The sequence below is a fragment of the Clostridium sp. DL-VIII genome, assembly GCF_000230835.1.
In the GTDB taxonomy this organism is placed as follows: Bacteria; Bacillota; Clostridia; order Clostridiales; family Clostridiaceae; genus Clostridium.
In genome coordinates this window covers 3,230,148-3,287,697 of record NZ_CM001240.1, presented here as the reverse complement: position 1 = coordinate 3,287,697, position 57,550 = coordinate 3,230,148, and the positions used below count along the sequence as shown (strand labels likewise).

Annotated in this window: 68 protein-coding genes and 3 pseudogenes (2 of these 71 only partly in view); 4 read left to right on the top strand and 67 right to left on the bottom strand. The window is 29.2% G+C overall.

Features of this window, described 5'->3' with window-relative positions:
* From CDLVIII_RS15145 to CDLVIII_RS15130, 4 genes are all read right to left on the bottom strand, one after another.
* On the bottom strand, window positions 1-1,705 hold the 5' portion of the coding sequence (locus CDLVIII_RS15145) for an alpha-galactosidase (RefSeq protein WP_009170328.1). 509 nt of this gene lie to the left of the window's left edge; only the first 1,705 of its 2,214 coding nucleotides appear in the window; it begins with the start codon at window positions 1,703-1,705; the stop codon falls past the left edge of the window.
* A 44-nt stretch (window positions 1,706-1,749) separates the two neighbouring features.
* A complete protein-coding gene (locus tag CDLVIII_RS15140) occupies window positions 1,750-2,589 on the bottom strand; it encodes a carbohydrate ABC transporter permease (protein WP_009170327.1) in 840 nt (279 codons plus the stop codon).
* Between the two features lie 16 nt (window positions 2,590-2,605).
* Complete coding sequence (locus tag CDLVIII_RS15135) at window positions 2,606-3,526, bottom strand: sugar ABC transporter permease (protein ID WP_009170326.1); 921 nt, start codon at window positions 3,524-3,526, stop codon at window positions 2,606-2,608.
* Window positions 3,527-3,603: 77 nt separating this feature from the next.
* Window positions 3,604-4,893 (bottom strand): sugar ABC transporter substrate-binding protein, encoded by a 1,290-nt coding sequence (locus CDLVIII_RS15130; RefSeq protein WP_009170325.1) that lies wholly within the window; start codon window positions 4,891-4,893, stop codon window positions 3,604-3,606.
* 470 nt (window positions 4,894-5,363) lie between these two features.
* Between CDLVIII_RS15130 and CDLVIII_RS15125 the strand changes: the two genes are divergently transcribed.
* Window positions 5,364-6,212: an AraC family transcriptional regulator gene (locus tag CDLVIII_RS15125; protein ID WP_009170324.1), complete on the top strand. Its 849-nt coding sequence runs from the start codon at window positions 5,364-5,366 to the stop codon at window positions 6,210-6,212.
* Window positions 6,213-6,286: 74 nt separating this feature from the next.
* Here CDLVIII_RS15125 and CDLVIII_RS15120 read toward each other — a convergent pair whose 3' ends face one another.
* From CDLVIII_RS15120 to CDLVIII_RS15110, 4 genes are all read right to left on the bottom strand, one after another.
* Entirely contained in the window at window positions 6,287-8,026 is a 1,740-nt protein-coding gene (locus CDLVIII_RS15120) for a PEP-utilizing enzyme (RefSeq protein WP_242835742.1), read from the bottom strand.
* Window positions 8,027-8,057: 31 nt separating this feature from the next.
* Window positions 8,058-8,687 carry a PEP/pyruvate-binding domain-containing protein gene (locus tag CDLVIII_RS32055; protein ID WP_242835741.1) on the bottom strand — a complete coding sequence of 210 codons (630 nt, stop codon included), beginning with the start codon at window positions 8,685-8,687 and terminating at the stop codon, window positions 8,058-8,060.
* 404 nt (window positions 8,688-9,091) lie between these two features.
* The gene (locus CDLVIII_RS15115; protein ID WP_009170321.1) at window positions 9,092-10,297 is read right to left on the bottom strand and encodes an aldo/keto reductase; all 1,206 of its coding nucleotides are present in this window, start codon (window positions 10,295-10,297) and stop codon (window positions 9,092-9,094) included.
* Window positions 10,298-10,487: 190 nt separating this feature from the next.
* Window positions 10,488-11,123 (bottom strand): tRNA-uridine aminocarboxypropyltransferase, encoded by a 636-nt coding sequence (locus CDLVIII_RS15110; protein WP_009170320.1) that lies wholly within the window; start codon window positions 11,121-11,123, stop codon window positions 10,488-10,490.
* Window positions 11,124-11,352: 229 nt separating this feature from the next.
* Here CDLVIII_RS15110 and CDLVIII_RS15105 point away from each other — a divergent pair, with 229 nt between their 5' ends.
* Window positions 11,353-11,796: a hypothetical protein gene (locus CDLVIII_RS15105; protein WP_009170319.1), complete on the top strand. Its 444-nt coding sequence runs from the start codon at window positions 11,353-11,355 to the stop codon at window positions 11,794-11,796.
* Window positions 11,797-11,973: 177 nt separating this feature from the next.
* On the opposite strand, the gene CDLVIII_RS29970 is transcribed toward CDLVIII_RS15105, so the two are convergent.
* The 8 genes from CDLVIII_RS29970 to CDLVIII_RS15070 all read right to left on the bottom strand — a co-directional run bounded on the left by CDLVIII_RS29970 (window position 11,974) and on the right by CDLVIII_RS15070 (window position 19,487).
* On the bottom strand, window positions 11,974-12,093 hold the full coding sequence (locus CDLVIII_RS29970) for an AsnC family transcriptional regulator (protein WP_009170318.1): 120 nt from the start codon (window positions 12,091-12,093) through the stop codon (window positions 11,974-11,976).
* Window positions 12,094-12,128: 35 nt separating this feature from the next.
* Complete coding sequence (locus CDLVIII_RS15100) at window positions 12,129-12,782, bottom strand: DNA-3-methyladenine glycosylase (protein WP_009170317.1); 654 nt, start codon at window positions 12,780-12,782, stop codon at window positions 12,129-12,131.
* A gap of 27 nt (window positions 12,783-12,809) precedes the next feature.
* Window positions 12,810-13,859, bottom strand: coding sequence for a galactose ABC transporter substrate-binding protein (locus CDLVIII_RS15095; RefSeq protein ID WP_009170316.1), 1,050 nt, complete (start codon window positions 13,857-13,859; stop codon window positions 12,810-12,812).
* Between the two features lie 130 nt (window positions 13,860-13,989).
* Complete coding sequence (locus CDLVIII_RS15090; RefSeq protein WP_242835740.1) at window positions 13,990-14,553, bottom strand: AAA family ATPase; 564 nt, start codon at window positions 14,551-14,553, stop codon at window positions 13,990-13,992.
* Window positions 14,554-14,881: 328 nt separating this feature from the next.
* Window positions 14,882-15,430 (bottom strand): GNAT family N-acetyltransferase, encoded by a 549-nt coding sequence (locus CDLVIII_RS15085; protein WP_009170314.1) that lies wholly within the window; start codon window positions 15,428-15,430, stop codon window positions 14,882-14,884.
* A 191-nt stretch (window positions 15,431-15,621) separates the two neighbouring features.
* The gene (locus tag CDLVIII_RS29335; protein WP_009170313.1) at window positions 15,622-16,611 is read right to left on the bottom strand and encodes a Collagen triple helix repeat-containing protein; all 990 of its coding nucleotides are present in this window, start codon (window positions 16,609-16,611) and stop codon (window positions 15,622-15,624) included.
* Window positions 16,612-16,957: 346 nt separating this feature from the next.
* Window positions 16,958-17,554, bottom strand: coding sequence for a DUF1919 domain-containing protein (locus tag CDLVIII_RS15075; RefSeq protein ID WP_009170312.1), 597 nt, complete (start codon window positions 17,552-17,554; stop codon window positions 16,958-16,960).
* Between the two features lie 649 nt (window positions 17,555-18,203).
* Window positions 18,204-19,487 carry a beta-xylosidase gene (locus tag CDLVIII_RS15070; RefSeq protein WP_009170311.1) on the bottom strand — a complete coding sequence of 428 codons (1,284 nt, stop codon included), beginning with the start codon at window positions 19,485-19,487 and terminating at the stop codon, window positions 18,204-18,206.
* 403 nt (window positions 19,488-19,890) lie between these two features.
* On the opposite strand from CDLVIII_RS15070, the gene CDLVIII_RS15065 reads away from it, so the two are divergent.
* Window positions 19,891-20,931, top strand: a complete 1,041-nt coding sequence (locus tag CDLVIII_RS15065; protein ID WP_009170310.1) for a galactose ABC transporter substrate-binding protein — start codon at window positions 19,891-19,893, stop codon at window positions 20,929-20,931.
* Window positions 20,932-20,970: 39 nt separating this feature from the next.
* Here CDLVIII_RS15065 and CDLVIII_RS15060 read toward each other — a convergent pair whose 3' ends face one another.
* The 11 genes and pseudogenes from CDLVIII_RS15060 to dapF all read right to left on the bottom strand — a co-directional run bounded on the left by CDLVIII_RS15060 (window position 20,971) and on the right by dapF (window position 30,966).
* The gene (locus tag CDLVIII_RS15060) at window positions 20,971-24,108 is read right to left on the bottom strand and encodes an efflux RND transporter permease subunit (RefSeq protein ID WP_009170309.1); all 3,138 of its coding nucleotides are present in this window, start codon (window positions 24,106-24,108) and stop codon (window positions 20,971-20,973) included.
* Window positions 24,108-25,205 (bottom strand): efflux RND transporter periplasmic adaptor subunit, encoded by a 1,098-nt coding sequence (locus tag CDLVIII_RS15055; RefSeq protein ID WP_009170308.1) that lies wholly within the window; start codon window positions 25,203-25,205, stop codon window positions 24,108-24,110. The genes CDLVIII_RS15060 and CDLVIII_RS15055 overlap by 1 nt, the downstream gene beginning before the upstream one ends.
* Before the next feature lie 41 nt (window positions 25,206-25,246).
* Window positions 25,247-25,855 carry a TetR family transcriptional regulator gene (locus CDLVIII_RS15050; protein ID WP_009170307.1) on the bottom strand — a complete coding sequence of 203 codons (609 nt, stop codon included), beginning with the start codon at window positions 25,853-25,855 and terminating at the stop codon, window positions 25,247-25,249.
* 462 nt (window positions 25,856-26,317) lie between these two features.
* The gene (locus CDLVIII_RS15045) at window positions 26,318-26,671 is read right to left on the bottom strand and encodes a hypothetical protein (protein WP_009170306.1); all 354 of its coding nucleotides are present in this window, start codon (window positions 26,669-26,671) and stop codon (window positions 26,318-26,320) included.
* A gap of 262 nt (window positions 26,672-26,933) precedes the next feature.
* On the bottom strand, window positions 26,934-27,104 hold the full coding sequence (locus CDLVIII_RS15040) for an aspartyl-phosphate phosphatase Spo0E family protein (protein ID WP_009170305.1): 171 nt from the start codon (window positions 27,102-27,104) through the stop codon (window positions 26,934-26,936).
* A 253-nt stretch (window positions 27,105-27,357) separates the two neighbouring features.
* The gene (locus tag CDLVIII_RS15035; RefSeq protein WP_009170304.1) at window positions 27,358-27,600 is read right to left on the bottom strand and encodes a hypothetical protein; all 243 of its coding nucleotides are present in this window, start codon (window positions 27,598-27,600) and stop codon (window positions 27,358-27,360) included.
* Window positions 27,601-27,695: 95 nt separating this feature from the next.
* Entirely contained in the window at window positions 27,696-27,929 is a 234-nt protein-coding gene (locus tag CDLVIII_RS15030; protein WP_009170303.1) for a hypothetical protein, read from the bottom strand.
* Window positions 27,930-28,031: 102 nt separating this feature from the next.
* Window positions 28,032-28,556 (bottom strand): annotated as a pseudogene (locus CDLVIII_RS15025) (helix-turn-helix domain-containing protein); the annotation flags it as partial.
* Window positions 28,557-28,793: 237 nt separating this feature from the next.
* Window positions 28,794-28,943 (bottom strand): hypothetical protein, encoded by a 150-nt coding sequence (locus CDLVIII_RS31365; protein ID WP_009170302.1) that lies wholly within the window; start codon window positions 28,941-28,943, stop codon window positions 28,794-28,796.
* A gap of 160 nt (window positions 28,944-29,103) precedes the next feature.
* The gene (locus tag CDLVIII_RS15020; RefSeq protein ID WP_009170301.1) at window positions 29,104-30,111 is read right to left on the bottom strand and encodes a hypothetical protein; all 1,008 of its coding nucleotides are present in this window, start codon (window positions 30,109-30,111) and stop codon (window positions 29,104-29,106) included.
* 27 nt (window positions 30,112-30,138) lie between these two features.
* Window positions 30,139-30,966 carry a diaminopimelate epimerase gene (dapF, locus tag CDLVIII_RS15015; protein WP_009170300.1) on the bottom strand — a complete coding sequence of 276 codons (828 nt, stop codon included), beginning with the start codon at window positions 30,964-30,966 and terminating at the stop codon, window positions 30,139-30,141.
* A 452-nt stretch (window positions 30,967-31,418) separates the two neighbouring features.
* Here dapF and CDLVIII_RS15010 point away from each other — a divergent pair, with 452 nt between their 5' ends.
* Window positions 31,419-33,152 (top strand): NFACT RNA binding domain-containing protein, encoded by a 1,734-nt coding sequence (locus tag CDLVIII_RS15010; protein WP_009170299.1) that lies wholly within the window; start codon window positions 31,419-31,421, stop codon window positions 33,150-33,152.
* 291 nt (window positions 33,153-33,443) lie between these two features.
* On the opposite strand, the gene CDLVIII_RS15005 is transcribed toward CDLVIII_RS15010, so the two are convergent.
* From CDLVIII_RS15005 to CDLVIII_RS14830, 40 genes and pseudogenes are all read right to left on the bottom strand, one after another.
* Window positions 33,444-34,229, bottom strand: coding sequence for a methyltransferase domain-containing protein (locus tag CDLVIII_RS15005; RefSeq protein WP_009170298.1), 786 nt, complete (start codon window positions 34,227-34,229; stop codon window positions 33,444-33,446).
* An 87-nt stretch (window positions 34,230-34,316) separates the two neighbouring features.
* Window positions 34,317-34,817 (bottom strand): hypothetical protein, encoded by a 501-nt coding sequence (locus tag CDLVIII_RS15000; protein WP_009170297.1) that lies wholly within the window; start codon window positions 34,815-34,817, stop codon window positions 34,317-34,319.
* A gap of 22 nt (window positions 34,818-34,839) precedes the next feature.
* Window positions 34,840-35,469, bottom strand: a complete 630-nt coding sequence (locus CDLVIII_RS14995) for an HD domain-containing protein (RefSeq protein WP_009170296.1) — start codon at window positions 35,467-35,469, stop codon at window positions 34,840-34,842.
* A gap of 31 nt (window positions 35,470-35,500) precedes the next feature.
* The gene (locus CDLVIII_RS14990; protein WP_009170295.1) at window positions 35,501-35,821 is read right to left on the bottom strand and encodes a DUF3784 domain-containing protein; all 321 of its coding nucleotides are present in this window, start codon (window positions 35,819-35,821) and stop codon (window positions 35,501-35,503) included.
* A gap of 29 nt (window positions 35,822-35,850) precedes the next feature.
* The gene (locus CDLVIII_RS31360; protein WP_009170294.1) at window positions 35,851-36,021 is read right to left on the bottom strand and encodes a hypothetical protein; all 171 of its coding nucleotides are present in this window, start codon (window positions 36,019-36,021) and stop codon (window positions 35,851-35,853) included.
* Between the two features lie 106 nt (window positions 36,022-36,127).
* Window positions 36,128-36,943 carry a sugar nucleotide-binding protein gene (locus CDLVIII_RS14985; RefSeq protein WP_009170293.1) on the bottom strand — a complete coding sequence of 272 codons (816 nt, stop codon included), beginning with the start codon at window positions 36,941-36,943 and terminating at the stop codon, window positions 36,128-36,130.
* Window positions 36,944-37,082: 139 nt separating this feature from the next.
* Window positions 37,083-37,253 carry a hypothetical protein gene (locus CDLVIII_RS31355; protein WP_009170292.1) on the bottom strand — a complete coding sequence of 57 codons (171 nt, stop codon included), beginning with the start codon at window positions 37,251-37,253 and terminating at the stop codon, window positions 37,083-37,085.
* Between the two features lie 213 nt (window positions 37,254-37,466).
* A complete protein-coding gene (locus CDLVIII_RS31775; RefSeq protein ID WP_207636823.1) occupies window positions 37,467-37,619 on the bottom strand; it encodes a hypothetical protein in 153 nt (50 codons plus the stop codon).
* A gap of 375 nt (window positions 37,620-37,994) precedes the next feature.
* Window positions 37,995-38,672 carry an MgtC/SapB family protein gene (locus CDLVIII_RS14980; protein ID WP_009170291.1) on the bottom strand — a complete coding sequence of 226 codons (678 nt, stop codon included), beginning with the start codon at window positions 38,670-38,672 and terminating at the stop codon, window positions 37,995-37,997.
* A 312-nt stretch (window positions 38,673-38,984) separates the two neighbouring features.
* A complete protein-coding gene (locus CDLVIII_RS14975; RefSeq protein WP_009168857.1) occupies window positions 38,985-39,179 on the bottom strand; it encodes a hypothetical protein in 195 nt (64 codons plus the stop codon).
* Window positions 39,180-39,194: 15 nt separating this feature from the next.
* Window positions 39,195-40,424, bottom strand: coding sequence for an IS91 family transposase (locus tag CDLVIII_RS14970; protein ID WP_009168856.1), 1,230 nt, complete (start codon window positions 40,422-40,424; stop codon window positions 39,195-39,197).
* 121 nt (window positions 40,425-40,545) lie between these two features.
* Window positions 40,546-41,376, bottom strand: a complete 831-nt coding sequence (locus CDLVIII_RS14965) for a 4Fe-4S binding protein (protein ID WP_009170290.1) — start codon at window positions 41,374-41,376, stop codon at window positions 40,546-40,548.
* Between the two features lie 248 nt (window positions 41,377-41,624).
* On the bottom strand, window positions 41,625-42,194 hold the full coding sequence (locus CDLVIII_RS14960) for a DJ-1/PfpI family protein (protein WP_009170289.1): 570 nt from the start codon (window positions 42,192-42,194) through the stop codon (window positions 41,625-41,627).
* Between the two features lie 117 nt (window positions 42,195-42,311).
* Window positions 42,312-42,758, bottom strand: a complete 447-nt coding sequence (locus CDLVIII_RS14955) for a GNAT family N-acetyltransferase (RefSeq protein WP_009170288.1) — start codon at window positions 42,756-42,758, stop codon at window positions 42,312-42,314.
* Window positions 42,759-42,953: 195 nt separating this feature from the next.
* On the bottom strand, window positions 42,954-43,094 hold the full coding sequence (locus CDLVIII_RS32050) for a dihydrofolate reductase (protein ID WP_242835997.1): 141 nt from the start codon (window positions 43,092-43,094) through the stop codon (window positions 42,954-42,956).
* A gap of 129 nt (window positions 43,095-43,223) precedes the next feature.
* On the bottom strand, window positions 43,224-43,655 hold the full coding sequence (locus tag CDLVIII_RS14950) for a hypothetical protein (protein ID WP_009170287.1): 432 nt from the start codon (window positions 43,653-43,655) through the stop codon (window positions 43,224-43,226).
* Window positions 43,656-43,709: 54 nt separating this feature from the next.
* Window positions 43,710-44,363 carry a zinc dependent phospholipase C family protein gene (locus tag CDLVIII_RS14945; RefSeq protein WP_009170286.1) on the bottom strand — a complete coding sequence of 218 codons (654 nt, stop codon included), beginning with the start codon at window positions 44,361-44,363 and terminating at the stop codon, window positions 43,710-43,712.
* A gap of 5 nt (window positions 44,364-44,368) precedes the next feature.
* Window positions 44,369-44,764 carry a hypothetical protein gene (locus CDLVIII_RS14940; RefSeq protein ID WP_009170285.1) on the bottom strand — a complete coding sequence of 132 codons (396 nt, stop codon included), beginning with the start codon at window positions 44,762-44,764 and terminating at the stop codon, window positions 44,369-44,371.
* Between the two features lie 70 nt (window positions 44,765-44,834).
* A complete protein-coding gene (locus CDLVIII_RS14935) occupies window positions 44,835-45,356 on the bottom strand; it encodes a hypothetical protein (protein WP_009170284.1) in 522 nt (173 codons plus the stop codon).
* A gap of 185 nt (window positions 45,357-45,541) precedes the next feature.
* Window positions 45,542-46,177, bottom strand: a complete 636-nt coding sequence (locus CDLVIII_RS14930; RefSeq protein WP_009170283.1) for a hypothetical protein — start codon at window positions 46,175-46,177, stop codon at window positions 45,542-45,544.
* 183 nt (window positions 46,178-46,360) lie between these two features.
* Window positions 46,361-46,732: pseudogene (locus CDLVIII_RS32045) on the bottom strand (class I SAM-dependent methyltransferase); the annotation flags it as partial.
* 130 nt (window positions 46,733-46,862) lie between these two features.
* Complete coding sequence (locus CDLVIII_RS14920; RefSeq protein WP_009170282.1) at window positions 46,863-47,069, bottom strand: hypothetical protein; 207 nt, start codon at window positions 47,067-47,069, stop codon at window positions 46,863-46,865.
* 118 nt (window positions 47,070-47,187) lie between these two features.
* Complete coding sequence (locus CDLVIII_RS14915; protein ID WP_009170281.1) at window positions 47,188-47,577, bottom strand: VOC family protein; 390 nt, start codon at window positions 47,575-47,577, stop codon at window positions 47,188-47,190.
* Between the two features lie 80 nt (window positions 47,578-47,657).
* A complete protein-coding gene (gene cobC, locus CDLVIII_RS14910) occupies window positions 47,658-48,227 on the bottom strand; it encodes an alpha-ribazole phosphatase (protein WP_009170280.1) in 570 nt (189 codons plus the stop codon).
* Between the two features lie 131 nt (window positions 48,228-48,358).
* Window positions 48,359-48,841 carry a GNAT family N-acetyltransferase gene (locus CDLVIII_RS14905; protein ID WP_009170279.1) on the bottom strand — a complete coding sequence of 161 codons (483 nt, stop codon included), beginning with the start codon at window positions 48,839-48,841 and terminating at the stop codon, window positions 48,359-48,361.
* A 102-nt stretch (window positions 48,842-48,943) separates the two neighbouring features.
* The gene (locus CDLVIII_RS14900) at window positions 48,944-49,465 is read right to left on the bottom strand and encodes a GNAT family protein (protein WP_009170278.1); all 522 of its coding nucleotides are present in this window, start codon (window positions 49,463-49,465) and stop codon (window positions 48,944-48,946) included.
* An 84-nt stretch (window positions 49,466-49,549) separates the two neighbouring features.
* The gene (locus tag CDLVIII_RS14895; RefSeq protein ID WP_009170277.1) at window positions 49,550-49,987 is read right to left on the bottom strand and encodes a GNAT family N-acetyltransferase; all 438 of its coding nucleotides are present in this window, start codon (window positions 49,985-49,987) and stop codon (window positions 49,550-49,552) included.
* A gap of 128 nt (window positions 49,988-50,115) precedes the next feature.
* Complete coding sequence (locus tag CDLVIII_RS14890; protein ID WP_035302323.1) at window positions 50,116-50,634, bottom strand: 2'-5' RNA ligase family protein; 519 nt, start codon at window positions 50,632-50,634, stop codon at window positions 50,116-50,118.
* 74 nt (window positions 50,635-50,708) lie between these two features.
* Window positions 50,709-51,218: a GNAT family N-acetyltransferase gene (locus CDLVIII_RS14885; RefSeq protein ID WP_009170275.1), complete on the bottom strand. Its 510-nt coding sequence runs from the start codon at window positions 51,216-51,218 to the stop codon at window positions 50,709-50,711.
* 84 nt (window positions 51,219-51,302) lie between these two features.
* Window positions 51,303-51,695: a hypothetical protein gene (locus CDLVIII_RS14880; protein ID WP_009170274.1), complete on the bottom strand. Its 393-nt coding sequence runs from the start codon at window positions 51,693-51,695 to the stop codon at window positions 51,303-51,305.
* Between the two features lie 22 nt (window positions 51,696-51,717).
* The gene (locus tag CDLVIII_RS14875) at window positions 51,718-52,119 is read right to left on the bottom strand and encodes a GNAT family N-acetyltransferase (RefSeq protein WP_242835995.1); all 402 of its coding nucleotides are present in this window, start codon (window positions 52,117-52,119) and stop codon (window positions 51,718-51,720) included.
* Between the two features lie 259 nt (window positions 52,120-52,378).
* Window positions 52,379-52,717, bottom strand: a pseudogene (locus CDLVIII_RS14870) (VOC family protein).
* Window positions 52,718-52,794: 77 nt separating this feature from the next.
* Window positions 52,795-53,262, bottom strand: a complete 468-nt coding sequence (locus CDLVIII_RS14865) for a hypothetical protein (RefSeq protein WP_035301808.1) — start codon at window positions 53,260-53,262, stop codon at window positions 52,795-52,797.
* A 338-nt stretch (window positions 53,263-53,600) separates the two neighbouring features.
* Entirely contained in the window at window positions 53,601-54,119 is a 519-nt protein-coding gene (locus CDLVIII_RS32040; RefSeq protein WP_009170273.1) for a hypothetical protein, read from the bottom strand.
* A 131-nt stretch (window positions 54,120-54,250) separates the two neighbouring features.
* Window positions 54,251-54,724, bottom strand: a complete 474-nt coding sequence (locus CDLVIII_RS14855) for an isochorismatase family protein (RefSeq protein WP_009170272.1) — start codon at window positions 54,722-54,724, stop codon at window positions 54,251-54,253.
* A gap of 77 nt (window positions 54,725-54,801) precedes the next feature.
* A complete protein-coding gene (locus CDLVIII_RS14850) occupies window positions 54,802-55,503 on the bottom strand; it encodes an alpha/beta hydrolase (protein WP_009170271.1) in 702 nt (233 codons plus the stop codon).
* 99 nt (window positions 55,504-55,602) lie between these two features.
* Window positions 55,603-55,821 carry a hypothetical protein gene (locus tag CDLVIII_RS14845; RefSeq protein WP_009170270.1) on the bottom strand — a complete coding sequence of 73 codons (219 nt, stop codon included), beginning with the start codon at window positions 55,819-55,821 and terminating at the stop codon, window positions 55,603-55,605.
* A gap of 206 nt (window positions 55,822-56,027) precedes the next feature.
* Window positions 56,028-56,483, bottom strand: coding sequence for a helix-turn-helix transcriptional regulator (locus CDLVIII_RS14840; RefSeq protein WP_009170269.1), 456 nt, complete (start codon window positions 56,481-56,483; stop codon window positions 56,028-56,030).
* A gap of 183 nt (window positions 56,484-56,666) precedes the next feature.
* Complete coding sequence (locus CDLVIII_RS14835) at window positions 56,667-57,302, bottom strand: HAD family hydrolase (protein WP_009170268.1); 636 nt, start codon at window positions 57,300-57,302, stop codon at window positions 56,667-56,669.
* Between the two features lie 131 nt (window positions 57,303-57,433).
* Window positions 57,434-57,550, bottom strand: the 3' end of a protein-coding gene (locus CDLVIII_RS14830; protein WP_009170267.1) for a class I SAM-dependent methyltransferase. Its footprint extends 636 nt past the window's final position; 117 of the gene's 753 nt are visible here — the last part of the coding sequence; the start codon falls outside the window, past its right edge; its stop codon occupies window positions 57,434-57,436.

Sequence of the window (57,550 nt, the reverse complement as noted above, 5' to 3'; positions counted from 1 at the left end):
TTGGGTAAACATATGAGGTTCCATACTGTATTTTCATTCTTTCTACTGCATCTGTATTATCACTTGTCCAGCATTGAGGTGCATAGTACAACATTCCTGGATCAAATCTTGCACCACCGCTTGAGCAGGATTCAAATAGAATATGCGGAAATTCAGAGGTTAATCTTTCATATAAGGAATACACTCCCAAAATATACTCATGCATAACTTTTCCTTGGTTTTCTGCACTTTTTGCTATACTATAACATTCTGTAATATACCTATTCATATCCCATTTTACATATGATATAGAAGCTTCGCGAAATACTTTTGACATGGCTTCATATATATAGTCAATTACTTCTTCCCTTGAAAAATCCAAAGTATATTGATTTCTACAATGGGATGTACTTCTATTTGGAGTATGAATAATCCAATCTGAATGAGCCCTGTATAAGTCACTATCTTTATTAACCATTTCAGGTTCAAACCAAAGCCCAAATTTCATTTCCATTTCTTCTATTTTTTTAGAAAGTCCAACAATCCCACTTGGGAGTTTATTAGTATTTACATACCAATCTCCAAGACCTGCTTTATCATTATTTCTATTTCCAAACCAGCCATCATCTAATACAAATAATTCTATTCCAAGCTCCTTTGCAGTCTTTGCAAGCTTAAGTATTACCTCTTCATTAAAGTCAAACATTGTGGCTTCCCAATTGTTTATTAATATTGGACGCACTCTGTCTCTCCAATATCCTCTAGCAAGTCTGGTCCTATATAATTTATGATAAGCCTGACTTATTCCATTCATTCCGTTATGTGAATAAGCCATAACTACTTCAGGAGTTTGAAAGCTTTCATTTTTCTGTAGTACCCATTCGAACATGTTTGGATGTATTCCCAACATTATTCTGGAGGTATTATGAGTGTCAACAAGAACTTCACCTAAGAAATTCCCACTATAAACTAAACTAAAACCATAAACCTCACCCTCAAATTCAGTCGCACTAGATCTCTTCAATGCTATAAAAGGATTATGCTCTGCACTGCTTGCCCCCCTTAAGCTGTAAATTGATTGAATTCCCTGCTCTAGTCTTTTGCTTTTCACATGCCTTTCTCTACTCCAGGCTCCGCATAAATGCACCATTTCATAATCATAATCAGGTAAATCCAAACTACAGCTCATTGCTTTTGTTAAAGTAATTCCTTCTTCCCCTTCATTAATAAACTTTGTATTTCTGGTTATTATGGGAAAGTCTTCATAAATGGTGTAACTAAGCATTAATCTTGTTTTAATTAATTTATCATAAAGTATTATTTCTAAAGTCTGAGCTTCTTTTTCGTTTTCTACATACGTTGCTGGAAGTTTTTCTAACTTCTTTTTACCTTTAAAAATGTTATAAGTTTCAAATTCAAAATTAGTTATTCTACTTCCATTTTTTTGTTTTATTTCAAAGGCTGGATATCTAAAATCCGTTGTACCATAGGAAGGATACTCCTGCTTAGTATGCTGCAAGGAAAAACTTGTATCACCTTCGAATACATACGCGGCTAAAGGACGAGCCCCACCTTCTAAAAGATAAGAAAATGATTCCTTATGATGTATCCTTTGTCCATAGTATAAATTGCCTAGTTGATTATTTTGAAGTATTTTTATTATATAGCTTATTTCTTTATTATATAGATGAAATTCTTTAGACTTTTCATTAAATTTTATTGCCATAATGTCCCCTCCCCGTGTTTTTTCGTTCTTAGGCTCCTTAGTTATTAAAGCTTGCCACCTGAAGTTGCAATACCTTCAATAAATTGCTTTTGGAATATAATATATATGGCAAGCATAGGCCAAATAGCAAGTACAGAAGCTGCCATTAATTGTGGATAGTTAACTGAATATGCACTTTGAATTTTAGCAAGAGCTGAAGATAAAGTTGCTGAATCTGCGTTTGAATTTACAATTAAAGGCCACATTAAATCTTTAAAAGCAAATAATGCTGTAAATATTCCAAGTGCAACTAATCCTGACTTTGTAAGAGGCAGCATTACTTTTAAGAAAGTTTGTCCTATATTGCATCCATCAAGCCTGGCTGATTCTTCTAATTCTTTGGGAAGGCCCATAAAGAACTGTCTTAACAAAAATGTACCAAATGCACTAACAAGTCCTGGAAAAAGCAAAGCAAATACTGTATTTCTCATGCCTAATTTATCTACCATTAAATATTGTGGAATTATAAAAAGTTGAACCGGTACCATCATTTGAAATAGGACTATTCCAAACAAAAAATTTCTTCCTGGAAACTTTAATCTTGCAAAGGCATAGGCTGCCATAGCACTGAAGGCTACAGAACAAATTACCCTTAAGATTATCATTGCAAAAGTATTGAAATATAGCATAATAAAATCATTTTGCCTTATTACCTCAAGATAATTTTCAATTTTCCATTCTGCTGGGAACATTATAAAAGGATTCATGGAAGTAGATTCTGATACACTTTTAAATGATGTAAGTATCATCCATGCAAAGGGCATTATCATAATAACTACTCCTAGAATTAAAACTAAATGTACACATATTTTTGTGCTTTTTTTATTCTTATTTATACTAGACATGATGCTTGTCTCCTTTCTACATATAATTTACCCATTTCTTTTGAGCTTTCATTTGAAATACTGTAATAATCATTATTATGACTAAAAGCAGCATTACAATTGCTGAACCATAACCCTTATCTGCATATTTAAAGGAACTGTTATAAAACAGATATACTAAAGATACCGTACTATCATATGCTGGACTAGTTACATCAATCATCATATAAATTACATCAAAGACCTGCATTCCCTGAATTATACTTGTTACTACAACAAAAAATAGCGTTGGTGATACTAATGGCAATGTAATATTAAAAAATTGTCTAACTGGCTTAGCACCATCTATACTAGATGCTTCATAATAATCTCTTGGTATTTCTTGAAGCCCTGCGATTAAAAGTACCATACTGTATCCAATTGTGCTCCATATGCCTATAATTATTATTGAATATAGAGCTATATTAGGGTCATCAATCCAATTTACAGGATTTATTAAAGCTTTCGATAACACATAATTAATAAGTCCATATTGATTGTTATATAACCATTTCCATATCATTGTTATTGCAGCTGGAGCCGCAACCATTGGAATAAAATAGATGGTCCTATAAGTACCTTTTCCCTTTATTTTAGAATTTAACAATACTGCTAAAATCATTGCTATTATCACTGTTACAGGAACAACTATTACTGTGTATTTTAATGTATTAATTACCGCATGCCATACTTGTGCATCTCCTAGCATCTTTTTGTAATTGTTTAAACCTACAAATATATTTCCTTTTCCAAAATCACCGCTTTTAAAGAAACTTAAATACAACGTTTGAAATATTGGTATAATGTTTAATATCATAAGTCCAATAATAGTTGGGGCAACTAAAAAGTAGGCCCATTTCCATTCATTAATTGTCTGCTTGGATGGCTTTTTTTTAATTATTATTGTATCCTTTGCCATAAATTCATCTCCTCTACAGCTATTTTAAAAATTACGGCAACAAAATGCATATGTTGCCGTAAATAATTCTATATCGTTTACTTTTCTTCCTTTAGTGCATCATTCATCATTTGTGCTGTATCTTTGCAGGCATCCTCAACTGTTTTTTCACCTGTAAAGGAACCTTTTAGTAATTCATAAGCCTTATCTTCCCATTTTGCAGTATTGTTAGAATATGGTCTTATTTGGGCATACTTAACCATATCAATAAAGCATTTTATGTTAAATGTCTTATTAGAATTTACCCAAGCATCAGCTGTTCCATTATATGCAGAAATCGCTATTCCAAGTTCTGCCTGTCTTGTTTGTCCTTCTTTTGAGCTTAAATATTCAACCCATTTCCAAGCTTCTTCTGGATGTTTTGTAGTTGCTGAAATTGCATTTCCAAGCCCATTAAAAATGCTGGCTCTCTTTCCATCATTTGCTGAAGGTAATACTGCAACATTAAAATTTTTAGACATGTAATCATTTGAAGTAAAGCCGCTTAAATTCCAAGAACCGAAGAGTCCCATTGCACATAGTCCATTTTGCATTGCTTCTGCACGTTCAGCATCACCAAATATCTTTGGTGATAATCCATCTTGAACAAATTTCACATAAAACTTCATTGCTTCTATTGTCTTAGGATTATCATAACCTGATACCTTATCATCAGTTATAATAGTTCCTCCATTTTGATAAACAAAATTATAGTATCCTTCTTGATTGTGTAATGGAGCCAAGAAACCATATTGTTTACCATCACCAGTTGTTAACTTTTTAGCTGCTTCATATAATTTGTCCCAGTTCCATGTTTCATCTGGATATGATATTCCAGCTTTATCAAACATGGTTTTGTTATACCAAAGGCCTATTGTATCGTAATCTTTTGGAATTGCATATTGCTTATTATTTAGATTGTATATTTTATCTAATCCCTCTGGATAATTTGACAATTTAACTTCGCTACTCTTATTAATTCTATCTGTCAAATCCATAAGCATACCATTTGATTCATACCTATAAATTTCATTTGAATGCATCCAGAAAGTATCTGGAAGTGAACCTCCTGTTGCAGCTGCTTCTAGCATTGTCCAATAATTATCCCAGCCTACAACTTGTAAATCTATTTTTATTCCAGGATTTTTTGCTTCAAACTCATCAGCCATTGTTCTGATACCTTTTGCTTGATTTGAGTCCCAAAGCGCATAAGTAATATGCACATCTTTGCCACTGCTACTAGTTGTATCTTGTCCACTTGTCGAAGCAGTCTTTGTGCTGCCACATCCAATTAATCCGGTAACAGCCATTACGCTAGCTAATATTAAAGAAACAATTTTCTTTTTCATTATAATACCTCCCGCTTTTATAAAAATTAATTTTCCTATTAATATTTATCCTCAACATTAGTCTGTTGAACTAATATTAAAAATCCAAATTTATAGTTTAAATTTCTTGAAACCTATAAATAAAAATATATATTTTCGTTTATGTATTACTATAGTAAAGCTTTACAGAAGTGAGTAAAAAATAATTGATATAGAATTTTTATATTATTTCTAGAACTAAATATTTAGTTTTTACAACCTACTTATTAGCATAGCTATTTCTACTATATATTTACTTATATGGATTCACTTGGTTTTCATGATTAAATTTTATCACTTAAAAAAAATAAAATACATGGAATAACAAAGCTAAAAATATATCCATTTGCTATATTGTTTTATTATTGATTAATAATAGACGCAAAAGCACATATTTTATGATATACTAATTTCATACAGTATTGTAAACAATATCAATGGTGGTGAAAATTATGGCGGACTTTAAAAGTTTTATTTTTAATAATGTTAATTATGTTGATATTATCCTCTATCAATTTGGTTCAGAACGCTGTGATCCTTTGCATTCATTTGGACCAACTGTTAAAAATCACTATCTTTTTCACTATATATTATCTGGAAAAGGTAAACTTTATTCAATTAATGATAGAACAAATAAAACTTCTATATATAATATAAAGGCTGGAGAAGGTTTTTTACTAACTCCAAACATAATAAACACTTATGAAGCAGATAAAGATGATCCATGGAATTATATATGGATAGAATTTGAAGGTTTGAAAGCTGAACGGTACTTGGATGAAATAGGAATATCAGCAAAAAATCCAATATATATACCAAAGGAATACAATTTTGAGAACTCTATTATAGATAATTTTAGATTTTTACTAAATAATCCAAGTTCACCGGATTCAGCTATACTTGGGCATACTTATCTTATTTTTTATGCCCTCTTAGAAAATTCTGCTTCTAACAATACGAATAAAGCTACCAACCTTCAGGAATTCTATGTTAGAGAGGCTATAAATTATATTGAAAAGAACTATAACAATAACATTTCTGTTGAAGATATTGCAAAGTGGTGCAATCTTGATAGAAGTTATTTTGGAAAGATATTCAAAAGTTCTATGAAAACCACACCTCAGGAATTTTTAATAAAATATAGGCTGTCTAAAGCCTGTGAAATGCTTAAAGACAAGAATATATCAATTAAAGATATTGCTGAACTCACAGGATATCCAAATCAATTTTATTTTTCCAAAGCTTTTAAAAATGTTTATAATATAACTCCTAGTAAATGGCGGAATAAAAATAAATCATAATAAATGACTGAATTAAATAATATCATTAATTAATTCAGTCAAACAAAGTGCACCTAAAACCCCAAAAGCATCACCTATGCTTCTATTACCATCACATACCCGTTATTTCCGTCTACTCTAATTTTTTGACCTGTTTTAATCTTTTGGGTAGCTTCTGAGATTCCTACAACTGCAGGTATTCCATACTCTCTGGCTACTACAGTTCCGTGAGTTAATAAACCTCCAACTTCCATTACCAATCCAGCTGCATTTATAAAAAGTGGCGTCCATCCTGGATCAGTGAATGGTGCTATAAGAATCTCACCTTTATTTAAAGCAGCTTTGGAAGGATCAGTTATTACCTTTGCAATTCCTTCTATGACTCCTGATGAAACAGGAATACCCACAAGCGCTCCTTCAGGCATATTCTCTCTCTTGTATCCAGCTTTTACTTCTTCTCCTTCACTTGTAATAACACGAGGAGCATTAAGTTTTTGGTAATGATCATATTCTTCTTTTCTTTGTTCTACTAGTGTCTTGAGACTTTCATTATTTTCAATTGCTTTATATAATTCCTTAAAACTTATATAGAAAATATCCTTTTCTTCATCTAAATTACCTTTTTCAACCAGTGATTTTGCTTCTTCAAGGAGTACATTCTTAAAAATCATACAAAGCCTCATCATCATAAACTTATGATGTTCTCTTATCGGAAAAGAACTTCTTAAAACTGATATGAGTCTTCTTGCAATTTTAGCTTTAATTTTTCCATGTTTAGTTTGTATTTCTTTTACCATATTTTCTGCTGCAGCTTTTGCTTTTTCTATAGTATTTTTGTATTCTTCCCTATGAGCTCCTTCCTTAGAAGTTCTAATAGTCGCAAGTATAGATTTTACAAGTGGCTCAGGATTTTCTATCCAACGCTCCCTGGCTATATCTATTTCTCCTGATGCACGTACTCCATATTGATTGATAAAATCATTAAAGAATCTCTTGAACTCATCATCTCCTTTAACTTTATTTATTCTTACAGTCAATGTCTTATAATTTTCATCTTCAAATTCATTAATTAAATTTTGAGATTTTCTCACCATATCTGCCAAATCTCCAGTAAGTAGTCCCATTTCCGTAGTAATGTTGCCCTCTAACCCTTTTGCAATTATATTAGTATAATTACTTGTTCCTAAGAGCTTAATCTCTATCTTTTCAAGTACCCCAAAGGCAATAATTCCCGGAGCCAAATATGGAATTACTTTCTTAGCATCTTCATAAAGGCTAGCTTTTTCACAGATTACATTTAATCTTTCAACACCTTGATTTGCATTTAAAATAGCTTTCAAGGTATCATCTTCACGCTTCTTAATATAGTTATTCATAAACTCTATTGTTCCATCAGGATTAGTGAAAATAAGATTTTTTGTAACTTTAACTGCAACAGGGGCTATATATATCAAAAAGGGTTTAAGATTGACTCTCTTTTCTTTAAACGTTTTCTCGAAATCTTTCCTTTTTAGAAGTTCCCTTAAAGCTTCTGCCATCAAGACATCTGCATTTGTTAATAATGCTAATAGCTTCTCCTTTACTTTCTTAGAATGCATAAGCCCACTTACATCTGCATAAATTCTGCCACCTGCTGAAGCCAAAATCTTATATTTTTCTTCTCTTCTAATATTTTTACCGAAAGGCAGCATGTCTCTAAATAAATCTATCCCTAAAGGAGAAATTGGATCTGTCATAACTTGAAGGTGATTTATAGAGATATAGGTATGCATATCACCATCTTTAGGCATAGGAATTGGAATTGGAAACAATGATGTAATAGCACGACTTTGCACTATATACAAATTATTATTTTCTAAGCACCACTCAATATCTTGAGGGCAGCCATAATACTTTTCTATGACCTGATACAGGATCTGCTGTAAACATTATACCAGCTATATCTGGAAGCACCATTTTTTGAACTACAACGGACATATGAACCTTTTCATGCTCAATTTTATTTTGTAATCTGTAAAGTATAGCTCTATCAGTAAATAATGACGCCCAACAATTTCTTACAAAATTAATTAGTGAAGCTTTTCCTTTAATGTTAAGGTAAGTATCTTGTTGACCTGCGAAAGATGCAAAAGCTAAATCTTCTGCAGTAGCGCTCGATCTAACAGCATAATAGTTATCGATTCCAATCTGGTTAGCTGCTTTTATAATTTCTTCTTCTACTTTTCTCGGCATTTCTGATTGTTCTATCTTCTCTCTTATTTTAATTCCTATGGTACTAATATTTTCAAGGTTTGCATCTTTAATTTCATCTACAATAAAATCATAAAGTTTATTGTAATTTATAAATTCCTTATAACTTTCTGTAGTTACACAAAATCCAAAAGGAACTGGAAAACCAGCCTTAGTCATCTCTCCTAGATTTGCACCTTTACCACCCACAAGCGGTAAATCCTTCTTATCTATTTCATCAAAATATAATGTGTACTTATTTCCCATAGTAATCATCTCCCTCTAATTCTTTTGTGCCTCTGCTCCATTTATAAACAATTCTATAATCTGATCTTTTGATGCCTCTAAATTTATATCTTCATTTCCATAAACACTTGAAATGAAATAATTCATATGTAAAAATTGAAAATTTCTTGCCAAAATAGTTGAAGAAATATCTTTTCTAATTTAACGTTTCTTCTATATTTCCCTTTTTCTTAAATTCTTCACTAACCTCATTAAAATTATTACTATAATTATTTATAAGAGTTGGTAGTATTTTATAATTTAAATAAATAGAAAAAGGTGCATAGATAACTATACACCAATTATTAATATTAAGTTGTTGCATTAACCGATTATATATCTTCATTAGATCCTAATATATAGTAATCTAATCAAATTCTCAAAAACTAATATACCTTAAATAATTTCACCGCAGTTTTTGCAATTTTATATATAGGTGTTTCAAGCTCTCTTCGAGCGTTTTTTAGTTCTTTTCGAATTTCTATATGCTGTGGACAATGCTGCTCACATTTACCACATTCAATACACTGTGAAGCACTACTTGGATTTTTTCTTATGGCAGTACACATTAGATAATCAAGTCTTCCAGACTTTTTATTTTCAGAATACATTATATTGTATGCATGAAAAGTTTCAGGGATGTCTACTCCCTTAGGGCATGGCATACAATAAGCACAACCTGTGCATCCTACCTTAATGTTTCTCTTTATTTCACTCTTAACATGTTCTATAAGATCAAAATCCTCTTCTGTAAATTCAGCCGAATTTACATCCTTTGCTATCTTTATATTCTCTTGAACCATTTCAAGGGAGTTCATTCCAGAGAGCACGCAAGTAACCTCAGGCTGATTCCAAAGCCATCGAAAAGCCCATTCTGCCGGGGTACGCTTCCTTGGATTTTCTTTTATTATTTTCTTAGCTTTTTCTGGCAATAAATTGACTAGTTTTCCACCTCTTAAAGGCTCCATTATGATTACAGGAAGTCCTTTTTTATTAGCTGCTTCAAGACCTCTTCTTCCCGCTTGACTATGTTCATCTAAATAATTGTATTGAATCTGACAGAAGTCCCAATCATAAGCATCTAGAAGCTGAATAAACATATCTGTGTTTCCATGATAAGAGAAACCAACGTTACGAATTTGCCCACTGTCAACCTTTTCCTTTAACCATTCTATAACGCCTAATGATTTTAACCTTTCCCACGTCTTCACGTCAGTAAGCATATGCATAAGATAATAATCAATATGATCGGTTTGAAGCCTTCTTAATTGTTCATTAAAATATTTTTCTAAACTCTTTTGTGATTTAATCAAGTAATGAGGAAGCTTTGTTGCAATATATATTTTATCCCTGCAATTATTTCTTTTTAAAATTTCGCCTAAAGTGGCCTCACTCCCTGAATAAACATAAGCAGTATCAAAATAATTAACCCCATTATTTATTGCTTCCATAACTTCTTTTTCTGCCTTATCTATGTCAGTATTCCCGTTTTTTTTAGTAAACCTCATACAGCCATAACCTAGTATGGATAACTTGTTTCCTTTTTTGTCTTTTCTATACTTCATTTCTGAAGCTTTTTTTATTGACTCCATTATTATAATCACCTCACTAAATATCTATATTATAACAAATATAATTTTTTAAAGCTTTAAGTATTATATGTACGTACACAGAAAAAATACTTATCATTCCTACGCTATATTTATAGTATAAGTCATTATAAACATAAATTAAACTATTCTCCAATAAATGTAATATATTTTATAATGCTAGAATCCCTGTCTAATATTCTAACTTCACTCCATTAACTCCTGCTTTAAAACTTTTTAAAAATAAATTGAAAGCATCTTTAATTAATTGTGCATTCTCAAATTCCTGATTTAACTTAAGTACTTCGATTGCCGCTTCTATAGTACATAGTTCTCCTTCTGACGCACCTTTTCTTAACGTATATTCTGACTTATAAATTGGTTTCAATGAGATTTGTGGTAAATTTTTCAAGTAATAACTCTTTCTAAATATCTTTTCAGCTTCTTTCCATGTACCATCCAATATAATAAATGCTGGAGTTTTCTCTGAACTTCTATATTCAAATTTTTTTTCTGATAAATTATCATTCTCTACAGGAAATAGTATATATGTTTCATACTCTTCACTATTGATGTATTCAATTAATTTTTTAGGAGTACTTGTTCTCTCCCAAAGAATTAATTCAGTTGAGTTTGTATTCATCAGCTTCAATAATCTAGCTGTATTGGAAGGTCTATTGAATTCTCTTTCCGTTGATAATATTAATATCTTTGCTTTAGTCCTTATTTTAGGTGCAATATTACAGATACAATTTACTATTGGTAATCCGCATTTGTTGCAACTCTCATACAATTTCGTGATTTGTTTAACTTTAAATTTAGAATCCATCTTACCTCCTTGTTCATTTTTTATTCTTATTTCTTCTCTTTAAATATTTTATTCTACTATCACAAGTTTGTCTAAGTCTTTGATACCCTTAATTATATTAAATACTAGATATTTCACATAAATTTCACATTGAGGCCTTATACTGCATTTGTAAACAGTTATTAGCTTGTTACATAAAACCATTTTTAATAATTTAAATCAAAAAAATATTACACAAGGAGATATGATTATGAAAAAGAAAAAATTATTAGTAATTGTTATTGCAGCTATGGTTTCAATATCAAGTATTGTTCCAGCTTTCGCTGATGACACTACTACATCAAGTACAACAACTACTATAGCAGCAGATCAACAACAAACTAGTACAGCTGCTACACTTTCTAAGCTTGTTCAAAGAGCAGCTAAACTCGGCATAAACATTACAGATTTAACTAATGATCAAGCAAGAGCTAAAATAAGGGCAGCAGTTGCAGCAAAACTTGGAATAGACATAACAGGTCTTACTCCAGATGAAGCAAGATCAAAAATTCAAAGCGCAAGGGCTGCAAAACTTGGAATCGATATAACAGGATTATCTATTCAAGATGCAAGTGCCAAAATTCAAGCAGCATATCAAGCTAGAAAAGAGGCTAGACAAGGGAAAACTATAGCAACTTCTACTACAACAGCATAGTAAATTAATCGAAGAGAAGAGGCGCTTTCAAGTAAAAGTACCTCTCTTTTTTAATGCACCTGATATAAGTTTGCCATTGTGACCTTATAATTTTAGATTATGGTTAAAATGTGTATTCCTCACCATCATCTGGTATTAATACACTAGAAGATATTCCTTTTTCATTAATAAAGTCTTTTAATTCACTTCTTGATAATGTCCAATGAGAAAATGCACTCTTTCTCCAAGCTCTTTCATCGTTATACGACTATTCTTAGACAATTCTGTTAAAATAAGTTTATCTGTATTATCTAACATTTTTTCAATCCTTTCAGTATACTTAGATAAAGCAGTTATCTTACTGATACATATTTATTGCCTTCTATATAAAATCTCCAAAGATAATCCTTTGCCTCTCCAGCATAATCGATTCCCACACGCTTGGAATGTATTATATTAAATTTTTCATTTTCCCCTTCTTCTATATATAGATTGTCTCCACATAAATCTTCTCCGTTTAAGCCTTTATCAATTAATAAAGCTTTGCATAACTTACCTGGTCCATTAGTTAATCCCTTTATTTGACTTTTAGTTAAAGTATTATATTCCTTTCCAAATCTACTTTTAGCCATAAAATCTAACCCTTCTGATGGTTCAAGAGCTCTTATTAAAACAGCCTGAGGATTCCCTTCTTCTCTAGTAACTACATTAAAGCAATAGTGCATACCATAAATTATAAATACGTAGGAAAATCCGGGTCCTCCATACATAACCTCAACTCTTTGAGTCCTCTTTCCGCCATAGGAATGTGCAGCTCTATCTGTTATTCCCATATATGCCTCAGCTTCAACAATCCTTGCGGAAATTCTTTGACCATTAACTTCATGCACAAGTACCTTCCCTAAGAGTTCCTTTGCGACTATTAATGAGTCTCTATTAAAAAAGTCTCTATGTAATTTTTTAATATTTACTGGATTTTCTTTTGCTCTATTAATTTTAATTGGCATATAATCATTCCTCCTAAAACTTTATACTTAAGCAACATATTCTCTATATGGTAATCTAACTGCAACTCCTGTTTCATCTGCTTTGTATTCTGTATTATAAAGAGGTGCGTTACCTTGAAATATATTTAATCCTATTGCATAGATAGCCTTTGCCATATCAGATGGATTTTGAATAACTGAGCCTGCCATATACCCCTTCTTTATTAATTCTTGAGCTTCTGCTGTTGCATCTACACCAACAACAGGAATTGTTTTCGTTTTATCACCTTGGTTATAACCATGACTTTGCAATGCTTCAATGGCACCTATCGCCATTTCATCATTGTTAGCAATTATCGCCTCTATTCTTCCATCATACTGTAAGAACAATGAATTTACAGCATTTTGAGCTAAATCCCTTCTCCAATTGCTAACATTTAATGCTAACTGTTGAGTTTTTATTCCTGCATTATTAATTGTTGACACGGAATATTGTGTTCTCTCCTGGGCTTCTATGCTGCTGCGCTCCCCTTGCAGCATAATATATTCTAAGATTCCATCATTGTTTTTATCGATAAAATTTCTATCATTATTCCATAAATTCACTAAAATTTGCCCTTGCAATGAACCTGCCTCTTTTGCATTTGTTCCTACATAAAAAGATTTAGGATAGGCTTTAATTGGATCTAACGCTACTGGTTCTCTATTGAAAAAAACTACAGGAATATCTCTGCTTTTAGCCATATCAATAACTTCTTGGGTAGCCTGTGTATTAGCTAGATTTACTAATAGAATATCAACATTCTCATTCTTAATTATGTTGTCAATTACCTCATTTTCAATTGATTGATTTCCTTTTCCATCATAAAATTTAAATTCAACTTTTCCTGGATTTTGTTTTTGAATTTCCTCTAAACCTTGTCTTACTAAAGAAATAAATACATCTTCAAAATTATATAGTACTACACTTACCGCTATAGGTCTTTGCCTAAATAAATTTATTCGAGCATTAACTATTCTACTTTCATCTATCGGAATTATTGATAATGCTATAATCATAGCTTCTAAAATAACTAAAGTTCTCCTAAATATACGCATCAAAAATCCTCTCTTTCTCTTCTTATAGGATAACATTAGTATTATCAATATCAGATTATATTATCTATTTTTCGATAAATTTATTTATTATAGATCTCAAAATTATTAGATAATAGGGTATTTTCGCTAATCAATCGACAATCTGTTTTATTAGTTTAACTGTATCATCAATATTTTCATTATTATTTATCACATATTCGCATTGAACTATTTTAAAAATCTCCCTATCATACTCAATTCTATCTTTAACACTTTGAGGATCTCTTTTTTTCAGCATCCTACGCCGTCTCTCTTCTTCATCTACTTTAATATAAATGGCCACTATTTCTGAATCTTTAATATCATTTTTAATCTCTTTAACACCATCTGGGTCAACTATATATAAACTAATACCTTTATTTTGATATTGCTCTTTTGTTGCCCAATAATGATTGTTATCAAAATATGTGTGAGCTATAATTCCATTCTTTAAAATTTCTTCTTTAGAAAAATCATTAGTATCAAAAACTTCTGGTGCATGCTCAACAAATATATGACCTTTTTCATTTTTAAATCTTGGTTTTCTCGTTGTATAACTTTGTATATAGTTATATCCTTCTTTTTCTAAAAGTTCTGCTATAGTGCTTTTCCCACTTCCTGATTCCCCTACTAAGCATATTATCTTATCTCTCATAGTTTCAATCCTTACTTTCATTCAATTTAAATAAAATTTTTTATCTATAGGTATTACCTAATAAAAAAATCGCAAATTCAACCTTTATTATGAATAGTGCGATCATACACTTTATGAGTTTATATTTTTATTATCTCACTATAGTTAATTTATCACAAATAGAAAACTTCTACTACAATCATTGCAATAGAAGTCAATTCAAAAATGTTAAATTTTTAGTATTTTTTCTTTTTATTATAATGTAATACCTACTTTCATTAAAATATAATAATTTTAGTATTCCTCGTAATAAAAATAATATTTCATATATACATTAATACTGTTATTGTATATCAATCTAAGTGTATTATTATAACTTTCTTCCCATAATAATTTCATCACGATATGTTCCATCTTTAAGTTTATATGCATTTTTTATATTTCCCCAAACCTCAAAACCATACTTTTTATATAAATTTTTTGCTTTCTCATTATCAGAAAACACACCAAGTTCAATTTGTTCATAACCCATTTGTCTTGCTTGTTCGATTACTTCTTTGATAAGCGCATTTCCAATACCATTATTCCAGTACTCTTCTTTTATAGAAATTCCAAATACTGCTCGATGTTTAAGCTTAATATGATTTCTTACAATATTAATACCTACATTGCCTGCAAGGTTATTGTTAATAAATGCTGCAATCATCATATCTGTACTACTATTTAGGCTTTCCTTGAGAAGTTCTATTTCTTTATCAATTGTTATATTGATTTCTTCAGGATATCTAACCATAAAGTGTGTCTCCTCTGATGTCATTTTTAAATATTTAATCATTTCTTCTGCATCATCTTCATTTGGACTTCTTAAAATGCATGTTGCTCCGTCTTTTAATTCTATTTCTTTTTCTCCAAACTTCATTATGATTTCCCCCTCAATATATAGTTCATCTTTGGTTAATTATATCATTTTTTCAAATGCACAACTATTTTTTTGGAAACATTGTTCATTTTTTTGTTTTTCTTTTAATTTAATATGTATAGCTTAATTTTTACTGTTAAATATAGTAAGGGATGAACTTATTGTTTTATCCCTTACTAAACTTTCAAATATTAGCACGGTACATTTGTTCCTTGTGATACACTAAAAATTGAACATAGCGGTATGGCACCATATCTGTTTCCTTCAACTGTATCATTAAATTTTACCCAAAGTATACCATTGCATAAACCATATACCGTTTCAATTTGATATGAATCACTTGAATTATTTATAATATCAATAATTAATTCAATATTTATTGGAAATTCATAACTATTTAAAATAGTTTTTATTGCAGATTCAATATCTTCATTACAACTGCCTTGTAGAGCAGCATCATAATTGTTCGGTAATAATTCTGCTACATTAGGCTCATCTGGAAACGTAATAAAAATAACATTACACAATGACACATATATAGTATTCTGTGTGTTTGTATCTATTATATTTACCACATCTCTATTTGGTTGAAATCCACTTATTATGCCTGTTTTTGTAGTACTAAATGAAATTAAAGACACATTTTGATTAGGATTTGCTTCTCGAATTATATCTAAGGCATATTTGATTGAATTTTTACATAGAGATCCACCAGATGGTCCTGGAGGTCCCGGCGGCCCTGGTATTCCAGGTATTCCTGGTGGCCCCGGTATTCCAGGTATCCCTGGTATTCCTGGCACTCCCGGTGGTCCTGGTGTTCCTGGTATTCCTGGTATTCCCTGTGGTCCTGCAATTACTTGAGGTGTTGAAACTATTGGAATTGCTGGAAATCCAGATGTCCCTGATCTGCCCGGTGGTCCTGGAGGTCCCGGTGGTCCTGGAGGTCCTGGTATCCCTTGAGGTCCTAATGGTCCTTGAGGCCCAGGTGGTCCCGGTGGCCCTGGTATTCTTGCCACAGATGCATTACCAAATACTGAACTTGGTTTTGGTTTATGAACAGCTTTAAGCGGATGTTTTTCGTCTTTGTGATACTTTTTCTCTTTCTCTTTATCTCCTGAATTCTTACTACCTGTATTGATAGAACCTTTTGGTTCACAATTATAGTCTTTTTTCCGCCTCATATTAACTCCTTTCTTATTTTTTTGTCTATAATAAATTTACTATATTATCTTATAATATGATTATCATTTATTCATTGTTAACTATTCTGACAAAATTTAAAGAGTTCTTTATCCATGCCCTCAGTCTATACTAAATATAACAAGTATGCCACAAATTTAAACTAATATAGCTTTCTTAAAATCATGCAACAAAAAATCGCATTATCATCGTGTATGATGCTAATGCGATTTTTTTCTTAATATTTTACATAGTTTATTATAATATATCTAATTATTTAATTTTCTACGAAAATATAACTATTTTCATTATAATTTGTGAAGGCTTTGCCTTAATGAGCGGTTCCTGTTAATTGGATCTGTTATTTATAAACTCTGTTATGTTAAAATGCTTCATTATTGTTTCTACGTCCCATGATTTTGAAGGATCTTTCATTTCCTCTATACAACAGGATGATTTTATCTCTGGGTAATCCTCTTTTGTAAAACATATTTTATTATTAAATGGAAGAGCATCAAATTGTTTTATCATTTCATAATTGCAAGTTTCATTTTCTGCAAAAATAATTATTAAATCATTCCAGTTAATCTTATTTATCCGCCTATTCCATTTTTCTGTTGCTTCTTCTTCATTTTTATAGTGCATAAAGAATACCTCAATATCATGCAACTTGGCAATTGGAAATTTCATATGCTCTTCAAATTGCTTAAAATTCTCATAATATATTGATTCTCTTGGTTTAATAAATTCTAATTGCTTTGAAAGATAAAATTTAATATCCAACAAAAATTTAATATAATCTTGTGCGAGAATAAATAAACCTAATGTAGGAGTTTTGTATTCAATATTGTAATATTGATATATAAATCCCCCTACGCAATTATTACATATTATACTAAAATCTTTATCCCTCAAGTTTAATGCTGATTCTATATTTGATGACATATAAACACCATCCCAATGTATTTTATTTCAACCTTTTCACCAATCAATTAATTTTCAAAATACAATCATTAATAATGCAACTCTACAATTTGTAATTTATTTTCACTATCTGGATTATAATCCCTTACTAACCATATAATATTAATTATAATATATTTTGTGAATATTTTATTGCTAAATTTTCATGAAATTCTTTTTCTGCTCCTTAGAAAATTTGGATGCTAATCCGTAAAATCATCTAACTTTTTATGGATAAAAATCCCCAGCTTTATGTAATATTCAAATTCATCTTCCATGGTGTAATTATTGCATCAAGTCCTTTAACTTATCTTTATTACCTTCCTGAAATAGAAAAAGGAATACTTGAAGCTTTTATTTCTCTAAATATTCCTTTTTTATTTAATATTATGCTCTATACTTCATTTTATGTTTAAATATATAATACAACAACTGCTACTACTACAGCATAATAAATTAATTCCAGAAAAGAAACGTTTTCAAATAATAAAGTACCTCTTTTTTATAAGGCTATTTATCAAATTCTTCTATAAGCTCACCCCTTAAGATTCTCTCAGCTATTTGTCTAACCTATCCAGTCATTTTTACATAAAAGCTTTTATCTATTTCTTCTAATACTCCTTAATCAAATTCACTGAGTTATATAAATGCGATAACCACTAGTATTATTTGTATTTGGTATTGATACATTAATCGCTCCATTAGATACAGCGTAACTATTTGAAGAAACTAAAGATGTGCCGCTTACAGGCGTGTCTTTACTTGTCCAATCTACTTTTTCTACTTTAACATTAGCCGTTGAACCAATAAAAGATGGGATATTTTTTATATTTACATTAATGCTTCCATCATTTACACCACCTATAAGTATACTTACATACTTAGTACTTGAATCAACACAAGCGAAACCATCCACTCCATTGCTATTATCATTTGGAGGTGTTACATTAACCATATTGCCAGTCATATCACCATACCATTTATAAAACCACCATCCAGCACCTTTTTGTGTATCAGATGCCATAAGACTTCCTAATCTCCCAGGTGCACCTGTCCACCACCACGAAATACAAGCTGAATCTACTTTATTTCGTTCGAATTTAGCAATAAAAGGTGCTGATGCTCCTGGTTGTCCCTCCGCATAATGACTACTATCACAATATTCATTTATTGAAATTTTCTTTTCTGATATTCCAAGTGCACTTTCTATTGCTTTCAGATCTTTAATGTTTACAGCGATACTGCCGCTTCCTCCAAGTTCATGCCAGCAGATTACATCTGGAAGACAATTATTAGTCTTACAAAAACTAAGGAAATCATTCATTCTGCTATGATTGTAGTAAGAATAAGAAGGTCCTACAATCTGGGCGTTTGAATCCAAAGAACGTATCAATTTATATGTTTGAAGCCACATATCATTAAAGCTTACTGTAGTACTTTTCCAGGTACCATCTGGCTCATTCCATATCTCATAGCCATAAAAATTTGAATATCCTGATGCCTTTTTTGTGTTTATTACATTAGTAACCTTACTAAGCCAATCATTCATATTTGTAAAAGCATAAGGCCACTTTGGATATATATCTGCTAATCTAATCATAACTTTTCCAGTTGTATTAGTAAGTCTTCCGGCCACTGGTATAGACGCTCCTATAGGTTGCTGATTTTGCGATCCAGCTAAGGCTGGATTTGTGAAAACATTTGGCTTAAGAGGTGCTACAAACTGTGCAATATCACCTGGTTTGCTTTCAGTAACTCCATAGAGAGAGCCACTTGCACAATGAGTTACTCCTCTAATCGTATTTCCACAATCTACAGTTAAATTGCTAGCTGCAAAAGCTGGCTTTCCAGGGACTGCTCCTAGTGCTAACATAATCGCCAAACCAAATGTCATACCAATAAATTTCTTTTTCATTACCAGTCGTCTAGAACATTATGGATTTATTGGACAAATAATTTTACCGCACTCCATTCTTCTAATTAATACATATATTATATTCCATTTTTTTACTATTATTCAATAAGGATTCTTAAAATCACTAGTTTTATAAAACAAAAATAGTGTTAGCCTATAAATTTGCTTTTATATTTTTTATTTAATAATCAGAATATCTACTATATAAAATTATTGTTGGGCAAGTGCAGTAATGACATTTCTAGATGGTTTTATTTCTGAAGATTTACTAATATTAACTAATGCAATTTCCATTTCACTTTTTAGAGCTGCCAATTTATTTTTATAAAGAATATTTTTCAAGTCAAAAGATAAACATAATACTAAACATTTATTATTCGTAAAATATATCTGGAGGATTGCAATGAAAATATTAAAAAGAATGTTAATTATAATTATACTAATTGTAGTATCAATGAATAATATTCATAATTATATACCTGTAAACGCGCAAGTCTCGTCTGAAAAACCTGTTAAAACTGCTGTAGTATTATTTAGTTTCGATGATCCCTATATTTCTCTAGTTCGAAAGGGCTTAGAAGAAATTCAAAATAAAAATAAAAGTAACGTTGATTTTGCCTTTTTTGATGGTGCAAGAAACCAAAATATACAAAATACACTTATAGATTCGATTCTACAAAGTGACTATGAACTTCTATTAGTAAATTTAGTTGATCTGAATCAAGAGACAGTAGAATCGGTTGTAGATAAAGCAAAACAAAAAAATATACCATTAATTTTATTTAATACAGTTCCATTCGATACAAAACCCATTCAATCCTATAGCAGATCTTTGGTTATATCAACAGATGCTAAACAATCTGGTATTTTACAAGGAAATCTCGTTGTTTCCGAATGGAATTCTAACAAAAAAGCTATAGATATAAATGATGATAATATCTTACAATACATAATGTTTCAAGGTCCCGAAAATATCACCGTAACATTTGAAAGAAGCTCTTATTCAATTTCAACAATTAAAGATTCTGGAATAAAAACACAAGAAATCCTGGTAAAATCTTGTTCTTGGGATGAAACATGTGCAAAAGAATCTATGGACTTATTATTTTTAAGATATAATGGTAAGTTTGATGCAATAATTTCAAATAATGATGCCATGGCTCTAGGTAGCATAAAAGCATTACAAAGATATGGATATAACACTGGTAATAAATCAAAATATATTCCTGTTTTCGGAATTGATGGAATACCTGAAGCTATAGATTTGATTGATAAAGGTTTAATGGCCGGTACAGTTATTCAAAATCCCAATGAAACCGCTGAAGCACTTTACACTGTTGGAATTAATTTAGTTAATAACATGCCACCTCTTGAAAATACAAATTATAAATTTGATGAAACAGGTGTTACGATTCAAATGCCCTATTATGAATATAAAAAGTAAAAAAAGTGTAGCCATGATATTATGACTACACTTAAAATATTAATTAGGTTTATTATCTAACTCACTAATACTATTATCAATTTCTTTTTCATTAATACTTTCTTCTGCCTGACTATCTAAAGGCATTTTAGTTCTTTTGTCCACTCTATACCATGAGGCATAAATAACAGGTAGTACAAGTAAAGTTAATATTGTTGCAACAAATAAACCACCGCTCATTGCTACTGCCATTGGTCCCCAAAAGGAATTTCGGATTAATGGTATCATTCCCATAATTGCAGCTATAGCCGTTAACATGATAGGCCTAAACCTTAAAATAGTCGAATCTATAATAGCGTCCCTTATAGTTTCTCCTTCTTTAACGTGTTTTGTAATTTGATCCACCAAAATAACAGAATTTCTTATTATGATTCCCATTAACGCTAAAATACCAAGTACTACAACAAATCCCATTGGACTCTTAAATGCAAGTAAAGCTATTGCAACTCCAATTAATCCCAAAGGTGCTGTAAGCAAGGTCATTACCATCTTAGGTACATTTTGAAGTTGGAACATTAACAGTATGATCATTAAAATTATCATGAAAGGAACTACATTTTGAACTTGAGCTAATCCCTTTTCACTTCTTTCTAAAGCCCCGCCAATGTCTATGCTATATCCTGCTGGAAGAGATTTTCTTAAGCTTTCAAGCTGATTATATATATTTGTAGAAGCATCATTTCCGGTTGTACCTTGCAATACTTCAGCTTGAACCGTAATAGTAGGTTTTAAATCCCTTCTTGTTATTAAACCATCTTCAGCATTATAATTAATTTTAGCTATTTGATCTAACGGAATAGAGCTACCGCTTGGAAGTGTGATATTTAAATTCTTAATATAACCTAAATCATGACTGTTTGCTGAATCCATTTTTAATATAATATCTACTGTTTTGTCTTCCTGTCTAAATTGAGATACTGTAGTACCAGACAATTGTCCCTGCAAAGCTGCAGAAATCTGAGCACTATCTATGCCAAGCATTCTTGCTTTATCCTGATCTACTTCAACAGAAATACCTTTTATTTTTTCAAACCAGTCAAAATTAATATTATATAAATTAGGGTCAGCAGCCATAGTATCACGTACTTCTCCTGCAATCTCACGAACCTTATCATTATCGCTTCCTGTAACTCGAAGCATAACCGGATAATTACTAGGTGGTCCATTTTGAATAACCTTTATATGACTTTGAACATTTTCAAATCCTTCATCAAATAATTTTTGAACATCCTTACTCACTCTATCCCTTGCTGCAATGTCTTTAGTCAATATGACAAACTGTGCAACATTACTGCTTTGCGCGATAGGTTCTAGAGATAATACAAAACGTGGAGCCCCCATGCCTACATAATAAGAGTAATTAATGATATCTTTATCATCTTTTAAATCCTCTGCCAAATTATTAGCTGCTTCTTGAGTTGCTGCAATAGAAGAGCCTTGTGGCAGAGTCATATCTATCAAAAGTTCAGGCCTTGTTGCAGCTGGGAAAAATTCTTTCTGAACATAATGGGAAATTGAAAAGCCAGATAAACAAAACAATATTATTGTTGCCGTTAATATGAGTTTGCGGTGATTTAAACACCAGTTTAAAATGCCCCGAAATCCACGATAAAATTTTGTATCATATACATCATTCTTTTTATTTTCCTTATGCTTAATCTTAATCAAATCAAATCCTAATACTGGAACAAAGCATACTGAAATAATCCAAGAGAAAAGTAGTGCAATTGTAACAACAGCGAATACACTTCCTGTATATTCAGATGCAGTTCCCTTTGAAAAACCTACTGGAGTAAAAGCAGAGCAGGTAATAAGTGTACCAGTAAGCATTGGAAAGGCTGTTGAAGTAAAGGCAAAGCAGCCAGCCTTAAACCTATCCCATCCCTGCTCAAGTTTAACTGACATCATTTCAATTGCAATAATTGCATCATCAACCAAAAGTCCAAGTGCAATTATCAGAGCACCTAAAGATACTTTGTGCAGTGGAATTCCCAAAAGGAACATTGCAACAAATACTCCTGCAATGACTAATGGAATTGATAAGGCTACCACTAATCCAGTCCTAAGTCCAAGACTTACAAAGCTCACCAGCATTACTATGGCCAATGCCAAAACAAAGGTCTCTAAAAACTCATTAATAGAATCTGTAACAGCTTCAGGCTGATCAGCTACTTGATCTATATTCATACCTAAAGGCAGATCATTTTTAATTTGAAGTAATGCTTTATTTAAGTTTTCACCTAAATTTAAAACATTACCACCCTTTTCCATGGAAATTGCAATTCCTATTGACTCTTTTCCATTAAAGAACATCTTAGGATCAGGTGGATCAGAGTAACCACGAGTAATGTTTGCGATATCTCCTAAACGAAAAGTTTGACTTCCAGCTTTAATTGGCAGATTAGAGATATTATCCACATCATCAAACATACCACTTACGCGAAGATATGCATTATCTGTTGACGTTTGTATCATTCCTGCAGGTATAACAGAATTTTGTGCTTGCAGAGTGCTTGTGATTGTATTTGGACTTATCCCAAGCTGTGCCATTTTAGTATTTTCTACCTGAATAAATATTTTTTCTGTCTGAACTCCTATTAATTCTACCTTTTTAACATCTTTTACATTTAGCAGAGATCTTCTTATATTTTCTGCCTTCTCTCTCATTTCTTCATAGGTATAGCCATCAGAGCTTAATGCATAAATACATCCGTATACATCATCATAGCGGTCATTAAAATTAGGTCCAACTATATTCGATGGCAGAGTTCCTCTTATATCGTTAATTTCATTTCTCACTTCAACCCAAGTATCTCTAATTTTATCACTAGGAACCTCATCTTTCAAATCAATAAATATAACTGCCTGCCCTGGCATTGAATAGCTTCTTATATAATCCTTATTGGGAGTATCTTGCAACTTTCTTTCTATTTTATCGGTAATCTGCTCTTCAACCTGGCTTGAAGTTGCACCAGGCCATGCTACCGTTATATACATTTCACGGATGGTAAACTCAGGGTCTTCATTTCTTCCAAGTTTTGGATAAACAAAAATTCCGGCTGCAATTATTGTAATAGCTAAAAAATATATAAGTTGTTTTCTGTTAAGACACCATTCTGTTAAATTGAAACGCTTCACTAACTATCACTCCCTACTCTTACTTCCTGCCCTTCACGCAATTTAGTTACACCAGCAGTTACAACCTCATCTCCTTCACTTAGTCCATCACTTACTGTAATCTGATCACTGCTGGAATCCCCTAATGTGATATTTTTTAAACTCACTTTATTTTCATTAACAACCCATACTGCAGGAGCTGTAGTCTGCTGATATACAGCAGCAATAGGTATCCATATTTTGCTTGATGCATTATCTTCACTTATAGAAACGTTTGAGGACATTCCAATTTTAATGCTAGGAGATGGATCTATAAGTCTTACTCTAATTCTATAAGTACGTGAGGCATCATTTGCTACAGGAGAGACTTCTCGCACAGCCCCTTTTACTTTAATACTTGGTAATGCCCAAAAGCTCACATCTATTTCTTTTGCACTCTTTAGCTTATCAATTCTATTTTCAGGAACATTGATTTCTACTTCTAACTCATTATTCTGTACAAGAGTGACAATCTTTTGCCCAGCTGCAACAACTTGTCCTTCTTCAGCGTCAACACTGCTTACTACTCCAGATTTATCTGCATATAACTTGCAATAACCAAGCTGATTCATGCTTTGAGCATATAATGCATTTGCCTGATCCACGGCATCCTTTGCAGTCTCATCTATGTTAACATAATTATCATATTCTGCTTTTGTCATAGCTCCAGCTTGATACAGCTGTTCATAACGTTTTAAATTATCTTCAGCTAGTTTATATTTAGATTCCGCTGCTGAAACAGAAGCTTCAGCATTTTTCACTGCTTCCTCTATATTTTGAGAATCCAATTCCATCAAAACTGTTCCTTCATTCACTTTGTCTCCAACTTGAACATTTTTTTTAACAACCTTACCCCCAACTTGAAATGCTAATTGATTTTCATATCTAGATTTAACTACTCCAGCATATACATATTCCGAATCTTTATTCGAAGCAGCAACTTTAAGTGTCTTTACAATTGGCGGCGGCACTTCTACTTCCTCTTTTTTCGAATTAATCTTTATAATTTGAAAAATTGAAATACCTATAACTAGTACTACTACCAGAAATATAAGTATTCCTTTCACCTTACGTTTCATTTAATACACCCCTTTTAGCACTTTAAATTTTTCTTTTTTCTTTAATGCATTAAAATACCATGTAAATACTGCTCAATTGACTCTTTAATATAATGGTCAATCTTTTTCCCATTCTCTATAAATAATTCTTGACTTAAAGGGAAAGTTAAAAAGTAAAAATTAATTATTCCAACTAATGAAATAGCCGTAGCAGCTGGATCAATGTCATTTCTTATATCTCCAGAATTTATACCTCTTTGTATACAGTCTTTAAGTAAATGGTTTATGTTTTCAATCCCTACTTTTACGATACTGTCATAACAAAATGTTGGATTAATAATTTCACCGAGTACTATTCGGATTAAATAAGGATATTTTTTATGAAGAGAGCAAAGCTTCTCTGAAAACAAATAAATTTCTTCTATCGGTAAAAGCTTTTCTTTTTGAATTCCGCTAACAGCAGTGACAAGAAGTTCTAGTTGAGTTTTTAAAATATTGGAATATAATTCACTTTTTCCTCCAAAATAATAGGAAATTAACGCACTATTAACTCCCGCCTCTTTAGAAAGTTCTCTTATAGATACCCCTGTATATCCTTTAACGGCAAATAAAGGTATAGCCGCATCCATAATTTGCTGAGCTACTGCATTCTCATTAATTTTTTCTTTCATAACTTTTGTACATCACCTTTCTTTTCACTTTTAATTAAACGTTTGATTAAATATTATCATATTATAACTATATTTTAAACAGTTGATTAAAACATAGTAAAGCCTTCTCAGTATATTATCCGTATAAAATCTTCCATTATCTCTACTTTTCTTAAAATTCATCCATTATTGTCTATTTAAAATTTTTGTTGGATCTTTATTTAAATCTATGAATATTATTAAATATTCTGGTAATACTTGATAATGTAAACATAATATTTTTTAATCCCTAAATTTAAATAGAGATAGCGTTACTTTTCTCCTTATGATTTTTCGCTATCTCTATTTTTTAATTTTACTTTAAGAATAAATTTATATATATATATGTTGCAATAATAATTCTACAATTCAAAAAATCTTATAAGGATTGCAAGTGATATTGCCAATTGTACTTTGTAAAATACTAATTGCAACATATATATTTTAATATCCTACAATAAGTCTCTGTCTGCATTCTGCTCTTTGACCTGATGACATTTTTAATATATTTTCGTCCATCCATTTACGCTGTTCGTAAGAAAATCTTTTTCCGAAAAATAACATAAACTGATTATCATAAGCTTCTCCAACTAATCCATAAGTAGATTGTGTAAATTTAATAAATCCTAATGCCTCTAATAATGCTTTATCATGAAGATAAATAGCTCTTCTTTCATCAAACATTTCTAGATTTAAATCTTTTTCTAATTTAGATGCTAAGAGATTGTGTTTAGATTCACCACACTCATAAAACTTTCCATCTCTAGCTAGCCAGCCACATATACCTGAGTTATTCATTTAATTTAATAGGCCAGACAAGAATAATTCTATTAAATAAAAAATATTCATTCTGCCTATTACACCTCACTTTCCTCTTTAAGTTTTTAAATTCTGATATTTTATCTTTGCGTAAAATAAATAAATTTTAAATGAAATATTATATTAAATAATTATATAAAAAGTACTAAATTCCTTTAAAACTTTACAATTTCCATAAAAAAGAACCCCACCTTAATAGAGTTCTCAATTATTATATTCAATTTTATATTTTACAAGGCAATTATTTTATCTCTTCTCTAGTTAACTTGTTATATTCATTTAATAATTCATCAAGCTTTTTACTCGCAGTAATTACTTCACTATCTAATAAATTATTTTTTCTGTCTATGACTTCATATAATGCTTGTCTCATTTCATAAATCCTTGCTTCAATTTCCAATATAGCACTCATTTCTTGTACCTCTATTCAAATAATCATGTTAATATGAAATTGTGTTAATTATTTACAACCATTATTTCTATGTTAGCGTATGATTCTAATTTATTCAATGCATAAATCTTGGAAATTCCTTTTTTCCCCAATTAATTATATAACTTTTTGTATAATTAACTAATTACCATGTTTGCTGTTAAATTTCTACTTGCAAAAAGTTAAAAAAGGGCTGCCACAGCAGCCCTAATTTTATTCTATTTTTATCCTAATTTCATTCTACTTCTATATTTACAAGTTCTATTTCCTTACTTTCTCTTGGCAAATTTGGAATTTCTTCTTCCCCATATCTTATTCTTATTAATCCAGCTCTATAAATATCATCTGAATAGTTACCATCTCTATATAAAAACATTGCCTTTTCCTTTTCTAAGCAATCTGGTATTACATCTTCAACTTTATATTTTTTATCTTTATATTTAAATATACATTTTATGATTACTCCAATTTTGCTCATATTATCACCCAATTATTCAATATATTATAATTAAGCAAAAATGTTACATTTTTTTACTACTATAAAAATTTCAGTTGACTGTAAATACATAAATTTTATTTAATTGATTCTATAAATATTTTATTATAAACTCTTATCTTTTCAAGTTCAGTCAATGTTTTTTCTTCTATTTCTAATATCTTATTATCTATTATTTTTATTTTTTCTAAATCATTTATATTTTCTTTACAAAAATCTAATATTTTTTTGTAGGTTTCCATTTGTGTTTCAATTAGTGCTTCATATTGTTTGTTAGTTAAATCAATAAATTCTATCTCATTGCTTCTCATATAAACTCACCTCTCCTAAAAATTGAATTCTAGAAAAGCTTAGAAAATCCTTCTTAGATGCCACTTTTATTTGTTCTTCTTTAAATTCATGCATTTTCAAAGTTACTTATTCATGAAAATACACTTTTTTACTATTATAGGCGTTACTGAATCACCGTAAAAATCCTCTGCTTCCCCAACGACTTCACATCCAAGCTTTTCTAGCATTCTTAATGTAATATCACTTGCTTCAATTCTTTCTATGGTTACTCTAGAGTCATTTTTTATAAGATTATTTTTCAATGCTAGAATTCTAAAATTCTTAAATGCTTTCATAATATTATTCGCCTCTTCATTACTTCCTAAAAGTAAAATATCATTAATATATTCATTTGCTTTAATATCTCCATCAATTATAGCCTTCATGCCTAAATGTAAAATCTCAACATCTTTCATTCTTTTATCACTCTGAGATTTTTTCATCTCAATATAATTTTTATTTTCTAGATTATTAAGTATTCTGCTAAGGGAAGCTTTATCAATTCCTAGCTGCATTAACAATTCATTAAATGGAGTACTTCCGTTTTGCTTTAGATAATTTAATATATGAGCCTGTGCAAGGGCTAACTCTGAATTTAAACAATTATGCTATATCTATATATCAATTGCAATCACTTAGAATATGTAATATTTTTTTGCATTTATCCATTTTACCTGCTTCTATATTTAATTTTATAACTTCTTGAATGGACTCATATGTAATTTCATTAAGGTATAACTTAGCTTTAAAGTTAGACAGCTATAAAAAATGCCACATTAATTTAATTAATGCAGCACCTCTGTTAATATTTTAAATCATAATTTATTTTCTGCTATGTTTTATTTTTACCAACGGCATCCTCCAACTCTGACACTCCAGTTTCTTAATTTCCTAACATTCTGCTCTTTTTGATAGGCATAATATTCATGGTCAGATTTAGCTCTTCTTTTAGTAATATCTCTAATAGTTTTTCTCGCCAATTCTTTTGGAGTCATAGTTTTCACCATCCTTATTTGTTATATTTTCAATTAAATTCTCTCAAACTTATGATAAATGTATTCACTTAGATTGTTAAATTTGTGTTACATTTTCTCATAAGAAAAGACACCTATATTTCTATAAGCGTCTCCTTAAAATAAATTTATAATTAATATATTAACTTTTATAATCTATAAATGCATAGTCCGTTGAATTCTTCGACACGGAACTTATACTTCCATCCTTTGTGTATGTATAAATTTGCTCTTCAGTATCATTTAATTTATTTGCACCTATAAATAAAACATTCCCGCTATCATCTATTTCTAATCCTTTTTCTACTTTTACTACAGCTGGAAAATCAAAAACTAATCTTTTAGATTTATTATCATCAATCTCATATAATGAGTCAACATTATTAGCTGCTTTACCAGTAAAATATAATTTATCATTATATATCTCTATATCTGTAAGCTCATCGATATCCTTTGATAAAAGCTTAACTTCTTTGGTCTGCTTATTTATCATCATTAATTCTTTCTTGTTTTCCAAAGTTAGCTGCACAAATACCACATTGTCATCAATACCTTTTAAGTAAGCCAAATACCCCTCTTTTATGTTATAAAGCAATTCTTCTTTATTTTCTTTTATGTTATAGGTAAATAATCCATTTATTCCATCATCACTAACTCCATAATAAATTAAAGTATCAGTATCATACCAATCATATAAAGTTCCTGATATAGAAACATTGGATTTAATATCTATTTGTTTATTTTGGCTTGTATCGAATACTTTTAATTTAAGACCATCATCATCTATAAAATAAGATATATACTTCCCACCTTTTGATAATTTTAATTCGCTATAGCTTGGATCCTTAATTTCAAATTTATTTTTAGCACTTACTACATAATCTTTACCATTTTCAACTGTTATATAGTTTGAACTGCTTTTATCGTAAGTTAAAATAATATTATTACTTTTCGCATTTCCGTACTTTCCGTCTTCATAATTATATAATTTATACGCCCCATCTTCACTTTTTAATACAGCCCCTAAATTTAAATTAATCTGCTCTGTTTTACTAGGAGTTTCACCTTTTTGAGCTGAACATCCAAGTGCAAACAGAGATAATACAACGAAAACTAATATGCTCCAACACTTACCCTTTGATAATTTCATTTCTTATTCCCTCATCTACTACAATTGTTACAAAGTTGTCTTTCCTTCAAATGATACTTCTGCAGGACCTTTCATGTATACATCGTCCCCTAAAACTTCTATAATTAATTCACCACCTGGCGCTTTAACATAAATTTCTTTATCTTTATCTACAAGTCCAAATTTCTTAGCTACTACTACAGATGCACTACATCCTGTACCACATGCAAGAGTTGCACCTGCCCCTCTTTCCCATGTATTAACTCTTATATGAGTCTTATCAACTATCTTTACAAAATTTACATTACTTCCTTCTTTAAATATATCAAGCTTCTCTATTTTAGATCCTTCGGTGACAACGTCATATTCTCTGTCGTCCTCAAAAATAACCGTATGAGGAACTCCCATTAATACAGTAGTCATGATATACGTCCTACCATTAACAGTAATTTCTTTCTCTATAAGACTTTCCATATTGTTTAATGGTATATCACATCCCTTGTAAGAGGGTTTCCCCATGTAAACTCTTACATATCTAACTTTATTATTTTCTAATATTATTTCTATTTCTTTAATCCCATCTCCAGTTTCCACTGAAAATTTAGTGCCATCTGCTATTTTATGCTCAAATACATATTTTCCAAAGCACCTTATTGCATTTCCGCACATATTAGCCCTTGATCCATCTGCATTTATAATAACCATCTTTGCATTTGCCACTTCTGATTTTCTTACAATAACTAACCCATCAGCGCCAATTCCAAAATGCCTATCGCACAATTTTACAGCAAGCTTGCATTCATCTTCGATTTTATTATCAAAATCTTCAACAAATACAAAATCATTTCCTGCCCCCTGCATTTTATAAAAGTCCATTTAACTTCCTCCTAAATTAGATTATTTTTCATATATTTTTCATAACAGCACCTAAGGAAAGTTCCAAGCGCATTATTAGCTTTAAATAACTTTATACTTTATCAATATAGAGCAGCTTATTGTCTATTTAATTAATTTTTTTTAATTATAAATATATATTCTAACTAAATTTCTACATCCTTAAATAGATACTTATTTTAAGAAACTTAAATATAATTTTATTACTTACTACTAAATTATTATATATATTGTCGATTAGAACATATATACAGCTTCCTTTAAATAACATGTTTTTATTACATGTATTATTATATACATATATTTGCACTTTTTCGATAGTTTCTCAAATTTTTTATATAATCACTTCAGCCTTCACATTTTGCTGATAATTGATAATTATATCGTTATAATGTTATACTATTCTTAGTTACACTAAGAAAGGATGACATAATATGGCATTAGATGGTATCTACTTATATAGTTTAATAAATGATTTAGAAAAATCAATATTAAATTCTAAAATAGATAAGATAAATCAACCTGAAAAGGATGAAATAATTTTAACCTTAAGAAAAGATCGTAAAAATTTAAAACTATTAATTTCATCATCACCTAGATTTGCTAGAATTCACTTAACAAATAGTACAAAAGAAAATCCTATTAAAGCTCCTATGTATTTAATGGTTCTTAGAAAATACATACTTGGAGGAAGGATTACAAAGCTTACACAAAAAGATAATGATAGAATTTTAATTATGGAAATTGAAAATAGAGATGAACTAGGTTTTGATAGTGTGTACTCTCTAATTATCGAAATTATGGGACGCCATTCTAACATCACTTTAGTTAGAAATAGAGATAATAAAGTAATGGAATCTATTAAACATATCACTCCTGATATAAACAGCTATAGAGTTCTATATCCAGGTGTTAATTTTGTTTATCCACCAGCATCTACTAAATTAAATCCTTTTTCTACTACATTTGAAGAATTAAATTCTTTTGTAAGCAAAAATTCTATTATTTTTGATGACAAATTTTATTTTAATTGTTTTACTGGAATAAGTAAACTATTATCTACAGATTTATTTTACAAAATTGTAAAATGTAACGTATCACCTACAATACAGGAAATTTGTGATGATTTCAAAAAGCTTATTACTAATCTAAATGAAAATATTTCTTATAATATATATACAACTAAAACTGGTATTGTTAAAGACTTTTATTCGTTAAAATTGAATTCTTTAGAAGAAGATTTTTTATCAATACCATACGGTGATCCAAACACTTTAATGGATGCATTTTATGAAAAGAAGGATAAGCAGGATAGACTTCAAAATAAATCTACTGATTTGCAAAAGCTTCTTCATACTAATATTGAAAGATGCAATAAGAAGCTAAGAATACTCAATGAAACACTTAAGGAATGTTCTGAAAAAGATTCTTATAAAATAAAGGGAGATCTGTTAACTTCCTACATTTATACAATAAAAAAAGGCGATACTGAATGTACATTGCTTAATTTCTATAATGAAAATGAAGAAGAATATATAAAAATCCCTTTAAACTCAACAAAAACTCCTTCTGAAAATGTTCAATATTATTATAAGAAATATAATAAACTTAAGATTTCAGAGGAGTATGCTAAACTGCAACTTGAAAAGAATTCGGATGAAATAGCTTATCTTAATTCTGTGCTTACTAATATTCTTAATGCAGAAAGTTATACTGAAATTGATGATATAAAAAATGAATTAATTGAGACAGGATATATCCGCTATAGAAAAAATAATAAAAATTCTAAACAAAATAAGGCATCCAAGCCACATCATTTTGTTTCAAGTGATGGTATTGACATATATGTTGGAAAAAATAACTTACAAAATGAATATTTAAGTTTAAAGTTTGCTAATAAAAATCATCTTTGGCTTCATGCAAAAGATATACCTGGTTCACATGTTATTGTCTGCTCTTTTGAGGTTCCCGATAAGACCCTTGAAGAAGCTGCAATAATTGCTGGTTTCTACAGTAAAGGAAAAGAGTCTTCAAAGTTACCTGTAGATTATACAAAGGTTAAAGAATTAAAGAAACCAAATGGAGCAAAACCTGGTATGGTTATTTATCATACCAATAAGACTTTGGTAATAGATCCGAGTGAATTTAATACCCTATTTCAAAAATAATTTTAGGTAATTATTCTATATATAAGCCCAATGCATAGTTTATCTATCTATAAATTATCTATATACATTAAAAGGTAGTCTAATTTTATTTAAATTTAGACTACCTTTTAATATATAATATAAAATCAAGTTGATTTTCAAAGATAATAAAATAGTCATTTTTGTTTTGACTATTATTTTGCATAATGTGTTCTCTAATATTATACCTACCATATGAATGGAATTAAGTGATATCTCACCTTTCCGCAATATTCATCATACCCAGATAAGTTTTTAGATATAAACTTTTCCTCATGAAGAAGCACCTTTTGATGTTGCTATAAAAAAGAATCTTGGGAACCTAAAAATAATACTTCCATTTTTTTGTTTTGGATATTCTTTTTTAACTCTATCAAAAATATCTTTCTCAAAAGCCCTCTTTTTTTCATCTGATAAAACATTTAAATATGGTCTTAATCCTGTACCACGATACCATTCCATAATGTCTTCGTGGGATTTTAACTTGTGGAAATATGTAGTTTCCCACATAGAAAATTCAGATGAAATTTCTGATAGTAAATCAAAATATTCGCTTTGTGTTAAATTGTAAAAAATTCTGGGATTACTAAACTCTGATTTCCATTTTTCACTTTCTGAAACCTCTCCAATAATTTTATGAATTGGCTCATTATAATTCATTGGCGTTTGTATAGCAAGTATTCCTCCTAGTTTTAATAACCCAAGCATCTTCTTCAAAAGTTGATTATGATTTGGTATCCACTGAATACAAGCGTTTGAAAAAACAACATCAAAATCATTATCAAGAATTGATAAATCTTTATTTACATCACAAATCTTAAAATCAAGATTAGGATATTCTGTTTTTGCTGTCTCAATCATATTTGCAGAATTATCAACCCCAAGAATGTATGCATTTGGAAATCTCTTAGCTAAAACCTGACTACTATTTCCCGGACCACATCCTATGTCAATAATCTTTTTAGGATTATCCATATAAATACGATTAACCAAGTCAATTGCTGGTTGTGTTCTTTCATTTTTAAACATTAAATATTGTACTGAACTCCAATCCCCCATAATATAGCCTCCTAAAATTAATATATCCCTGTTCTAATTTATGATTATACTCTTCTATAAAGATTACGAATCGTCCTAATACTTTTTCTATTTCTTATCTTCTGTTATTTTAACAGCTGAATTGCTACTAAAAGAAATTTTTATTTTTCCAGCTGCATTCGCTCCAACATTTTTAAAACTATACTGTCCTTTTGTTAATTTAATTGTTTTGCTGCTTTGATCAGTTCCTTCTACTATAGTTTCCACTTCATTTTTAGGATTAATCAAAACTGCCTTAAATTTACCATTGTCAACTGTTGAATCATAGTCAAATGTAATTTCAGTATCTTCCTTTGCTTCTAAAAAACAAATTGTATCTATACCAGAAAAGCTGCCATACTTTATCTCAATTACATTGTTATTTCTGCTAAAATTGCAGTTTATATAAGTATAATTATTGTTTTCTTGTACAATTTTATCATTATCGTTGTACATATTCACCTTATTGCTATTATCATTTTCATTCTGATTAGAAAATCCACAACCACACATAGTACCTATTAAAAATATTAAGCAAAATCCCAGCAAAAACTTATTTCTTATATTCAATTTTAATCCTTCCTTTTAATTTTTACAATCCAAACGTATTTTCTTTCACATTTGGTAGCAAACTGTAAATAGATTTTCCTATTTTCTCTTCAAAATAACTTTTAATCTCAAAAATTGATTCCCATCTTGGAATTGTATATTCATTAACTCCTCCTCTTAATGCTATATCAACAATTCTTTTCTCTATTAATACAAATCCACTTGGTAGCGCTAAATAATCACATAACTTTATTAATTTATCATATTCTGTTTCTTCTGTACGTGATAGATAATCTTTTACAAAATTATATTCTTCAATAGTACCATCCCATCTTCCAACAACAACAACTTCTTTATTATATTTAAATGCTGTATGGCTTAAACAAATTCGAGCTACTAACTCATATCCATTACTAATTGCATATCTATATCCATCTAATCCATGTCTCATAGCATGTACACCTTCTCTTCTTCCTATGTCATGTAACATTCCCAAAACATATGCAACTTCAGGATTTAGATTTTCTGTTTGCTCTGCTGTAAGTTTTGCTCCTTCTGCTACATACATAGAATGCATTACCCAAGGCCCTGGATTTAAATCTTCGGCTTCCTTTAATAGCATTTTTGCTTCTTCTAATGAAGGTATATCTTCTTTTTCATAACAATATTGCATATTAAATTCTCCTTCAACTGCTATTTAATTATTATTTTTTATATTTATCAAAGGCCTTTTCAGGAGTAAGATGTACATTTTTTAAAAAATATATAAGCCATACTAAAAAAGCAATCCAAAAACACAATTTACCAAAGAATATTGATGCTGTTGCACCAATAAAATAGATAACCGAATATATAAAGAAGAAATTACGTTCATATTTGCTCAAACGCACCTCATTATAGCTCTCTCTTTCTTCTTTAGTTTTAAAATTATATCCAGCTAATAGAATACACGCTTTTTCTTTAAAAATTAGAAATATCACTCTGAGTAATCCAAATATTCCTGACATAACAAAGCCAATAATCACTATTTGTCATCTCCTTAAGCTAACATAATTTACTTTAATCTTCGCTCATTCCATAAATTAATAAGTCCTCTAATAAGATTTAATATCATTGAAATCATCAATAAAGCAGTTATAATTTCATTGTTACTATCTTTCCATAAAAGGATACTTGCTACCACCAATAGAATGATTGATATTATTAACATAAATTTTGTTTTCATAATGTTTCCTTTCATTCTACTTGCTAAAATTGTATAATTAGCACGCTATACATTATCATTACTTTTTTAAGAATAATTCGTAATACACAAAAACATATTCTTAGTATCAATTAATTAAATACTTGATCACTGATTTATTAGTAAGCCTTAATTGTTTTGGAAATTTATTTATCCTTTTTGATAAGAGTGCAAAATATCCTTCTTCCTCAAAATTCTCTTTAATTATTGAATTTCTAAACCCCAATTCTGTTATTAATTCTTCATAAAAATTTTTATAGTTAACTACATCTTCTGATCCTAAATGAAAAATACCCTTTAAACTGCTATTTATTATGTAGCATAATTGTTTTGCTATCATAATATCAGTATTTGTATTATGATAAAGTTTTGGATATACAGTAATTTCTTTATTGTTATTAAGTGAATTTGATAGTTCATTCATTCTTAAAGAACTTTTCCCAAAAACTTGAGGAATTCTTAATATACAAGCATCATCACATAATATTTCCGATATTTTTTTCTCGCATTCTATTTTATATTGTCCATAATTAGTTTTAGAAGTTGGTGAATCATCTTCATAATGAGGTCTACTTAAATCACTATCAAAGACATTTGCAGTAGAGAAAAAGTATAAGCTACCACCATTCTCCCTTAAATATTCAGCAGCTTTTATATGTAAAATTAGCTGTTTCTTAAAATTTCCTCTTAAACATGAAATTATAATTTGAGGCTTTAAGTTATACAATATACTGCTTATTTTATCTTCATCCTGAATATCGAGTTTAAAACTTTTACCTTGGTTCAACAGTATTGGATTTTGAAAATAAGTTGAATAAACATCAAATTGATTATATTGAGTCATTTCATTTATTACTGCTGTTCCTATAAGTCCACTTCCACCCAATATTAAAATCCTGTTCATAAGAATTACCCCCTCCCATAACTGGTTAATTCGTGCTAATTTACCATCTAGGTATATTATAGCATAGATTGTAAATATTACATTTTTATAAAGCAAAGCAGTAGTTAGATTTCTCTTGGCTACTGCTCTTTAAAAATAATTAGTGTACTTGTAAGAATTCCTCATAGTTTTCTATTTTATCCCTTCTGTGAGTTTTTTCTAACCATATCCTATAATCTGAAATATTTTCTTTTAACTTATTAATATCTATTATTCTTCCATTTATTTTATTTCTTTTTATAAATACATCAGTTATTGTTAAGTATCTCATTGTTCTCACCTCTATATATAATAATACTATCAAATTTTGTCAGATTCTTGTCAAATAAATATATTTTGTAAATTTATAATTTACAAAATATAAAGGTAGACTAAGGATTTCTACCTAATCTACCTAAAATAACAGTGTTAAAAATATAGGATTTTTGCGTCTTTATATCTTCAAGGTCTAATCTATCTAAAACATGAAAAGATTAATTAGAGGTTATAATCGCCATGTCCATTTTGAATTAATTGCTCCGTTAGGTCCACACCAGTGCTGTTTCATACCTATAATTGCCACGCCCTCTTTTAGCTTGTATTCTAAATAATATTTCCCCAAAATAATTTGACTTCTTTTTCTATTATGAGTTATCATCTTTTTCTGTTGTAGCCATTATCATGCTTGTGATTCATGACATTTAGGACAATATTCATTAATCATAAACTTTACATCCTCTTAATAATATATTTTTTATTATAACATATATTGTTAATATCGCATTATTCAATAAATATTACAATTTATTTTTCATGATTTTACTAGTATTTTCTTTTAGCTTTTACCTATGATATACTTGCTAAAGACAATTTCCTTAAATTACTTACCAAAGTTGTAGGCTCCTCTTTATAGGAACTTATCTTAGTACTGCTAAATAAAAAACACTGTAAATCCATTTTTTTGAATAATACAGTATTTTTATAGCCATTGCTTTTATTAAATTTATTCTTTATTAGTATAACTTATTTCTCCTTAAAATTCTAAAGACCTTATAAAATCTTTACTTTGCAATATATTTAAGAATTTAGTCATATTAAATGATTCGTATATTCTTATCACAACTTTCACATCTATTAATGAGGATTTTTCATCTCTCCTGCTCTTTAAATTAATTATAGTTATCTCATTATCTTCAAAGATTTCTTGAAGAAATTTAATAGCATCTGGCTCATCCACAATTTGCAACGTTAATGTTTCTGTCTTTGGAGATGATAAAAATCTAATTTTACCATGCAAAAGTATTTGTCCCAATATAGTAATGGTAGTAGCTGCTATTCCAACGAAATAGAGCCCAGAACCTATAGCCAAACCTATAGCTGCTGTAGCCCAAACTCCTGCTGCAGTTGTTAATCCTACTATTGTTTGCTTTTGCATAAAAATTATCCCTGCCCCAAGGAATCCAACTCCTGTGACAACTTGAGCAGCTATACGTGATGGATCAAGAGACATATTCGGCCATCCTATCTGATCTTGGAATCCATATTTTGATATAATCATTATAAGTGCTGCCCCTATAGCCACGATAAAATGTGTTCTAATTCCAGCCTCTTTCATTCGATTTTTTCTTTCATATCCAATAGCCATCCCACATATTGCAGCAATGCAGAGCCTTAATAAATAATCTAATTGCATTAAATACAGTTCATCCATATTTCATACTCCTTTCATTTTATTACCTCAGCCATATTGGGATATTATAACACATTTCTGATACAATATTATTTTATTTATCATATTATTCAATTTTCAAAGAACATTTTCTAAATTTACTGCGTGAAATACGAAAATTGCACACTTAAAAAATCGCAAATTCAATCTCCTGAATAGTACGATTTTATAATTTGCTATTCATTTTTATTGGTTCATAATAGAACAAAAGTGTCTGCGACACGCTCCTTCGGAGAAATTATTAATAGTTAAATTAAAAACCATAGAGATTGCTGTTCCTCTATGGTTTTCTTCTTATAGTTTATAACTTTTGCCATATACCCCATTGTATTCTTTAGGTCTCATAACTCCACCACATTTTTCGCATGAAAAACAAGGCGGTTCATCTATATTACTTTGATCCATCTCATCAAAGTATTCTACAACCTCCCTAGGTATATTTTCTGTTATTCCACAATTTAAACATTTATATGGTATTATATCTTTCACTTAACATCCCTCCAACTATGTTGTTGTCGGCTTTATTTTACCATATAGTACTCCTTTTGCAATTGCATATATTTCCAGGATGTTTTCTAATTTTTCTTTCCCTTCACTTATAAATTTATCTTTAAAATATTCTCGCATCGAGCCGTATCGTGGATACACTATATCATTAAATCTCATCTTACCACCACATTTAGAACATTTGCATGGATCTACCCCAAAAGACGCAAGAATTCGATATTCCCACTTTTCTATTGATTTCTTAATTTGTATTATTTTCTTATCTATCATCTTGATAAATTGATCTTTATCCTTACATCTCCTCGAATACAGTCCAAAATATCTCACCATTTTAAAATTCTTGTCTGGTATATGTATTATAACTTTTTTTATAAACTCAAAGACTGGCACTTTCTCTATTATTTCTTTATTGTCTTCATGTCTTTTATATTTAAATGTTACACTTTCACCATCATACGCAATTATTCTTGATTCTGCTATCGCAGGTCGTCCAACATATCTTCCAATATATTTTGCAGCTATCTTTGCTGATTTTATTTCATTTTTAGCATGAACATAAAATCCATCTTTATTATTTTTATATATTTTGTTCTTTAATCGTCTAAAACTATCTTTATTTCCTTCTCTTTTTATTATTTCATCTAATAATATTTTTTGCCATCTCTTTCTTAATGCTTCATACGAAAAATATTTAAAATTTCTCCAGGTAGTTAGCTTACCCTTTCCACCTTCTGTAACCATCATGTGGACGTGGGGATTCCACTTTAAATCTCGTCCAAAAGTATGTATAACTGCTATAATTCCAGGTATAAATTCTTCTTTTTTATTTTGCTTATACATCCAACTCGTAACAGCTTTAGCTGCACATTGCGGAAGTAACTTCAGCCTATCTCTTTCTCTTCCGAAGTAATTTCTAAGTTCCTCTGGTATTGTAAATACCATATGTCTATGCTTTACATTTATTAATTTTCCCAGCATTCCATTAACCCAATTATCAACATAAACCTTTCCACATGATGTACAAAATCTACTTTTACAAGTGAACCCAACTTTCTTTATTTCGCCACATTCCTTACATTTTAATTCAATATAACCATTACTTATATCCTTGCATTTCATAACTTTTTTTACTTCTGCAATAACACTAGGTCTAATTCTGTTTTTATATCTTTTATAAAATTCATTCCAATTTTCCTCTAATATTCTTCTTAATTTACTCTTAATCATTTCATCAATTTACCACATATATTTTTCTAATGCAAGTCTACGCCGCGCTTTCAGCGAGCGCGATTTTTATACTTTCCTATACAATAAAAAAGATGCATACTAATTAATATAAATATAGTATTCATTTTACATTATGCTGTCTGGGTATTCTAGATTCACAAGGTACATCTATCTGACATTTTCCACAACCATATCTGGGCTTATGTTTTTCCATTGTCTTGTCCAAAAATTCAGAACATATAATATGATTTTTTCCATTTTTTATGGATATTGCATTGGCTGGACAATTTTTTACGCATTTACCGCACATTGAACAGTATTCATATATATTCTCATATTCTCTATTATCAGGTGATAAATATAATTCTGTAATAATACTACCGAATCTTCCAGATATACCTTTTGGAGTTATAAGTCCTTTAGAAAGCCCGAATGTTCCAAGTCCACATATAAAGGCAGCATGTCTTTCAGACCAGTTGCTTGTAAATTTTTCTTCATGATTTGGATTATTAGCATTCGACCAGAATCTTTCATCTAAAGTAGGTACAACACTATTATAACCTTCATTCGTCAATTCAGACTTTAAATGTATACATAACTTATTTAACAAATTCTGACCTTCAATACGTCCATGAAGCCATTCTTCAGTAGGCCATGACATATTCCTTCTATTTCCTTTTTTAACTGCTTCACTAAACGGTAAAAAAAATGATATAACAGTCTTGGATTGTGGTAACCATTCTTTTGGAAGCATGAAGTGTTTCCCAATTGCTGATGGTTGTTTCAATAATGTAAAGTACCCATCATCCGCAGAACCAAATGCTAAAATTGGAGCTTCAAAAATTTTCATTCCTATAACATTTTCCGAAATGGCTATTTCCTTTGTTATATAGTTATCTTGTGAACGCTCAACAAAGTCCTCTGCAGTTTTTATAAAATATTGTTTGTCCATCTGCTCTATCCCCCTATATTATCTCTATTGTAACATAGTACATTAAATTAAACATATTCCATATAAAAGCCTTTAAACTTGGATCTACTGTACCTTGAGTAGTTGTTATTCCGCTAGGCATAAAATGTATCTTTCATAATATTTACTAGTTCATCTTTTTTATTTTTTCGAAAATCAAACTTTTCATTCAATTAAATTTCCTTCATAACCCATTCTTACTCTCGTCTGTAACCCAAAATAAATGACTATTAATTTAAACCTTTATAATAACTTGCACATTTTTTCTTTTCTTCTTCATCATTAAAGTTACCAAAGTAGTCAAGTATTTCTATAGAAAAATCTACAAAGGCATTCCCTACAGCTGTAATTATATTACTATCTCTTACAACATTTTGATTTATATATGTATCCCTTGGAAATGGGTCTTCTGATACCATTGGAAAATATTCCTTAAGGTTATCTTCAGTTAAAGTAGTTGTATATTTTTTACCTTTTAATACTCCTGCCCTAGCTAAATATTGTGGTCCTGCGCATATTGCAGCTAATAGTTTACCTTGGTTATTTAGTTTATTTATGAGTTCTGTTAACTCATTTCTTTGTTCATCATTATATCCCCCTGGTATAATTAAACCATCAACCTCTGTATATTCCAATGCTTCTTTAACAGTAGCCATAGGATAATAACACATACCTGATTTGCTTTTTATAACTTTAATTTCATAGGCAATTTGAACTATTTCTTTATCTACTAAATTACAGGCTAATGTCATTTCAAAATCAACCATACCTTCATAAATAAAACATAAAATTTTTCCCATTAATAGCATCCTCCTTTATTTGCACAATAATAACTTCCATTAGCAATTTATTAATCTAATCGTCGCATAATTTATATGACTTTAACCATAACAGCTATATGCCACAATTCAAATATATTATAAATTCTTAATAAACCCAGTTTTTATTCCTCTTGAAAAACCTGCCTGTTCATAAAATTTTAGTGTTTCTTCTTTCTTTGAGCCTGTTAAAAGCATTACTTTATAGCAATTATTATCTTCTGCTATATTTACTGCCATATTTAAAGCCTTTGAAGCATGTCCTTTTTTTCTATAATTAGAATCAGTAATAACATTTTCTATTAATCCATATGGTCGTAAATTTCTAGTAAGATTTTTTATTATAGATATATTGCAAGATGAAACTATTTTGCCGTCTACTTCAACTACAATATAATAAAAATTTGGATTATTATATATTGAATCCCATATATCTTTCAATTCTTTATTTTCATAGACATCTGGATCATCAGGATGTAATTGACTATACAGATGCAATAATTCATCTAATTCTTCATATTTTATTAATCGTGTAACTTCAGCCATAAATAACCTCCAACGTTTTATATTAATCTCAGAAATCACCATAACATTTTATAAAAATATTATTGATTATTAAGATATCTCTTTACCTATTTCTATCATACGTATACTATTTGTATGGTATTTCTCCATTAATTAATTCTTGATAAATTTTCACAAAATCATCTTCATAAATCTCTGAAAAATGTACATTACCATCTATTTTTTATGTATTACTGTAATGTATATTCTATCTGCATAAGGAAATGCTTCCTCATACACTTGTACACCACCAGCTACAAATACTTCTTCCTCATCTTCCGTTAACTTAAAGGCTTTTGCAAGAGATTTTACAGTTATACAGGTCTTTTCTTCAATATGTGTTGTATTTGAAATGTTACTCTATATAAACTTAATGCCCCTAAACTTGCCTTTAAAGGAAAATGGATTAATACACAATATAAGATAATTATTCATTATGTTGACTTATTAAGTCTCGCTCAAATTCTTACCTGTAATTATCTTAAACAACTTTTCAGACTTTTCTTTGTCTAATTGAACATACTTAACTTCGCTATCTATGACAAGTTCTATTTTATCTTTATCAGGACTTATCCATAGTGCATAAATTAATCCATTTGGCTTTTGTTTTTCCCTAGTATCTTCAAAATGAAATACATAATCAGCATTACGCACCATATTTACTGTTGCATTTTCCCACTTAATGCTACTAAGAATATCTCTTGCATTTTGAACTTCTTTGCTACTCATAATTTCACTGTAAAATTCATATTCATCTGTTCCATTAACCCGTTTTTCAACTACTATTTTATTTTCCTTATTTTTAATAACATTTGAACTCACTCCTATTAGAACCAAAAATATTGCTATAAAGACAATAAATATTTTATTGTCTTTCAAACTTATTCCCCCATTAAAAATTTTTTATTCTATTTGCAGAGCATTTGAATTAATTTATATTATGCCTTTTACAATTAAATCCTCTTTTATTTCACTAATTGCCTGTACAACAAATTTATCAGCTTCTTCCTTATTTAAAAACTGATATTCTCTATTTAAATTTCCATTAAAATTAGTATAATAATTTGATATTTCAATAATTTTATTCTCAATTGCCTTTTCTGAATAATAATCAAGATACACATTTGGAAAACTCTTGATATGCGAAAACATTTTAAAAGTTTCAAATGCATTATCTCTAAAAAACATGTGATCAATACATGCCAAATCAGCTTTAATATTCCTATTTAGTTTATTTATATTATTAAATTTATATAAATATTTTTCCTTTGTTGGAGTATATATAATCTTTTTCCATAAAATATCCGTTAATAAATGAACATAATAACCTAAATAAAAAGATTTATAACTATTCATTTCACCACGCGAAAGATACTTTAAGAAAAATTCATCTTTTAGACTTGTCTTCTTATTTTTCATATTTTTCCAATGTGTAATATATTTGGGAGGATTTAATATTTTTCCATCTTTGCTCCATTCACCACAGTCTGGTGCAATATTTCCTACAATAAACTTTTCTATATCAACATTTCTAATACTATCTTTAATACCATCTGCTACTCTAAAATGAATCATCCATGAAGCCATAAAAATTAATCCCCTCTTTCAAAATCTCTTTGTACATATTTTTGAAGTATTTCATCATTTATTTCATGATAAACTTCTGTGGATGCCCAAACTTTTGCAAATTCAATTATATTATCATATTTTAAATTTCTTATAGGCTCTATTAATTTTTTCACAAGAATTAAACATTGAATCACTTCATCATCAAAATTGTCTCTTATTGCTCTTGTAAGTTCAAATGATAAAATCAAATCAATATGTTCAGGTATTTTACCACGTAGAACCATACTTACACTCTTATTATAAAATTCATCAATAATATCTTTTTCTTCAATAAGTTTTACATTAGTTAATCCACTTTCTTCTATAGTTCTGAAAAGTTTTGCTAACCTTATAAATAATTTATCAACGTTATTTTGCATTTAATTCTCCACCTTTTTCAAATTTGAATTTGTAAGCAATGCTATTGTACTTATTAAATATACTTTAAAGTTAATTAAAATATATGTAAACAAATAAACTGCTAATTAAAATAGTACCGATTAATATAATTTTTTTCAATTGCATGCTTATTTTTTTTACGCTACAACATCCAAGCCAGTATCCTGTAAAACAAGATACTATCCCCAATGGTAAAGTTATTAACATCAAAATTGTTCTATCAATACTTATGCCACATAACATAAGTATCGCATATCTAAACCCGTATAATGGCCCACCATACCATATGTAAAATGGAAATAGAAATGATTGAGTATTAGCAAAAATACAGATAATTAAACACGCAATAATTCCAATGCCCCAATATATACTTATGAATCTTAGATACTTTTTTTCTTGAATCATTCCCCAATAAAAACTAAATAGCAGCCATGCTAACAAAAATATTATTGAGAATAAAAGATTTTCTTCTGAATAGCTATAACCTTTGTAAAATTCTAACCATTGAAAATGTAAAGCCAGATAAGTAATTGCTATTGTAAATATAATTACTTTCACTATTTGCTTTATCATTTAATATTCCCCCTTTAAATGATTCGTAGTAATTTATTTACTATTACTCTTTATAAGAATAGATAAATTATTTTAATCTTCCCTTTCATTCAGCTTGATAAATTTGTATAATCAGCACGTTATATCTTACTATTATGTTTAATAAGAATTTTGTAAACTTAATATAATTTATAAATGTAATTGCATTACCTATAAAAATCACCTTTTTCAATATTCTTTATTAATTTGTCTACTCTCTTTTTTTGTGAGGCTGATAAATTATCTCTTCTTTTTAAAAGTGCTGATACAAATTCTTTAGAATTTTCTTCATCAATACAAATGAATGCTCTCTCTGCATGTTGACCAATTTCCTTTGGTCTACATGTTTCTAAATGTTCAACTATCTTTTTTAACATAGGCTTTTCATATTTTTTATCTGCTTTTGCTAATTCAGCAAACACGCTAATACTATTATCTCTAGTTATTACACTTCCATTTTCATATGCATTAATAACAATTTCTATGTTCTCAAATATCTCTTTTGACTTTAGAAATGTAATCTTTGATATTGCCGTCATACCGCCCCAAACAAGCCTATTATTTCTTGATTTTAAAAGCTCTATAAAATCTAGCACATACTCAGCAATTAATTCTGGATTTCTTTCTCCTATTTCATAAAGAACCTTTATGCAGTCATTTGCAATTTGTTCTTTTTTATTTCTTAACCCATCAACAATTTCTTTTATACCTTCTAAATCTTTTAAATTAATTAATTCAATTGCTAAATCAATATTTAGTTCTTCATCATTTCTTCCAAGATTAAATGCTATTTTTTCAATCATATTGTTATCTCCCTAAATACAACAAATCTCAATTCTATTTAATCTCTATTCTCATACGGTAGCAGAAATCTATTTTAAATTCATTATTATCAAAAGTATTAATAATTTTCTCTTTAAAGGATGCTATAACTGGATTTATTTCATCTATATTTGCTTTAATAATAGACTGAAGTCCTCCTTGACTTAAAGCAATTTTAATAAATCTTTGTGCATTACAAATTTCAGTATTTGAAAAACTATTTCTCTTACATAACGGAAATTCATACTATTTTTAATATTAGAAAGATGCTTTTCTTTGTCCCATTTTATAAAACTATCTTTATCGTTCGAATATGTGGACTCAATTTCCTTAACTTTATCAAAAAGTTTGTTATATTCAGATTCCGCTTCCCAATTGCATACTGGTGGCCAGTCACAATCATAAACTGCAAAAATGCCACCTTTCTTTAATATTCTTGCCGCCTCATTTAATGTACTTTCTGGATTCATCCAATGAAAGGATTGAGAACATGTAATAATATCTACTGAACTATCTTCTAACCCGGTATTGTCTGAAAATGCAGAAACAAAATTTACATTATCTAAATCAAAAGCCTTTTCTCTTGCGTTTTTAAGTAATACTTACACATCCTTTAAACATAATTACAATATTACAAACCAAAGATTATGTTAATAATTCATGTAATTACAATACTTCTTTTAATTCAATACACTTTTTATATAAAGGATCAAGCTCACAACCACAGTTCCCGCATTCTTTATCTGCTTGTTCTATTGCTTTAATTAATTCTTCCTTTGCCCCATTTCCATCAAGATATGCTTTTGAAGGAATAGCAATTAAGTCCCAACCAGACTGTGCAAATTTTTCTAAAATTACTTTTAATTCTTCCATTATAAATCTCCTTTAAGCTTTGTAAGTAAAATATAAATAATCTCTATTTTACATAATCTAATTTCTTTAATAATATACTAAGTAAAGTCTAAATTAACCAAAACAAGCCAATCAGAATTTACTCATTAAATGAACCAATCTCAATAAGATTTCCTTCAGGATCTGCAATATAACACGTTCTTTGTCCCCAAGGTTCCGTTGTTGGTTCCATTACTGATTCTGCTCCTTTAGAAATGATGTCTCCATATACTAAATCCACATCACTATACTTTAGTACACTTAAAGCAATTTCATAATGCCCATTGATACCACCAACATAATTAAATCGCTTATTTGTCATTTTTTCAAAATCATTTCTTCCATAAAACATAAACAATGTCCCATCTTTTTTAAGCATTACGTTTGGTTCTTTTCCATCCCACTCTATTTCAAATCCAAGAATATTTTTATAAAACTCAACCATAATCTTCATATCATTTACGAATATTCCAATGCCATCCAGTCTCATTTTAATCTTCCTTTCAAAATTTGTAATTTGCTATTTGTTTTCATGAATAGTGGTTATAAACTTAATAATTCTTTCTTCTTTTACCTTATTAATGAATCACCATCTATTTCTGTAATTGAAGTATTATTTGTTTTAAATTTAGTCATTTCATCAAAAGGGGTGTTGGTTAAATAACATTGTATACACATAATTACAGCACTATGAGTTACAATTACAGCATTATCACAATTCTCATTTACAATCTTATGTATTGAAGTCAAAACACGCTGTAACATATCCTGATATGATTCCCCTTTTGGAGGTTTAGCATATCTTCTATTTGCATACCATTTTTCATATTCTATTGGATATTTTTCTTTGACTTCAGTCCATGATAATCCTTCCCATTCTCCAAGATTAATTTCCTCTAATCCTTGTATTGATATATATTCCACATTAGTAGCCTTGCTCAAAATTTCTGCTGTTTTAACTGCTCTTCTTTGTGGACTTGAATAGATTTTTGTAAATTTATATTTATTTTCTAATACCTTATTACTTAATTTTTCTGCTTGGATAATACCAGTATCATTAAGTTCAATATCACAACTTCCTTGTATTTTCCCTTTTACATTCCAGTCTGTTTGTCCATGTCTTATAAAAAATAATTTCATAAATTACCTCCAACATATATCCCTATAAATAGTCCATATCCCCTTAAGCTGTGTTGAATTTGATATTGAGACATAAAAATAGCACATATTAAAATACAATTCTAATTTTATTTGATTTTACAAATTAGAAATTATGAAATTACTTTTTTTAAAATAAAACTACCTTCTTCTAAATCTTTCGGATCTTTTATTTCAATTACATTAAAACCACACTTATTGACATAAAAATTATGATTTCTATGAGAAAAAATAGGAGTCTCAGTATTCCATACTCGAGTATTTGGATACATGCTTTCAATTTCACTCCAAATTTTTGTTCCAATTCCTTTATCCTCATAATTAATATCAATAAATAAATTACCTAAGCAGTTTTCATTATTATCGTTAATCCAAAGAATTACTCCTCCGATAAGAATATTATCTAAATATATACAATAGGAAGTTGCTTCTTTATTCAATCCCCATTTCCTTAAAAATGTACCATCATCATATCCAGGAGGACCACCAGTTTCTTTTCCCAAATGAATTTTGGTATCATAATCAAAGGCTCTTTTCATTATTTGCACAAGATTAGGAATATCTTTTTCAGTCATTTTATTAAATTTTATATTCATATTTGCTCTCACCACCAAATCACAATTTATAATACTCAACCTTGTATTTTACACTTGCTTACTATTACATTTTATAAGAATGTTACATATTAATATCTATATTTATAATTTCCAATAATCTCTAGTAATAGCCATTAAGTAAAAATCTCTAAAATCTCCATCAACAAATTTATACTTCTTTAATATTCCTTCTATCTTAAATCCAGTTTTTTCTCCAATTGCTTTCATGCGCATATTGTCAGTTCTGGTTATGTACTGAATTCTCATTATATTTTTAGTTTTAAAAAGATAATTAACAAATAATCTTATACATTCTATTCCTATTCCTTTACCTCTTGATGACTCTTCAGCTATTAACAAACCTATTTCGAGAGTAGTATTACTGCCTATAACTTCTATAGAGTTTATTTCACCTATTGGATTGCCATCCTTATCTTCAATTATTGCATAAAATCTAGTAGCATTCTTTGTACTTTTCTCGAAATTTTCCAAAAAAGTTTCTTTATATACCATATCAATGTCCATAAAATCACCTAAACATTTTTGGCTCTGTATCCATAAATAAAAAAGCTCAAAATCGCCCTTTTCTATAGGCCTTATTGTTACATTATCTCCTTTAAGCATAATTATCCTCCCTTTTCAAATTAAAATTTATATGCTGTTTTACAGTTATTTATTATTCTGTTTTATCTGAAAATCACGAATAGATTATTTTAAATTTAATTCCATTATATAATGTGTTTCTGTTTCACTTTTTGTTAAAAATCCAAGTCTATCATATAATTTTTTAGCAGGATTCATTTTAAATACTTGAAGCCATACTCTACTATAATTTTTATTTTTTGAATCAGCGATTATTTTACTTATTATCTCAGTGCCAATTCCCTTGCTTTGATATTCTGGTAATATTTCAATAATCTCAATAAAAATAGAATTATCATTTGTAGAAACTGCTACAACACCTATGTCCACATCATCGTAAACTATAATTTTATACTTTTCATGTGAAAATTTATCTCCGAAAAATTTTTGTTGTATATTTTCTTCCCATCCCCATATCTTTTCTATATATTTCAGCATTGTAATTTTATTTAGCTCATATAAAAAATTATAGTCCTTGTGTGTTGCATATCTTAAATCAAACATGTACTATGCTCCTTCATTTTTTACTTTTCATTGAAGATCCTTCTATCCATGCTCCTGGATTTAATTCTCTTTTGAACATTTTTTCGCAACAATATACTATTTCGATTTATAATATAACTTAAACTTTCTTAATTAAGTTCATGCTCTATTACAATAATTGATTCTTGATGCTCACCAATCATCTCAACTGATATCTTTTTTACCACAGTGCTAAATTTCTCGTTATAATGCTTGTTTACATCATCCAATGCTTTATTAAGTAACTCCGTAGAAGATACTTTTCCGACCGTCATATGCGGAACATAATTATGCCCCATGTTAAATTGCTTTAGTTTATCTTTATATAATATGTCATGAATGTTTTTAAATACGTCTACACCTTGTGCTACATTTAGAAATAAGTATTTTTCAGTTTTCTCTTCTTGTTTGCTAAAACCTTCTAATTCAATTTTAAATGGATGTATATCTCTTAGACTTTCTTTTAAATATAAGCTAATTTCCTCATTAGTTATTCCACTATCAAAAGGAAAGGCTAAAGTAATATGTGGCAAAACTAAATCTACCAAAGGATCATATTTTCTGCGTATATTATTTATAACATGAATATTTTCAAATTCAGGAAAAATCATGATAGTTCTTGTATTCATGCTTACATCTCCTCCACAAATTACTATATTATAGAAATTCAAATTATACTCCTAAGCCCCTAAGAAATTTTTAGTTATATATTATTTATCCAGTATCGTTGCTCTATAATTCCGTTAACTTCAATCTCATTTTCTAATATGCCTCTATTATTAAGAATACTTTTTGCAGATGCTATATTATTCTTATCACAAACCATTAACACTTTATTTATCTCTAGTTTCTTGCATTCCTCCAATGCTAATCCAATCATTTTTGTTGCAATTCCTTTTCTACGCTCAGAAGGTCGCACTCCATCCCCAATATGTCCACCGTTTTTTAATAAATTATCATTTAAAAAGTGTCTTATATTTACAGCTCCTACAAAAATATTTCTTTCTTCATCAAGACAAAAAAAAGTTGAGTCAGGTACCAAATTAGTTTTATTTTCTTTTACTTCCAAGCTATCAACATATATTGTATAATCATGATAATCTACTTTCCTAATTGCATACGGTATAATTTTCTCTCCTGTAGCATACCATTCATTCATCATATCTAATAATTGCGGCATATATCTTTTTTCTAATTTTACAAGTTTAAGCATATCCAATCCCCTTTCTTCTTTTTAAGTAAACTACAAATAATCTTCATCTAATCTCATTTTAGTCTTACTATCAAAATTATAATTCTATAATAATCTTTTTATTTTTTCTATCGCATTTTCATAGTCTGATGCTTTTATAACTGCAAAATACTTTCCAAATTCCTTTGTCCACATGTCCATCTCTTCGTCAATATCAATTACTTTATTCATAAGAAGACAAACTATTTTACATGTGGTTTGTGCCATACTAGGTAATAATATAGAAAATCCCCACTCTACATCTTCATTATCATCTTCAAAACCATTTCTAGCATCCACAACAAAATTACTTGCTATATTTTCTTTAAGAAGCTCACATGCAAATGATGTTGGTCTTCTATAATCTTCTCCACAAACAAACTTTTTCCATGTTAGTAACACTACTTTATCCTTATCAATAAATTTCACATTACAAAACTCCGAATTAAATTCTTTCATCTATCTTCCCCCATCTTTGTATTTAATAAGTGTATTTGTACTTTAAATACACCATATCAACTAATTGCTTTCCGCATTCATAAATTGGATTATAATAATTATCTATAAAAAAATCTTTAATTCTATGAGACTCTATAAATTCACAGCTTTTATAAAAAGGTACTGTTAATGGGCTATCTCCTGTTCCTACATACATAGCGCAATCATTTTTAAAATATTCAAAAATATGCTTAACCAATTTCTTTCCATTACCATGACCTTGGAATTCTTTATATATAGCAATATTTTTTAGTTCATAGATTCTATCTGCCTCTTTAGTCACTACGCAGATTCCTCTCTTAAGCATTATCATATATTGCAAACAAATGCCTCTTTGGAGGTATTTATCAATCATATTTTCTTGTTCATCTGCTAATAACAGCAGATCTTAAAAGTCTTTTTTATTTTCTTCTATTATTTGTATTTTCACTTTTGACCTCCATAATTTTAAAAATGCTTTAATATATCAATACCCATTTTTAATCCTCCAATCCGAAGCTCATCTGCGGCTATAAATAACGATTATTTCTATTTTATGGTAATGTAACAATTAAAAATTCTTACGTTGTTACACCCTTTGAGAAAGCTATCTACTATTTAATTTCTGCAAAAATTTCATGTACATTTCCATCTGGGTCAGCAAATCATGCTGCTCTTTGATTCCAGGGCATATCTTGTAGTTCATGAGCAGAAGTGGCTCCTTTGCAGATTAACAACTTAATAAATGATTCATCAACATCATTAGGACTTTCACATGGGAAAGCAAGTTCAAATCCCTGTCCAAATGGCTCTTTCCTATATTCGCTACTATACCCATACATAACATCTCTCATACAAATAGCAAATCTTGCTCCATCGTTTTCAAATTCAACATAATTGCCAAGATCATTTTCAATTCTGAATCATAGGACTTGATTATAGAACTCTTTCATTTTAACTATATCATTTGTCCAAATCGTAATAAGATTAATTTGTGCTTTCATCGTATATTTTTCCCCTTTCTTGAATTAATATATAGCTCGCTTTAAATTACAATTACGTTTTATATGAAGACTACAAATTAAGGACAAATAACAGAATCAAAGTGCGTTTCTTCTCCATTCTTGAATACCCTTATATATTCAGTGTTCGTATCTTTTATAATTTTATATATTAATCTATGTTCAGGATATTTAATATCTGGGTAAATTTTCAGCTCCTCATTAAAGTAAATAATAATTGAGTTTCCTTTATTTCCGATTTTTATATCTGAAAAATATGGTGCTTCGTTCTTTAAGCTTATATGACTACCATCTAAAATAAAATACGTTACATTATCTTCTCCTGTATTTAATAAGTAAACTCCGTTTTCTTTGATAGTTTGACTTACTTTATCATTAATCTTTTTATAAGTATTTTCATTAGCATCTAACTTTTTTGTAATAAAAATACTATTCTTGGCATTATTCATTTTTATGAAAATTCCAGCTGAAATTAAGACAATAAATACGGTTATAGATGTAAACAAATAAATTTTTCGCTTATTCATTATCAATAGAATCTCTCCTCATGCAACATTCAAATACAGAGAATTCGTTACTTTGTATACATATTATACCATAACTGTATTTATTAATAATTAAAATTGTATATTTACTTTGATTATCATTTTCTAATTTTTAATGCTCGTGTTTATAAAATGAATATAACTAATTACATTTTAGTTATTGAATAAGAATAAAGGTATCAACTTAATTCTTAACTTTAAGTCGATACCTTAAATATATATACAATCTATAAACGTATAGTCTAATTTACTTTAACTTCAGACTTCATATTATTACATAAAGCAAGGTATAAAGTCAAAAATTAAAATATTTAATTAGTTCAATCCATAGCAAATTCTTTTACATTTAATTTGATTGTAAAGTGTTCTGTTTTTCCATCAACTGTTGAATACTCAAGAGAAAAATAGAGGTTGTCTTTAATGTTATTTATATCCGATTTGGTAAATAATTTATCTGAACTTATCTCTCCTGCACTTTTATTTGATAGAAATTCATCTGCAAACATAGCTCCATCAGCACAACCTTGATAAGATACTGTATTAGATAAAATTATGTCTTTATTAACTTTTTTATCTAAATAAATAGTTTTAGAATAAGATTTTATCTTCTCTTGATTGTTCCCAATAAATTGTATATCTCCACCATTAACTATTTGCTTATTAGGAAATATAATAATAATTCCATTACTTATTCTTATATTTGTGTCTTTCCCACTAAATGAATATACTTTAGATTCTTGTCTATCAAATTCAGTTTTGTATGATACGATCATCCTAATAAGAATAATACTTCCAATAAGTAAAAAAATCAAAAATCCAATTAAAATTGATTTCTTCATATTTCACTGCACTTTAACTCGTTATAGTTTACTACTACTTTTTAAGGATATTGTTAATATAAATTCATTTACCGAAATCATAATATCACCATTTTTTCTTGATCAGCCATTGAATATTACATGTTTATTGTTTAGGATGTAAAAACCACTCCTATTTTCTGCAATTTCTTTTTCATCTTTCTGAATTTGCTATAGTTTCTAATACCAATTAGCGATTCATTAAATAAAATTCTATACTGCTTGGCTACTCCATCAATAGCTGAAGCTCCTACACAGTAATTACCATCTACTCCTACTAATTCAAGTTCTCTCGCATCGACCTTCTGTAAATACTCCAATAACTGTTCACTAGAAAAACAACTTGCCTTTCTTTTTTCAAACACATTATTAGATATGATAGAAAGCCCGTCAACTAAACTTTTTTGCTTTTTCCCAATTTCCCAGAAAAATCTATTTACAATATAAATAACCGATTCATTAGAATATTCCGAAATTTTTTTATTAATAGAATATATAAGTTCTTTAGCATTATAAGGATACATTCTTATATTCCTAGAATTCCCTACATAGTCTTCCTGCATATCTATAACTAATAAACATCTCATTAAAATACCCCTTTAAATTATAATTTATAACTCAATTTTAAATTTGAAGTTGTAAACCATAAATTCTATTGTTCTTATTAAATATACTTTCTTAACCACTGTGTAACAGCTTGTGATTGCTCTTTTGTATGAAAAGAATGTTCACTTCCCTTTGATATTGTTAAATCACTATGGAACTTATTTGCAAAACTATCTATAACATCACGATCTTGCAGATTATCCTCTGTTCCATAAATAATTGTAGTAGGTATATCCCATTTATCAATTTGATATTCTTTTACATAACAATAATAATCCCATGAAAATATATCAATTGGTGTGAATATTTCCTTTTTTTCTCTAAGTAGCTCTTCTGTAACATTGAACCATTTAAACATTTTACCTATAAGATGCTCCATATCAAGAATTGGTGACTGAAATAAGCATTTCTTGATTAAAAGATTTTTATATGCAATTAAACTGAAATATGCACCAAGGCTACATGCAAATAAGCTTATCTCCGTCCAATTTTCTTGCGCATATGTTCCAATTACTTCAAGGTCATGTGTTCCATTCCAAACATTACATTTATAATTAGTATCTTTTCGCTCACCATGTTCGGGAAGGTCAAAGCTAAGCACTTGATATCCTCTTTCAACCGCTATTTTAGCAAATTCTTGTGCACTTTCCTTGTTTGACATTTTCCCATGAACAAATATGTACATTTTATCTGAAAGTTCTCCCCATAAAATCGCTGGTATATTTCCTATCTTTATTTTTCTTGAATTTATAAATTTCATAATTAACTCCTTTTCATTGGATGAAAGCTCCTTATCTTTTTCTTTTTAAATATTTCTTTCATAGTAGTTTGTACCTCCTTACCTCAAAAATTATCTATATTAATGCTTTTTGTGTACTGTTTTAATCGCATCAATAATTAATAAAATGCTAAAATAAATAATACATATGAGTCCTATTATTGAAAGTATCCTAAATATAACATCTGTAACGTATCCATTCACGCTTCCAAAAGCCATTTGTAGTTGAAATAGTCCATTTATCTGTGTAAGAAAAAAACCTCCGATTATCCCAAACAATAGGCTAAATCTTCTCTCCAACCGAATCCCTCCTAATACATAATAATTTTATGATACGATCATCCTAATAAGAATAATGCTTACAATAAGTAAATAAAATCAAAAATCCTATTACATTGATTTCTTCATATTTCACCACACCTTAATTCATCATAATTTGCTATTACGTTTTATCAAAATTTTGTGCATTATTGCATCTTATAATTACGTTCGTATTATGCTCAAACTTATTTATTTACTCTTGTATGTTTTAGATTAATAAGAATTGAAATAGATGTTGCAACTAGAAATATACTAAATACCACAGGTGGATATATATACATAAAAAACATAGAGTGAAGTACAAAAACTATTGCTATTGCAATTAAATAAACAGAAATACAACTTAAAACGCGAAATGTAATATTCTTAATTTTTTTATTTTTATCTAATAGTTCTTTTTGCTTCTTTTCTAATATTTCTGTTTTAATAGATAGTTCATCAATCTCCGATGGCTTTAGAAGATAATCAATTGTAACATTAAAAATATTGCTTAGTGCAATTAACTTTTCCACATCAGGTATAGATTGACCTGATTCCCACTTCGAAATTGATTGTCTTGATACATCAAGTTTTTCTGCTAGTTGTTCTTGTGATAGATTATTTGCCTTTCTTAACTTCAAAATTTTTTCTGATAAATCCATATTGATTCCTCCTTGATTTTGATGTTTATATATTATCAAAACCGATGGTTGCATTCTAATAATCAGGCTGTATTTTTTGTTAACTTGTAGTTGCAATTTAAAACAAATTAAAGATTATATGTAAATTAGGATAATATACTATTTCGATTTATAAGATGTATTAAAATTTGTAATCTTTTTATCTCACAAAATACTACCTACAATTCTATTTATATCAAAAATGTTATTTATTGAATATTTCACATTATCTAATTGCCCAAATCCATATTCAGCATAAATAAATGGTATACCAGCATAATTAGCTCCATCTAAATCACCACTTGTATCTCCAACATATACGGATTCTTTTAGTTTATTTCTTTCAATAATAATTTTTATATTTTCTCCCTTACTTTTTCCTGTTCTTCCTGACATCTCAATATCTTTAAAATAGCTCCATAATTTATGATAATCGAGAAAAGCCTGTACATATCCATCTTGACAATTACTTACAATAAAAAGCGAATAATTTTCAGATAACAATTTTAACGTATCTTCCAACTTAGGATATAAAATTCCACCATGTTTTCGTAAATATCTTTGCTCTTCATTACAGCATTCTTTAAGTATTTCCACACTCTTTTCTAAATCCATTTCAGGAAACATAATCTCTGCTATAACATTAATTGTTTTTCCCATAAATCCTTTCATATCATTTATTGTTATCTGCTTATCAAGTTCACTATGTCGATTTAGAACAATATTCCATGCTGGCACCACCTGTGTTGAAGCATTCCACAAAGTACCATCTAAATCAAAAATTATTCCCTTTTTACTCATTGTTTCCCAACTCCTTCTAAATAAATTTCTTGCAACAACATTGTAAATCAGGTTTAGTCTTTTGCCACCACATTGCCCAATAATTATTGCTATTATGATCTATGTGATGTTGTTTTTCTCAGTAATCAATACTATAATTTAATTGCTTTAATAATAAACGAAGTATTAATTAATTTAGCTTTGTGCTTTGAATAGTATTTTAATGTAAAATCATGTTCCTGGGTAAGAATATCCTTATCAGTTTCTTC

What these genes read in the sequence shown, in the direction of transcription:
- CDLVIII_RS15045 (WP_009170306.1), bottom strand. Translation starts at nt 26,671, where the DNA reads ATGAATAACTCAGGTATATGTGGCTGGCTAGCTAGAGATGGAAAGTTT.
- CDLVIII_RS14995 (WP_009170296.1), bottom strand. Translation starts at nt 35,469, where the DNA reads ATGCAATATTGTTATGAAAAAGAAGATATACCTTCATTAGAAGAAGCA.
- CDLVIII_RS15135 (WP_009170326.1), bottom strand. Translation starts at nt 3,526, where the DNA reads ATGGCAAAGGATACAATAATAATTAAAAAAAAGCCATCCAAGCAGACA.
- CDLVIII_RS14920 (WP_009170282.1), bottom strand. Translation starts at nt 47,069, where the DNA reads ATGGAAGAATTAAAAGTAATTTTAGAAAAATTTGCACAGTCTGGTTGG.
- CDLVIII_RS15065 (WP_009170310.1), top strand. Translation starts at nt 19,891, where the DNA reads ATGAAAATATTAAAAAGAATGTTAATTATAATTATACTAATTGTAGTA.
- CDLVIII_RS15035 (WP_009170304.1), bottom strand. Translation starts at nt 27,600, where the DNA reads ATGAGCAAAATTGGAGTAATCATAAAATGTATATTTAAATATAAAGAT.
- CDLVIII_RS14970 (WP_009168856.1), bottom strand. Translation starts at nt 40,424, where the DNA reads ATGATTAAGAGTAAATTAAGAAGAATATTAGAGGAAAATTGGAATGAA.
- CDLVIII_RS14945 (WP_009170286.1), bottom strand. Translation starts at nt 44,363, where the DNA reads ATGGCTTCATGGATGATTCATTTTAGAGTAGCAGATGGTATTAAAGAT.
- CDLVIII_RS15090 (WP_242835740.1), bottom strand. Translation starts at nt 14,553, where the DNA reads ATGAAAGTAAGGATTGAAACTATGAGAGATAAGATAATATGCTTAGTA.
- cobC (WP_009170280.1), bottom strand. Translation starts at nt 48,227, where the DNA reads ATGAAATTATTTTTTATAAGACATGGACAAACAGACTGGAATGTAAAA.
- CDLVIII_RS14885 (WP_009170275.1), bottom strand. Translation starts at nt 51,218, where the DNA reads ATGCTTAAACTTGTAAAATTAGAAAAAAGATATATGCCGCAATTATTA.
- CDLVIII_RS31360 (WP_009170294.1), bottom strand. Translation starts at nt 36,021, where the DNA reads ATGAAAACAAAATTTATGTTAATAATATCAATCATTCTATTGGTGGTA.
- CDLVIII_RS14960 (WP_009170289.1), bottom strand. Translation starts at nt 42,194, where the DNA reads ATGGGAAAAATTTTATGTTTTATTTATGAAGGTATGGTTGATTTTGAA.
- CDLVIII_RS15140 (WP_009170327.1), bottom strand. Translation starts at nt 2,589, where the DNA reads ATGTCTAGTATAAATAAGAATAAAAAAAGCACAAAAATATGTGTACAT.
- CDLVIII_RS15115 (WP_009170321.1), bottom strand. Translation starts at nt 10,297, where the DNA reads ATGGAGTCAATAAAAAAAGCTTCAGAAATGAAGTATAGAAAAGACAAA.
- CDLVIII_RS14915 (WP_009170281.1), bottom strand. Translation starts at nt 47,577, where the DNA reads ATGAGACTGGATGGCATTGGAATATTCGTAAATGATATGAAGATTATG.
- CDLVIII_RS15020 (WP_009170301.1), bottom strand. Translation starts at nt 30,111, where the DNA reads ATGAAATTATCAAAGGGTAAGTGTTGGAGCATATTAGTTTTCGTTGTA.
- CDLVIII_RS15095 (WP_009170316.1), bottom strand. Translation starts at nt 13,859, where the DNA reads ATGCGTATATTTAGGAGAACTTTAGTTATTTTAGAAGCTATGATTATA.
- CDLVIII_RS15085 (WP_009170314.1), bottom strand. Translation starts at nt 15,430, where the DNA reads ATGAAGTTTGGAGAAAAAGAAATAGAATTAAAAGACGGAGCAACATGC.
- CDLVIII_RS15125 (WP_009170324.1), top strand. Translation starts at nt 5,364, where the DNA reads ATGGCGGACTTTAAAAGTTTTATTTTTAATAATGTTAATTATGTTGAT.
- CDLVIII_RS32040 (WP_009170273.1), bottom strand. Translation starts at nt 54,119, where the DNA reads ATGAAGAAATCAATTTTAATTGGATTTTTGATTTTTTTACTTATTGGA.
- CDLVIII_RS14855 (WP_009170272.1), bottom strand. Translation starts at nt 54,724, where the DNA reads ATGAGATGTTTATTAGTTATAGATATGCAGGAAGACTATGTAGGGAAT.
- CDLVIII_RS14930 (WP_009170283.1), bottom strand. Translation starts at nt 46,177, where the DNA reads ATGATTGAAAAAATAGCATTTAATCTTGGAAGAAATGATGAAGAACTA.
- CDLVIII_RS14865 (WP_035301808.1), bottom strand. Translation starts at nt 53,262, where the DNA reads ATGAATAAGCGAAAAATTTATTTGTTTACATCTATAACCGTATTTATT.
- CDLVIII_RS14940 (WP_009170285.1), bottom strand. Translation starts at nt 44,764, where the DNA reads ATGCAAAATAACGTTGATAAATTATTTATAAGGTTAGCAAAACTTTTC.
- CDLVIII_RS32055 (WP_242835741.1), bottom strand. Translation starts at nt 8,687, where the DNA reads ATGGGAAATAAGTACACATTATATTTTGATGAAATAGATAAGAAGGAT.
- CDLVIII_RS15010 (WP_009170299.1), top strand. Translation starts at nt 31,419, where the DNA reads ATGGCATTAGATGGTATCTACTTATATAGTTTAATAAATGATTTAGAA.
- CDLVIII_RS14900 (WP_009170278.1), bottom strand. Translation starts at nt 49,465, where the DNA reads ATGCTTAAAGGAGATAATGTAACAATAAGGCCTATAGAAAAGGGCGAT.
- CDLVIII_RS14895 (WP_009170277.1), bottom strand. Translation starts at nt 49,987, where the DNA reads ATGTTTGATTTAAGATATGCAACACACAAGGACTATAATTTTTTATAT.
- CDLVIII_RS14835 (WP_009170268.1), bottom strand. Translation starts at nt 57,302, where the DNA reads ATGAGTAAAAAGGGAATAATTTTTGATTTAGATGGTACTTTGTGGAAT.
- CDLVIII_RS14840 (WP_009170269.1), bottom strand. Translation starts at nt 56,483, where the DNA reads ATGGATTTATCAGAAAAAATTTTGAAGTTAAGAAAGGCAAATAATCTA.
- CDLVIII_RS29335 (WP_009170313.1), bottom strand. Translation starts at nt 16,611, where the DNA reads ATGAGGCGGAAAAAAGACTATAATTGTGAACCAAAAGGTTCTATCAAT.
- CDLVIII_RS15050 (WP_009170307.1), bottom strand. Translation starts at nt 25,855, where the DNA reads ATGAAAGAAAAAATTAATGAGAATGCAGTAGCTCAGCAAATTATGGAT.
- CDLVIII_RS14980 (WP_009170291.1), bottom strand. Translation starts at nt 38,672, where the DNA reads ATGGATGAACTGTATTTAATGCAATTAGATTATTTATTAAGGCTCTGC.
- CDLVIII_RS14955 (WP_009170288.1), bottom strand. Translation starts at nt 42,758, where the DNA reads ATGGCTGAAGTTACACGATTAATAAAATATGAAGAATTAGATGAATTA.
- CDLVIII_RS15055 (WP_009170308.1), bottom strand. Translation starts at nt 25,205, where the DNA reads ATGAAACGTAAGGTGAAAGGAATACTTATATTTCTGGTAGTAGTACTA.
- CDLVIII_RS15040 (WP_009170305.1), bottom strand. Translation starts at nt 27,104, where the DNA reads ATGAGTGCTATATTGGAAATTGAAGCAAGGATTTATGAAATGAGACAA.
- CDLVIII_RS15030 (WP_009170303.1), bottom strand. Translation starts at nt 27,929, where the DNA reads ATGAGAAGCAATGAGATAGAATTTATTGATTTAACTAACAAACAATAT.
- CDLVIII_RS15105 (WP_009170319.1), top strand. Translation starts at nt 11,353, where the DNA reads ATGAAAAAGAAAAAATTATTAGTAATTGTTATTGCAGCTATGGTTTCA.
- CDLVIII_RS14965 (WP_009170290.1), bottom strand. Translation starts at nt 41,376, where the DNA reads ATGGACAAACAATATTTTATAAAAACTGCAGAGGACTTTGTTGAGCGT.
- CDLVIII_RS15005 (WP_009170298.1), bottom strand. Translation starts at nt 34,229, where the DNA reads ATGGGGGATTGGAGTTCAGTACAATATTTAATGTTTAAAAATGAAAGA.
- CDLVIII_RS15075 (WP_009170312.1), bottom strand. Translation starts at nt 17,554, where the DNA reads ATGTCATCAAATATAGAATCAGCATTAAACTTGAGGGATAAAGATTTT.
- CDLVIII_RS31355 (WP_009170292.1), bottom strand. Translation starts at nt 37,253, where the DNA reads ATGAGATACTTAACAATAACTGATGTATTTATAAAAAGAAATAAAATA.
- CDLVIII_RS31775 (WP_207636823.1), bottom strand. Translation starts at nt 37,619, where the DNA reads ATGATAACTCATAATAGAAAAAGAAGTCAAATTATTTTGGGGAAATAT.
- CDLVIII_RS14850 (WP_009170271.1), bottom strand. Translation starts at nt 55,503, where the DNA reads ATGAAATTTATAAATTCAAGAAAAATAAAGATAGGAAATATACCAGCG.
- CDLVIII_RS29970 (WP_009170318.1), bottom strand. Translation starts at nt 12,093, where the DNA reads ATGTTAGATAATACAGATAAACTTATTTTAACAGAATTGTCTAAGAAT.
- CDLVIII_RS15070 (WP_009170311.1), bottom strand. Translation starts at nt 19,487, where the DNA reads ATGAAAAAGAAATTTATTGGTATGACATTTGGTTTGGCGATTATGTTA.
- CDLVIII_RS15110 (WP_009170320.1), bottom strand. Translation starts at nt 11,123, where the DNA reads ATGGATTCTAAATTTAAAGTTAAACAAATCACGAAATTGTATGAGAGT.
- CDLVIII_RS15130 (WP_009170325.1), bottom strand. Translation starts at nt 4,893, where the DNA reads ATGAAAAAGAAAATTGTTTCTTTAATATTAGCTAGCGTAATGGCTGTT.
- CDLVIII_RS31365 (WP_009170302.1), bottom strand. Translation starts at nt 28,943, where the DNA reads ATGACTCCAAAAGAATTGGCGAGAAAAACTATTAGAGATATTACTAAA.
- dapF (WP_009170300.1), bottom strand. Translation starts at nt 30,966, where the DNA reads ATGGACTTTTATAAAATGCAGGGGGCAGGAAATGATTTTGTATTTGTT.
- CDLVIII_RS15100 (WP_009170317.1), bottom strand. Translation starts at nt 12,782, where the DNA reads ATGCCAATTAAAATTAATAGAGCAAAAGAAAATCCAGTAAATATTAAA.
- CDLVIII_RS14985 (WP_009170293.1), bottom strand. Translation starts at nt 36,943, where the DNA reads ATGAACAGGATTTTAATATTGGGTGGAAGTGGACTTATAGGAACAGCA.
- CDLVIII_RS14905 (WP_009170279.1), bottom strand. Translation starts at nt 48,841, where the DNA reads ATGAATATAAAATTTAATAAAATGACTGAAAAAGATATTCCTAATCTT.
- CDLVIII_RS14880 (WP_009170274.1), bottom strand. Translation starts at nt 51,695, where the DNA reads ATGAAAGAATTTAATTCGGAGTTTTGTAATGTGAAATTTATTGATAAG.
- CDLVIII_RS14890 (WP_035302323.1), bottom strand. Translation starts at nt 50,634, where the DNA reads ATGAATACAAGAACTATCATGATTTTTCCTGAATTTGAAAATATTCAT.
- CDLVIII_RS14935 (WP_009170284.1), bottom strand. Translation starts at nt 45,356, where the DNA reads ATGATAAAGCAAATAGTGAAAGTAATTATATTTACAATAGCAATTACT.